General features: G+C 67.2%; 50 protein-coding genes and 2 pseudogenes. 23 read left to right on the top strand and 29 right to left on the bottom strand.

The genetic code is table 11. The features are described from left to right. The 6 genes and pseudogenes from ACXAID_RS08120 to ACXAID_RS08095 form a co-directional block, all read right to left on the bottom strand. A pseudogene (locus ACXAID_RS08120) lies at positions 1–456 on the bottom strand (hypothetical protein); the annotation flags it as partial. 64 nt (positions 457–520) lie between these two features. After that, positions 521–784 (bottom strand): hypothetical protein, encoded by a 264-nt coding sequence (locus ACXAID_RS08115; RefSeq protein WP_475021684.1) that lies wholly within the window; start codon positions 782–784, stop codon positions 521–523. Positions 785–789: 5 nt separating this feature from the next. Beyond that, positions 790–1,563 (bottom strand): hydrogenase maturation protease, encoded by a 774-nt coding sequence (locus tag ACXAID_RS08110; protein WP_475021687.1) that lies wholly within the window; start codon positions 1,561–1,563, stop codon positions 790–792. Between the two features lie 88 nt (positions 1,564–1,651). After that, a complete protein-coding gene (locus ACXAID_RS08105) occupies positions 1,652–3,262 on the bottom strand; it encodes a nickel-dependent hydrogenase large subunit (protein WP_475021683.1) in 1,611 nt (536 codons plus the stop codon). 36 nt (positions 3,263–3,298) lie between these two features. Then, a complete protein-coding gene (locus ACXAID_RS08100; protein ID WP_475021682.1) occupies positions 3,299–4,264 on the bottom strand; it encodes an NADH-quinone oxidoreductase subunit B family protein in 966 nt (321 codons plus the stop codon). Positions 4,265–4,356: 92 nt separating this feature from the next. Then, positions 4,357–4,917, bottom strand: a complete 561-nt coding sequence (locus ACXAID_RS08095) for a DUF1641 domain-containing protein (protein WP_475021681.1) — start codon at positions 4,915–4,917, stop codon at positions 4,357–4,359. Positions 4,918–5,153: 236 nt separating this feature from the next. On the opposite strand from ACXAID_RS08095, the gene ACXAID_RS08090 reads away from it, so the two are divergent. Next, positions 5,154–6,215: an AraC family transcriptional regulator gene (locus ACXAID_RS08090; RefSeq protein ID WP_475021680.1), complete on the top strand. Its 1,062-nt coding sequence runs from the start codon at positions 5,154–5,156 to the stop codon at positions 6,213–6,215. A 14-nt stretch (positions 6,216–6,229) separates the two neighbouring features. Here the strand turns inward: ACXAID_RS08090 and hypE are convergent, their stop codons facing one another. From hypE to hypF, 4 genes are read right to left on the bottom strand one after another with little or no spacing between them, the layout of a single operon-like run. Then, positions 6,230–7,312 carry a hydrogenase expression/formation protein HypE gene (gene hypE, locus ACXAID_RS08085; protein ID WP_475021679.1) on the bottom strand — a complete coding sequence of 361 codons (1,083 nt, stop codon included), beginning with the start codon at positions 7,310–7,312 and terminating at the stop codon, positions 6,230–6,232. Then, positions 7,305–8,408: a hydrogenase formation protein HypD gene (gene hypD / locus ACXAID_RS08080; protein ID WP_475021678.1), complete on the bottom strand. Its 1,104-nt coding sequence runs from the start codon at positions 8,406–8,408 to the stop codon at positions 7,305–7,307. The genes hypE and hypD overlap by 8 nt, the downstream gene beginning before the upstream one ends. Further along, complete coding sequence (locus ACXAID_RS08075; RefSeq protein WP_475021677.1) at positions 8,405–8,704, bottom strand: HypC/HybG/HupF family hydrogenase formation chaperone; 300 nt, start codon at positions 8,702–8,704, stop codon at positions 8,405–8,407. The genes hypD and ACXAID_RS08075 overlap by 4 nt, the downstream gene beginning before the upstream one ends. Next, positions 8,677–11,031 (bottom strand): carbamoyltransferase HypF, encoded by a 2,355-nt coding sequence (gene hypF / locus ACXAID_RS08070; protein ID WP_475021676.1) that lies wholly within the window; start codon positions 11,029–11,031, stop codon positions 8,677–8,679. Before hypF ends, ACXAID_RS08075 begins: the two co-directional genes overlap by 28 nt. Positions 11,032–11,213: 182 nt before the next feature. Here hypF and ACXAID_RS08065 point away from each other — a divergent pair, with 182 nt between their 5' ends. Then, on the top strand, positions 11,214–11,588 hold the full coding sequence (locus tag ACXAID_RS08065) for a hydrogenase maturation nickel metallochaperone HypA (RefSeq protein WP_475021675.1): 375 nt from the start codon (positions 11,214–11,216) through the stop codon (positions 11,586–11,588). Then, positions 11,581–12,345, top strand: a complete 765-nt coding sequence (gene hypB, locus ACXAID_RS08060) for a hydrogenase nickel incorporation protein HypB (RefSeq protein ID WP_475021674.1) — start codon at positions 11,581–11,583, stop codon at positions 12,343–12,345. The genes ACXAID_RS08065 and hypB overlap by 8 nt, the downstream gene beginning before the upstream one ends. A 4-nt stretch (positions 12,346–12,349) precedes the next feature. Here the strand turns inward: hypB and aldR are convergent, their stop codons facing one another. Next, complete coding sequence (gene aldR / locus ACXAID_RS08055; RefSeq protein ID WP_475021673.1) at positions 12,350–12,865, bottom strand: HTH-type transcriptional regulator AldR; 516 nt, start codon at positions 12,863–12,865, stop codon at positions 12,350–12,352. A 111-nt stretch (positions 12,866–12,976) separates the two neighbouring features. On the opposite strand from aldR, the gene ald reads away from it, so the two are divergent. Continuing rightward, positions 12,977–14,092, top strand: coding sequence for an alanine dehydrogenase (gene ald / locus ACXAID_RS08050; protein ID WP_475021672.1), 1,116 nt, complete (start codon positions 12,977–12,979; stop codon positions 14,090–14,092). A 17-nt stretch (positions 14,093–14,109) separates the two neighbouring features. On the opposite strand, the gene ACXAID_RS08045 is transcribed toward ald, so the two are convergent. Continuing rightward, complete coding sequence (locus ACXAID_RS08045) at positions 14,110–14,484, bottom strand: YchJ family protein (protein ID WP_475021671.1); 375 nt, start codon at positions 14,482–14,484, stop codon at positions 14,110–14,112. 46 nt (positions 14,485–14,530) lie between these two features. Here ACXAID_RS08045 and ACXAID_RS08040 point away from each other — a divergent pair, with 46 nt between their 5' ends. Then, positions 14,531–15,088 (top strand): DUF4334 domain-containing protein, encoded by a 558-nt coding sequence (locus ACXAID_RS08040; RefSeq protein WP_475021670.1) that lies wholly within the window; start codon positions 14,531–14,533, stop codon positions 15,086–15,088. A 13-nt stretch (positions 15,089–15,101) separates the two neighbouring features. On the opposite strand, the gene ACXAID_RS08035 is transcribed toward ACXAID_RS08040, so the two are convergent. The 5 genes from ACXAID_RS08035 to ACXAID_RS08015 form a co-directional block, all read right to left on the bottom strand. Then, the gene (locus ACXAID_RS08035) at positions 15,102–16,448 is read right to left on the bottom strand and encodes a M16 family metallopeptidase (protein ID WP_475021669.1); all 1,347 of its coding nucleotides are present in this window, start codon (positions 16,446–16,448) and stop codon (positions 15,102–15,104) included. Next, positions 16,426–18,690 (bottom strand): polyribonucleotide nucleotidyltransferase, encoded by a 2,265-nt coding sequence (locus ACXAID_RS08030; protein ID WP_475021668.1) that lies wholly within the window; start codon positions 18,688–18,690, stop codon positions 16,426–16,428. Before ACXAID_RS08030 ends, ACXAID_RS08035 begins: the two co-directional genes overlap by 23 nt. A 302-nt stretch (positions 18,691–18,992) precedes the next feature. Beyond that, positions 18,993–19,496: an LppU family putative lipoprotein gene (lppU, locus tag ACXAID_RS08025; protein ID WP_475021667.1), complete on the bottom strand. Its 504-nt coding sequence runs from the start codon at positions 19,494–19,496 to the stop codon at positions 18,993–18,995. Between the two features lie 31 nt (positions 19,497–19,527). Further along, on the bottom strand, positions 19,528–19,797 hold the full coding sequence (gene rpsO / locus ACXAID_RS08020; RefSeq protein WP_475021666.1) for a 30S ribosomal protein S15: 270 nt from the start codon (positions 19,795–19,797) through the stop codon (positions 19,528–19,530). Between the two features lie 147 nt (positions 19,798–19,944). Further along, positions 19,945–20,919 carry a bifunctional riboflavin kinase/FAD synthetase gene (locus ACXAID_RS08015; protein ID WP_475021665.1) on the bottom strand — a complete coding sequence of 325 codons (975 nt, stop codon included), beginning with the start codon at positions 20,917–20,919 and terminating at the stop codon, positions 19,945–19,947. An 81-nt stretch (positions 20,920–21,000) separates the two neighbouring features. Between ACXAID_RS08015 and mntR the strand changes: the two genes are divergently transcribed. Both mntR and ACXAID_RS08005 read left to right on the top strand, forming a co-directional pair. Continuing rightward, entirely contained in the window at positions 21,001–21,726 is a 726-nt protein-coding gene (gene mntR, locus ACXAID_RS08010) for a manganese-binding transcriptional regulator MntR (protein WP_475021664.1), read from the top strand. Between the two features lie 10 nt (positions 21,727–21,736). Beyond that, on the top strand, positions 21,737–22,168 hold the full coding sequence (locus ACXAID_RS08005; RefSeq protein WP_475021663.1) for a type II toxin-antitoxin system Rv0910 family toxin: 432 nt from the start codon (positions 21,737–21,739) through the stop codon (positions 22,166–22,168). A 93-nt stretch (positions 22,169–22,261) separates the two neighbouring features. On the opposite strand, the gene truB is transcribed toward ACXAID_RS08005, so the two are convergent. From truB to ACXAID_RS07990, 3 genes are read right to left on the bottom strand one after another with little or no spacing between them, the layout of a single operon-like run. After that, positions 22,262–23,152 carry a tRNA pseudouridine(55) synthase TruB gene (gene truB / locus ACXAID_RS08000; RefSeq protein ID WP_475021662.1) on the bottom strand — a complete coding sequence of 297 codons (891 nt, stop codon included), beginning with the start codon at positions 23,150–23,152 and terminating at the stop codon, positions 22,262–22,264. After that, positions 23,149–23,826: a 4'-phosphopantetheinyl transferase PptT gene (pptT, locus tag ACXAID_RS07995; protein ID WP_475021661.1), complete on the bottom strand. Its 678-nt coding sequence runs from the start codon at positions 23,824–23,826 to the stop codon at positions 23,149–23,151. The genes truB and pptT overlap by 4 nt, the downstream gene beginning before the upstream one ends. Beyond that, positions 23,823–24,773 (bottom strand): metallophosphoesterase family protein, encoded by a 951-nt coding sequence (locus ACXAID_RS07990; RefSeq protein ID WP_475021660.1) that lies wholly within the window; start codon positions 24,771–24,773, stop codon positions 23,823–23,825. Before ACXAID_RS07990 ends, pptT begins: the two co-directional genes overlap by 4 nt. Before the next feature lie 142 nt (positions 24,774–24,915). Between ACXAID_RS07990 and ACXAID_RS07985 the strand changes: the two genes are divergently transcribed. Beyond that, the gene (locus tag ACXAID_RS07985; protein ID WP_475021659.1) at positions 24,916–25,509 is read left to right on the top strand and encodes a DUF3558 domain-containing protein; all 594 of its coding nucleotides are present in this window, start codon (positions 24,916–24,918) and stop codon (positions 25,507–25,509) included. 1 nt (position 25,510) lies between these two features. On the opposite strand, the gene ACXAID_RS07980 is transcribed toward ACXAID_RS07985, so the two are convergent. After that, on the bottom strand, positions 25,511–26,575 hold the full coding sequence (locus ACXAID_RS07980) for a hypothetical protein (protein ID WP_475021658.1): 1,065 nt from the start codon (positions 26,573–26,575) through the stop codon (positions 25,511–25,513). After that, entirely contained in the window at positions 26,565–27,677 is a 1,113-nt protein-coding gene (locus ACXAID_RS07975) for a sulfotransferase family protein (RefSeq protein ID WP_475021686.1), read from the bottom strand. The genes ACXAID_RS07980 and ACXAID_RS07975 overlap by 11 nt, the downstream gene beginning before the upstream one ends. A gap of 73 nt (positions 27,678–27,750) precedes the next feature. Here ACXAID_RS07975 and ACXAID_RS07970 point away from each other — a divergent pair, with 73 nt between their 5' ends. Both ACXAID_RS07970 and ACXAID_RS07965 read left to right on the top strand, forming a co-directional pair. Next, positions 27,751–28,371: a TetR/AcrR family transcriptional regulator gene (locus tag ACXAID_RS07970; RefSeq protein ID WP_475021657.1), complete on the top strand. Its 621-nt coding sequence runs from the start codon at positions 27,751–27,753 to the stop codon at positions 28,369–28,371. A 14-nt stretch (positions 28,372–28,385) separates the two neighbouring features. Then, positions 28,386–30,053, top strand: a complete 1,668-nt coding sequence (locus ACXAID_RS07965) for a CocE/NonD family hydrolase (protein WP_475021656.1) — start codon at positions 28,386–28,388, stop codon at positions 30,051–30,053. Here ACXAID_RS07965 and ACXAID_RS07960 read toward each other — a convergent pair. Together ACXAID_RS07960 and ACXAID_RS07955 are read right to left on the bottom strand one after the other, a co-directional pair. Continuing rightward, complete coding sequence (locus ACXAID_RS07960; protein WP_475021655.1) at positions 30,042–30,602, bottom strand: DUF1802 family protein; 561 nt, start codon at positions 30,600–30,602, stop codon at positions 30,042–30,044. The two genes, ACXAID_RS07965 and ACXAID_RS07960, sit on opposite strands and share 12 nt — an antisense overlap. Before the next feature lies 1 nt (position 30,603). After that, on the bottom strand, positions 30,604–30,870 hold the full coding sequence (locus ACXAID_RS07955) for a DUF2277 domain-containing protein (protein WP_475021654.1): 267 nt from the start codon (positions 30,868–30,870) through the stop codon (positions 30,604–30,606). A gap of 44 nt (positions 30,871–30,914) precedes the next feature. Here ACXAID_RS07955 and ACXAID_RS07950 point away from each other — a divergent pair, with 44 nt between their 5' ends. After that, positions 30,915–31,682, top strand: coding sequence for an enoyl-CoA hydratase (locus ACXAID_RS07950; protein WP_475021653.1), 768 nt, complete (start codon positions 30,915–30,917; stop codon positions 31,680–31,682). An 865-nt stretch (positions 31,683–32,547) separates the two neighbouring features. Here ACXAID_RS07950 and ACXAID_RS07945 read toward each other — a convergent pair. Then, positions 32,548–32,826, bottom strand: a complete 279-nt coding sequence (locus tag ACXAID_RS07945) for a hypothetical protein (RefSeq protein WP_475021652.1) — start codon at positions 32,824–32,826, stop codon at positions 32,548–32,550. Between the two features lie 830 nt (positions 32,827–33,656). Here ACXAID_RS07945 and ACXAID_RS07940 point away from each other — a divergent pair. After that, positions 33,657–34,691, top strand: a complete 1,035-nt coding sequence (locus tag ACXAID_RS07940; protein WP_475021651.1) for an IS630 family transposase — start codon at positions 33,657–33,659, stop codon at positions 34,689–34,691. Positions 34,692–34,745: 54 nt separating this feature from the next. Here ACXAID_RS07940 and ACXAID_RS07935 read toward each other — a convergent pair whose 3' ends face one another. Next, positions 34,746–35,036 carry a putative quinol monooxygenase gene (locus tag ACXAID_RS07935; protein WP_475021650.1) on the bottom strand — a complete coding sequence of 97 codons (291 nt, stop codon included), beginning with the start codon at positions 35,034–35,036 and terminating at the stop codon, positions 34,746–34,748. Between the two features lie 43 nt (positions 35,037–35,079). Further along, positions 35,080–36,189 carry an NDMA-dependent alcohol dehydrogenase gene (locus ACXAID_RS07930; RefSeq protein WP_475021685.1) on the bottom strand — a complete coding sequence of 370 codons (1,110 nt, stop codon included), beginning with the start codon at positions 36,187–36,189 and terminating at the stop codon, positions 35,080–35,082. Positions 36,190–36,764: 575 nt separating this feature from the next. Here ACXAID_RS07930 and moaA point away from each other — a divergent pair. From moaA to ACXAID_RS07880, 10 genes are all read left to right on the top strand, one after another. Beyond that, positions 36,765–37,826, top strand: a complete 1,062-nt coding sequence (gene moaA / locus ACXAID_RS07925; protein WP_475021649.1) for a GTP 3',8-cyclase MoaA — start codon at positions 36,765–36,767, stop codon at positions 37,824–37,826. A 58-nt stretch (positions 37,827–37,884) separates the two neighbouring features. Next, entirely contained in the window at positions 37,885–38,256 is a 372-nt protein-coding gene (locus ACXAID_RS07920) for a 4a-hydroxytetrahydrobiopterin dehydratase (RefSeq protein WP_475021648.1), read from the top strand. Further along, a complete protein-coding gene (moaC, locus tag ACXAID_RS07915) occupies positions 38,256–38,747 on the top strand; it encodes a cyclic pyranopterin monophosphate synthase MoaC (protein WP_475021647.1) in 492 nt (163 codons plus the stop codon). The genes ACXAID_RS07920 and moaC overlap by 1 nt, the downstream gene beginning before the upstream one ends. A 26-nt stretch (positions 38,748–38,773) precedes the next feature. After that, positions 38,774–39,451 carry a molybdenum cofactor biosynthesis protein gene (locus ACXAID_RS07910; RefSeq protein WP_475021646.1) on the top strand — a complete coding sequence of 226 codons (678 nt, stop codon included), beginning with the start codon at positions 38,774–38,776 and terminating at the stop codon, positions 39,449–39,451. A gap of 71 nt (positions 39,452–39,522) precedes the next feature. Continuing rightward, on the top strand, positions 39,523–40,053 hold the full coding sequence (locus ACXAID_RS07905) for a methyltransferase domain-containing protein (protein WP_475021645.1): 531 nt from the start codon (positions 39,523–39,525) through the stop codon (positions 40,051–40,053). After that, positions 40,047–40,724: an HAD family hydrolase gene (locus ACXAID_RS07900; protein ID WP_475021644.1), complete on the top strand. Its 678-nt coding sequence runs from the start codon at positions 40,047–40,049 to the stop codon at positions 40,722–40,724. The genes ACXAID_RS07905 and ACXAID_RS07900 overlap by 7 nt, the downstream gene beginning before the upstream one ends. A 7-nt stretch (positions 40,725–40,731) precedes the next feature. After that, entirely contained in the window at positions 40,732–42,042 is a 1,311-nt protein-coding gene (locus tag ACXAID_RS07895; RefSeq protein WP_475021643.1) for a DUF1800 domain-containing protein, read from the top strand. A 12-nt stretch (positions 42,043–42,054) separates the two neighbouring features. After that, complete coding sequence (locus ACXAID_RS07890) at positions 42,055–43,281, top strand: DUF1501 domain-containing protein (RefSeq protein ID WP_475021642.1); 1,227 nt, start codon at positions 42,055–42,057, stop codon at positions 43,279–43,281. A 27-nt stretch (positions 43,282–43,308) separates the two neighbouring features. Then, positions 43,309–44,478, top strand: a complete 1,170-nt coding sequence (moeB, locus tag ACXAID_RS07885; protein ID WP_475021641.1) for a molybdopterin-synthase adenylyltransferase MoeB — start codon at positions 43,309–43,311, stop codon at positions 44,476–44,478. Positions 44,479–44,627: 149 nt separating this feature from the next. Continuing rightward, positions 44,628–45,836, top strand: coding sequence for an alpha-hydroxy acid oxidase (locus tag ACXAID_RS07880; RefSeq protein ID WP_475021640.1), 1,209 nt, complete (start codon positions 44,628–44,630; stop codon positions 45,834–45,836). 408 nt (positions 45,837–46,244) lie between these two features. On the opposite strand, the gene ACXAID_RS07875 is transcribed toward ACXAID_RS07880, so the two are convergent. Further along, a complete protein-coding gene (locus ACXAID_RS07875) occupies positions 46,245–46,547 on the bottom strand; it encodes a hypothetical protein (protein WP_475021688.1) in 303 nt (100 codons plus the stop codon). Between the two features lie 463 nt (positions 46,548–47,010). After that, a pseudogene (locus tag ACXAID_RS07870) lies at positions 47,011–47,376 on the bottom strand (PGRS repeat-containing protein); the annotation flags it as partial. Between the two features lie 1,209 nt (positions 47,377–48,585). On the opposite strand from ACXAID_RS07870, the gene ACXAID_RS07865 reads away from it, so the two are divergent. Further along, complete coding sequence (locus ACXAID_RS07865) at positions 48,586–49,005, top strand: hypothetical protein (RefSeq protein WP_475021639.1); 420 nt, start codon at positions 48,586–48,588, stop codon at positions 49,003–49,005. Positions 49,006–49,072: the final 67 nt, after the last annotated feature.

Here is a 49,072-nt window from a genome sequence, read left to right as displayed (position 1 = left end):
GGCCGGGTCGCCGTCGTCCAGCGCGGCCGACGCCTGCGCGGCGAGCACGACGGCGGCCAGTTCACCGTCCAGTCCGGCCGCATCGGGCACGGTGTCGGCCCGGCCGAGTGCGAAGGACACCACGTCGACGAGCACACCGAACCCGCCCAGCGCGGCGCGCACGGCGGCCGGGTCCTCGGAGTCCGGGTCCAGCACGTAGCGGTTGTAGCGGGTCACCGGATCGGTGCCGCGCAGCGCCTGCAGTGCCGCGTCCCGATCGCCGGCCGACGCATGCCTGTGCGCGGCCATCGGCTCGGGCCAGACGTCGGGCAGCCGGCCGGACACCAGGGCGGTGCGCGCGGCTTCGGTGTCCGGGCCGGCGGGAACCAGCAGATAGCCGAGCGGAAGGCCGAAGGCGCCCAGCGGTTGCGGACGCACGACACCGCCGGCTCCGGCGTCGGAGACATCTTCGGGCACAGCGTCGTTCACGGCGCGCTCAGACGCCTCGTGGACGGTTTCGGTCACGGCCCTCCCACCAGATTCACCCCAGTAACGGTCCCCTCAGATCGCGCTCGGCGGCGCGCTTGATCAAGTTGGCTGCCAGTTCGGCCCGCCCACGGGTGCGGTGGGTGTTGATGCGTTTGCGCACGACGCCGTCGTCGAACACGACGGCGATGTCGACGGCCCACTGACCACGCTCGTAGACCACCACGGTGTCCACCGCCCTGGCCTCGTCGGCGGAACTGTCGCTGCGGACCACCGTGGGCGGCCTGCCTTCCGGGAACGGGGCGTCGCATTCACACATCGCGATCACCGGCCTTTCCCCTCGTTGTCGCCGACAGGGATACGCAGTGCTGCCTGTTCATCGTCCCAGAATGCACGAAAAACGCCGCGAAGTAAGGTCTCCCTAAGTAGCTCTGCGACCAGCACAGACCGGTCGCCGGCCGGATTGCGCTGCTTGAGCAGCAGGCCTCCGCTGCGCGGCCCGCGCAGCGGGATCAGCCAGAATGCGCCGTCGCGCAGCACCGCGGCCACGGCATCCGACGGGAAACGCGCGGCGGCCAGCTCGGCGTCGAGGCGCAGATATCCGTCGGCGGTGAACTCGACGGTCGCCTCGGCGCGCGCGGCGGGCCGCAGCGGTGCCAGGAAGTCGCGCTCGACGATGCCGATGACCTGTTCCATCGCCGCGGCCACCGGCTCGGACAGCTCGGCACCCAGCTCCACCCCGGCGGCCTCCACCAGAAACACCGTGATGTCGGTCGGGCAGTCCTCGCCCAGCGCCCAGCGCGCGAAGGCGATCGCGTGGTCCCACCGGAAGGAGTGGGTGTGCAGCCCCTGCAGCGGCGGCAGTTCGGCGAACTCCTCGCCGGGAACCCGGAAGACCGTGCCCGGCGCCGTCCCCGTCGCGGCCGCGTCGATGATGACCACCCTTGCGGCCCCGCGCATCTGGAACGCCACATCCATGCCCGCGGTGCCGCCGTCGACCAGCTTTGCGCCCTCGGGAACCCCACGTTCCCAAAGATGGCGCACCAGGACCGGTCCCACGCCGTCGTCGCCGCGCAGCAGATTGCCGCAGCCGATCACCACGACGTCGCAACCCGGCGGCTCCAGCGCTGCCGCCGGGTTGCCGGGCGTGGTGCCGACCCCTGTCCCGGTGTCTGTCGAACGCAGGTCACACCATCCCGTTGATCACGAACTTGTTCAACTCGCGTCCGGTCTTGCCGTCATAGGCGTGCACGGTGCACACCAGGCACGAGTCGAAGCTGCGGGCCACGTGACCGAGCTCGACCGGGTCCTCGGCGTCGACGATGGGCGAGCCCACCAGCGCCCGTTCGATGGGGCCCAGCACCTCGGAGCCGTCGCGGGGCCCGATGTTCCACGCAGTGGGGGTCACCACCTGGTAGTTCTTGATCTTAGAGTCCTCGATGACGATCCAGTCGCTCAGTGCGCCGCGGGCCGCCTCGGTGGAACCGAACCCCTTGCCTTCGGCGTATTCGGTCGGCTTGGTGTAGAAGCTGTCCTTGAGCTCGAGTGCGTCGAGCCACTGCCGCGCCCACTTGTAGTACTTGGGGGCCTCGTGCATGCGGGCGAGCTGACGCACCATCACCGACGGGCCGATGGTGTTGTAGATGTCGCCGAACAACGGATCGTTGTCCTGGTGCGCGGCGGCGTTGGGACCCGCGGCGGCCATCCGGCGGGCCAGTGGACCGGCTTCGAGCGGGATGTTGCCCAGGTCGCCGACGGCGTACCGCGGGGACTTGGCCCAGCTGTACTTGCCCTCCTTGCGGCCCTGTTCGGGGTCGATCGGGATGGTCTCGCCGTCGAACGGATGCAGCGGGCGATCGCCCTGATAGAACGAATGGGTGACGTCTTCGCGGACGTTGGCCTGATCGAACTCGTAGTAGTTCCCGTCGGCGAACACCCCGGAACGACCGATCAGCGCTGCGTTGCGCCCGTCGATGGTCGGATTCTCGTAGAGCGCCGGATCGAAGTAGGTACCGGTGGCCAGGTAGTTGCCGACGCCCTGGCCGTACTTGTCCAGCCCGACGTCGAGGCAGTAGCGGATGAAGAATCCGCAGTCACTGTTGTACTGGGCCTCGTTCTCGTCCACCCAGGCCAGCACGTCGTTCCAGGTCTTGTTCTCCAGCCAGCGGTCCACCGAGCAGCCCAGCCACTGGCCCTCCAGCCAGGCATCGTTCCAGTGCTCGAGGACCGCGATCGCCCGGGTGACGTCCGACAGCGTCGGCGCGCACATCACCCCGCCGGGCACCATGAAGCTCGAGTGCGGCCACTGCCCGCCGAAGATCGCGTAGACCTCCACGGGTTTACCCGAAAGCACCACGCCGGGTTGGTAACTGGTGCCGACATAGGGCGCGAAGCGGCGCACCGCCTCGTCGTAGAGCGACGACTTCGCGTAGTTCTTGTTGGTCAGGTCGATGGCGAACAGCGCGTAGAAGTAGCGCGGGATCGACTGCAACGTCTCGCAGGCCTGGCAGATGTTGCGCACCAGGGTCGCGTTGGGCGGCATGTGGGTGCGCCACGCGGTGTCGAGCGCGTAGGCCGACTTGTACAGATGGCTACCCCCGCAGATGCCGCAGATCCGGGGGCAGACCACCAGACCCGACTGCGGGTCCTTGCCGCGCAGGATGATCTCGAAGCCGCGGAACATCGCCGCCTCGGTCCACGCGGAGGTCACGACACCGTCGTCGATGGTGACGCGGACGTCGAGGTCGCCTTCGACCCGGCCCAGCGGGCTGACGAAGAGATCGAGCTGATCGGTCATGCCAGGAGTCCCTTTCGTTTCTAGTTTCGTCGGGCCTCAGACCACGAACATGTCTTCTTTGGACCACTGCGGTGCGGCGATGCGCGCCGCCGCCGCCAGGCCCATGTAGGTGAGGTGATCGGTCCCCTCGGGCACTTCCTTGGGGATCATGCCGCTGACCTTCTGCGTCTTGAACAGCGTTCCGGGGGCCAGGTCGAAATGCGGGAACTCGGGCTCGGTGCAGCCCAGGCACGGCATGCCGGCCCGGGTCTTGCTGCTCTGGCGGTTCCACAGGATCCGGTTGCACGGTGAGTGGGTCATCGGGCCACGGCAGCCGAACTCGTAGAACAGGCAACCGGTTCGGGTGCCCTCGCCGAACGACATGGTGGACTGCTTGTACTCGAAGAACTGGACTCGGGTGCAGCCGGTCTGGGTGAAAGTCTTGAAGAACGTCTCGGGCCGGTGCAGGTCGTCGAGGGTGATGTCGCCGGCCCGGCCGGTGGCCAGTGCGACGAGGATCTGGGTGATCCAGTCCGGGTGCGCCGGGCATCCGGGCACGTTGATCACCGGCAGCCCCATCTTGGAGCGGAAGTCCGGGCCCAGGAAGCCGCCCTTCTCCCGCTTGTGGAACTGCAGGCCGGTCGAGCCCGACGGGTTGGGCTCCATCGCGGGAATGCCTCCCCAGCAGGCACAGTCGCCGATCGCCACGACGATCTGCGCGGCGGCGGCCAGGTCGGTGACCCAGTCCTTCATCGGCCGGTCGGCGAACATGTCGGCGCGGCCGCCGTAGGCCTCCATCACGGTGCCCTCGAAGACGAAGATGTCGAGCGGCCGCTCTCCGTTGGCGCAGTCCCAGAAGACCTTCTGGGCGTTCTTGCCCAGCTCCAGGCCCAGCGAGGGATGCCACACCAGATCGAGCCCGAAGTCGACGATCAGATCGACGACGTTGGGCTCGTCGGCGTTGAGAAACGACATCGTGTTGCCACTGCACGCTCCACCCTGGAACCAGAGCACCGATGCCATGGAGACTCCTCTCGACTCACCGGAACCATCAGCCCCGGTGCGATTGTGCTGTGAATTCTGTTGTCATCTGGTCACTTCCGTGACCAGATCGCTCAGACCTTGCGGCCGAACGCCCGCAAGACCTCGACGAGATAGGACACGCCGCGGGTCACGTCGGGGTCTTTGGCGGCACCGCGCAGCGTCTTCCACAGACCACGCAGGCCACGGGGGGCGGCGGGGGCGGTCTGCCGGGCCGAGACCAGCGCATCCCCCAGCGCGGCCACCACTTCGGCGCCCTGCGGGTCGGTCAGCGACGAGTTCATCAGGGTGTTGATGGCCGGGGTCGCCTTGACCAGACCACCGGAGAGCACCGCCAGGCTGGCCGACAGCTGCTGCAGGTCGACGTCGCGCAGGGCAGCCAGCGCGGGGATCTGCTCGGAGGACCCGCTGAGCTCACCCCAGGCCGAGGTCAGGTTTGCGGTGATGTCGTCGCCGCGGCGCACGAAACCGTCCAGACCACTGACCAGCACGGCCAGCAGGTCGGCGTGGTCGAGCAACGTGGTCAGCGCTTCGGCGACGCGCGGATCGTCGAGCCGGTCGCGCACCGCGTCGGCAGGTCCGGCGCCGTTCACCGAATCCAGGACCGAAGACGTTGCCTGACCGGTGGCGCCCATCCGAAACCTCCCGAGGCGGGACTCCCTGCAGCGCGGGGAATGTGGCTGATGAACCCAACGTACTGCGTGGCCGCCGCCCTGCCTATCGGTTTCGCGCAACAGCTATCAGGATTGCGCAGATCTGGTTACGCTGAAGCGAGCCCGTCAACCAGGAGCCTTGCCTTGCCGTCACGAATTCGGTTCTGCACCAGGAAAGTTAGGCTTTCCTATGCTCCGGCGCCGGCACGGACCTCCTGATGTCCCGGTTGACCCGGCTGGGCTACATCGACATCCGCCGCACCAGTGATCCGGTGCGGCGCAAGGTGCGTTCCCGGGGTGTGCCACCGGCGCTGGCGGCGCACGAGATCTTCTACACCGAGGACATCAGCAAAGCCACCCGCCTGCTCGGGAAGGCCCTGACACCGCTGACGCTGACCGTCGATGCGGCCGACACGGACGGTTTCGCTGCCACGATGCACGGGGTGCGGCTGCGCAACGTCAGCATGCTCTACCTCGACCTGCACGTTGCTGCGACGATCGACATCCCCGAATCCGGCCGCTACTACGCGGTACACATGCCCATGAACGGCGTTGCCACCGTGGCGCATCCGGCGGTGACCTTTCAGGCCAACACGATGCGCTCGCTGGTTTCCAGCCCGGGCGCGCCGCTGCGGATCGAGTTGGGTGTCGACACCCCGCAGCTGCTGATCAGAATCGAAGCGCAAGCCATGGCCGCTCACGTCACCCGGCTGATCGGGCGCAACCTGGTCAAGCCCCTGGTGTTCGATCCCGACTTCGACCTGGCGACCGAGGCCGCGATGCGCTGGCATGCCGCGGTGCAGCTGGTGCACACCGAGGTGTACCACGCGGGCTCACTGATCCAGAGCGGTCGCGGTATCAGTTCGGTCGAGGAACTCGTCATGAGCAGTCTGTTGTACCTGCAACCGTCGAACTACCACGCCGACATCACCCAGCCGGTGTCGGCGGATCCCCGCCGCACCGTGATCCAGCAGGCGATGGACTTCATCGACGATCACCTCGCCGAGCGGATCACGATGGAGGCGCTGGCCGGCGCGGTGCACATGAGCGTGCGATCCATCCAGCAGGGCTTCCGCTCCGAACTGGGGATGTCGCCGATGGCGTTCGTCCGGGAGCGCCGGCTGGAGCGGGTGCACGAGGAACTCACCGATGCCATCCCCGCCGACGGCGTCACCGTGACCGCGGTGGCCGAGCGGTGGGGCTTCCATCATCTCGGCAGCTTCGCCGTGGAGTACCGCAAGCGCTGGGGCGAGGCACCGTCGGAGACACTGCGGCGCTGACGAGCGTCGCCGACTCAGCAGATCCTGGGCAGCTGCTCCCCCAACTCGCGTTCCACCACCCGCGTGGTCCCGAAGGCGGTGCGCGCCACCGCCATGCCGGGGTGTTCGGCGACCACCCGCCCGATCACCGCCGCGCCGGCGCCGTCGGAACGGGCCCGCATCGCGTCGAGCACCGCGTCGGCGTGGTCGGGTTCGACGAAGGCGACGAGCTTTCCCTCGTTGGCGACCTGCAGCGGGTCGAGCCCGAGGAACGAGCAGGCCGAGGCCACCGTCTCGGGCACCGGCACCGCGGCCTCGTCGATCTCGACTCCCACCGAGGCCGCCCGGGCGATCTCGACCACCGACGCCACCAGGCCGCCACGGGTCGGGTCACGCAGCGCGTGCACCGCCCCGAGGTCGCCGGAGTCCGCGGCCGCCGCCAGCATGGCCGCGACCAGCGCGTGCAGCGGGGCGCTGTCGGTGGTCACCACGGTGCCGAAGTCGATTCCCTCCCGCACGCTCAGGATCGCGACCCCGTGCTCACCGATCGCCCCGGACACGATCATCACGTCGCCTGGACGGGCCCGCTGCGGTGCGATGTCGACGCCGTCGGGAACCACGCCGACCCCGGCGGTGTTGACGAAAAGCTGGTCGGCGCTGCCTTTCCCGACGACCTTGGTGTCGCCGGTCACGATGGACACGCCGGCCTCGGCGGCGGCCCGCCCCATCGTGGTGGCGACCGCACCGAGCACGTCGAGTTCGAGGCCCTCTTCGAGAATGAATCCGGCGGTCAGCCCCAGCGGCTGGGCACCGCTGCAGGCGAGGTCGTTGATCGTGCCGTGGACGGCCAGGTGACCGATGTTGCCGCCGGGGAAGAACAGCGGCTGCACGACATAGGAGTCGGTGGTCAGCGCGATACGGCCGGACCCGGCGTCGAGCAGCGCCGAATCCCGTCCGGGAGCGCCGGCCGACCCGAACGCCGGCAGGAACAGGTTCTCGATGAGCTCTTCGGACAGCACTCCCCCGCCGCCGTGCCCCATGACCACCCGGCGGGTTTCGCGCAGCGGCAGCGGGCACACCCAGTCGGCGGGGTCGACGGTGACCGGCACCTCAGGCATGCGCAGGCATTTCCAACCGCCGGAACTGGTAGTAGGCGGCACACGCGCCTTCGCTGGAGACCATCGTCGCGCCCAGCGGAGTCCGCGGCGTGCACGCCCGGCCGAATGCGGGGCATTCGTTGGGTTTGAGCAGCCCCTGCAGCACCTCGCCGCTGTGGCACTGCGAGGACTCGGCCACCTGCAGATCACCGACGCCGAACCGGCGCTCGGCGTCGAACTGGGCATACCGCGGCGACAGCGTCCAGCCCGACTTCGGGATCAGCCCGATCCCCCGCCACTGCCGGTCGGTCACCGCGAAGACGTCGGCCAGGGTCTGCTGCGCGACGACGTTGCCCTCGGCGCTCACCGCGCGGGGGTAGGCGTTGCGCAGCTGCGGTGTTCCGGCCTCCAGCAGGTCCACCACCTGACGGACGCCTTCGAGAAGGTCGAGCGGTTCGAAACCGGTGACCACGATGGGCACTCCGAATTCGTCGACCAGCGGACCGTATTCGCCGGTACCCATCACCGAGCAGACGTGTCCGGCCGCCAGGAAACCCTCGACGCGGTTGGTCGGCGCCGACAGGATCGCCGTCATCGCCGGCGGGACCAGCACATGGGACACCAGCATGGAGAAGTTGGTCAGGCCGAGTCGCTGCGCGTGCAACACCGCCATCGCGTTGGCCGGTGCGGTCGTCTCGAACCCCACCCCGAAGAAGACCACCTCCTTGTCGGGGTTCTCGGCCGCGATCCGGGTGGCGTCCAGCGGCGAGTACACGATGCGCACGTCGCCGCCGCGGGCCCGTACCCCGAACAGATCACGCCGGCTGCCGGGGACCCGCAGCATGTCACCGAACGAACAGAAGACGACGTCCTGGCGGGCGGCGATCTCCAGGGCGCGGTCGATCATCTCCAACGGGGTCACACACACCGGGCAGCCCGGGCCGTGGATGAACTCGACGGCCCCGTCGAGGAGCTGGTCGATGCCGTTGCGGATGATCGAATGGGTCTGTCCACCACAGACTTCCATGACCGTCCAGGGCCGGCTGGCGCGCCGGCGGATCGCCTCGACCAGGGATTTGGCCGCGGCAGGGTCACGGAACTCGTCGAGATACCTCATGCTGAGTCTCTTTTCACATCCGTCTGTGCGTCCCGCCGGTCCTGCGGCTGCTCTCCGGCCAGCTCCTCCTCGAGCACACCGAGATCGGCGAACATCTGCAGCGTCTCGTTCGCCGATGCCTCGTCCAACCGGGTGATCGCGAAACCCGCGTGCACGATCGTGTACTCACCCACCTCCATGTCCGGTAGGTAAGCCAGGCACACGGTCTTGGTCGTGCCGCCGAACTCGACGGTCGACATTCGCGTTCCCGCTTCGTCCCAGATCTCGATCACCTTGCCGGGAATCCCGAGGCACACCGGCCGCTCCTTTCCTGCGTGACGCACTCCGACAACACCGCCGCGGCGACCGCCGCCTGCCCGAGCGCGAGCCCTCCGTCATTGCACGGCACCACCCGGTGGGTCAGCACCTCCAAGCCCCGGCCGCGCAGTCCGGCCGCGACACCGGCCAGCAGCCGGCGGTTGGCGAACACTCCCCCGGACAGGCCCACCGTCGTGATTCCGGCGTTGCGGGCGGCAGCGACCGCCGCACACACCGTGGCGCGCACGACCGCGTCGTGGAAGGCCGCGGCCAGATCGGCGGGCTCGGCGCCACGGCGCAGCCCGCCGGTCAGCGCGACGATCACCGGCGCGGGGTCGAGCAGCCCGTCGCTGACGTCGAAATCGACTGCCGGCCAACCTCGCCCGGCGCGGGCCAGATGTTCCAGCTCGACGGCGGCCTGGCCTTCGTAGCTGACCTGCTGACACACTCCCAGCAGGCTGGACACCGCGTCGAAGAGCCGGCCCATGCTGGTGGTGGGCACACACCCGAGCTGGCGTTCCAACTGCTGGCTGACGATGTGCATGCCGGCGGCGCCCAGCGCCCGCACCGGTGGCAGGTCATCGGTGGCGGCCAGCCCGGCCCGGGCGATGAGGTCCAGCGCGATACGGGCCGGCTGACGGACCGCGCCGTCGCCGCCGGGCAGGGCGAACGGGGCGAGGTGACCGACCCGGGTGAACCGGCCCGGGTCGCCGACGGCCAGCAGCTCACCACCCCAGATGGTGCCGTCGGTGCCGTATCCGGTGCCGTCGTAGGTGACCGCGATCATGGGGTCGCCGAGCCGGCCGTGTTCGGCCAGCAGTGACACCGCGTGGGCGTGGTGGTGCTGCACCCCGAGCACTCGGCCGCCGCGGCGCTGCGCCCACCGGGTGGTCGCGTAGCCGGGGTGCAGATCGCAGGCGACGGCATCGGGGGCGGCGCCGGTCATGAACATCAGGTGCTCCACCGCGGCGGCGAAGCACTGCTGGGTTCTGGGGTCGGCCATGTCGCCCAGGTGAGAGGACAGGTGCGCCCAACCGTCCGGGCCGGCCAGCGCGAAGGTGGTCTTCAGATCTCCACCGGTGGCCAGCACCGAGGGCGAACCGTCGGCGAGGCTGCCGATCCGCACCGGCAGCGGTGCGTAACCACGGGACCGTCGCAACGGCAGCTCGTTTCCGTCGTCGTCGACGGCCACCACGGAGTCCTCACACGGCACGTGGATCGCCCGGTCGTGGGTCAGCACCGCGTCGGCCAGGCCGTCGATCCAGCCGAGGTCGTCGTCGCGGAACACGATCGGTGAACCGCCCTGGTTGGCCGAGGTCATCACCAGCGGGACGGCGCCCAGCTCGGCGAAGAGCAGGTGGTGCACCGGCGAGTACGCCACCATCACTCCGAGGTCGGCCAGGCCCGGCGCCACCAGCGCGCTCACCGCTGCCGGCCGGGCCGGCATCAGCACGATCGGCGCACTGGGCGCACTCAGCGAGCGGGCCGCGGCGGCGTCGACGTCGGCGATCCGTCCGGCCGCCTCCAGATCGGCGGTCATCACGGCGAAGGGTTTGGCGGGCCGGTTCTTGCGCTGACGCAGCCGGGCCAGCACCTGGTCGTCGTCGGCCCGGCAGGCCAGGTGGTAGCCGCCGACCCCCTTCACGGCGACGATGAGGCCGTCCCGCAGCGCAGCGGCGGCCGCGGCCAGCGGCGCACCCCCGCCGGGTCCGTGCCAGCTCAATGTCGGCCCGCAGTCCGGGCAGGCGATGGTCTGGGCGTGGTAGCGGCGGTCGGCGGGGTCGCGGTATTCCGCGGCGCAGGCGGCGCACATCGCGAAACCGGCCATCGTGGTGGCCGGCCGGTCGTAGGGCAGATCGGTGATGACGGTGTAGCGCGGTCCGCAGTTCGTGCACGTGATGAACGGGTGCAGGTAGCGGCGGTCACCGGGGTCGAAGAGTTCGGTCAGACAGTCGGGGCAGGTGGCCAGGTCGGGCGGTACCAGTGCGCGCCCGGCGGCCGGGTCGGCGTCGCTGGTGACGATCGCGAACGCGGTGTCGCCGAGCGCCGTGGTGGACCCGACGTCCATCGCGTCGATGCGCGCCAACGGCGGGGGCGCGGTGCGCAGCCGCGCCACCGCTGCCTCGACCCGGTCTCGGGGCCCCTCGAACTCACACCGCACCGCGCCGGTGTCGTTGAGCACGAAGCCGCCCAGGCCACAGTCGGCGGCGATGCGGGCCACGGCGGGACGGAATCCCACCCCCTGGACCACCCCGGTGATACGCAGCCGAACGCGAACGGTGTCAGCGTCTGGGGCCGCACCGCCGTCCTCGGCATATGCGCTCATCGGGCGCGGGTCTCCTCAGCTCTGCGTCAGTGGGCTGTCGACACAGATCGGTGCGACCCAGGCTAGCGCTCTTGCATCGGGCCAACAATCGCAATCTGGCACAGAGGTTTGCGCATTTGCGTTGACCCTCGATCGTCCGTTGACCCTGCGCGGCCGGATCGCGCGGGACTACGCTCTCGGGTGTGCACGAGTTGTCGCTGTGTCACGCGATCGCCGGGGTGGTGAGCTCGCATGCGGCCGGGCGTCCGGTCGACGTCGTGCGGGTTCGGGTCGGCGCGCTGCGCCAGGTGGTCACCGACTCGCTGGAGTTCTGCTGGACCATCGTGCGCGAACACGAGGGCCTCGGCGACGCCGAGCTGCAGATCGAGGCGGTGCCCGCCGTCGTCGAATGCAGCGCCTGTGCAGCGCAGTCCGAGATCACCTCCCGGTTCTCGGTCTGCTGCCCGGCGTGCAACAGCGGCGCGGTGACCGTACTGCGTGGTGAGGAGTTCCTGGTGACCTCGATCGACGTCCGAAACCACGACGAAGCCGTCGAACACGGGGCCGGCCGTGGGTAGGTTCCACCGCCACGACGACGGCACGGTCCACGAGCACGAGCACGAGCACGGCGATCATGACCATGGCGACCACAGCGGCTATCGCACCGCCACCGAACGGGTGGAGGTGCTCGAGGCCATCTTCTCCGAGAACGACGTGCGCGCCTCGGTGAATCGTGACGCTTTCGAGGCCAACGGAATTCGCGCACTGAACTTGATGAGTTCGCCGGGCTCGGGCAAGACCACGGTGCTGGCCGCCACCCTCGACGAACTGGCCGGCGACTTCGCCGTCGGGGTGGTCGAAGGCGACATCGCCACCGACCTGGACGCGGCGCGACTCACCGGCCGCGGCGCGCAGATCTCACTGCTGAACACCGACAACGGCTTCGGCGGTGAGTGTCACCTCGATGCCCCGATGGTCAACCGCGCCCTGGCCGCACTGGACCTGCCCGCACTGGACCTGGTGATCATCGAGAACGTCGGGAATCTGGTCTGCCCGGCCGAGTTCGACGTCGGCGAGCATGCCAAGGCGATGGTGTACTCAATCACCGAGGGCGAGGACAAACCACTGAAGTACCCGGTGATGTTCCGCGCGGTCGACGTGGTGCTGCTCAACAAGATCGACCTGGCCCCCTACCTGGACGCCGACCTGGCCACCTATACCGAGCGGATCCGGCAGGTCAACCCGACGGCGACGGTGCTGCCGGTCAGCGCGCGCACCGGCGAGGGGATGGCCGACTGGTTCGCCTGGCTACGCGGCTTCGCCACCGGCGCCTGACCGTTCACGACAGCGGGGAGGCGCCGCGCAGATGCTCGAAAATCAGCGAGGTCTGGGTCCCTGCCACGTCGGAGTCGGCATTGAGGTTCTCGACGACGAAGGCGCGAAGGTCGTCGGTGTCGCGAGCCGCGACGTGCAGGATGAAGTCGTCGGACCCGGCCAGGAAGTACACCTCCATCACCTGGGGTTTGCGCCGGATCTGGCCGATGAAGTTGCGGATCTTCCCGCGGGCGTTGAACTGCAGACTGACCGAGATCATCGCCTGCAGGTTCAGCCCGATCGCCGCCGGGTCGATGTCGGCGTAGAAACCGCGGATCACCCCGATCTCCTGCAGGCGGCGCACCCGGCCGTGGCAGGTCGACGCGGCGATGCCGACGAGCTCGGCCAGCGCGCTGTTGGGCATGCGCGCGTCGGAGTGCAGCGCGGTCAGGATGCGCCGGTCGACATCATCGATGGAGGCGGCCCGAACATCCTTCGGCGGGCCCGGCGACCTCCGGCCCGTTTCAGCGTTTTCTTCCATGGATTAGCCACTTTATCGAATGATCATCATTGATATTGCGCATATTCCGATGGTTATTCACAATTTAACCAACTTCCTTTCGCGACTTCCTACCGACCACCAGGAGCGATCATGCGCGTTGGCATTCCGACCGAGATCAAGAACAACGAGTTCCGTGTCGCCATCACCCCGTCCGGCGTGGCCGAGCTGACGCGCCGCGGGCACGAGGTCCTCATCGAGTCCGGTGCGGGCGAGGGATCCTCGATCTCCGACGCCGACTTCAAGCGGGCCGGCGCCCAGATGATCAACGGTGCCGATCAGGTCTGGGCTGACGCCGATCTGCTGCTCAAGGTCAAGGAACCGATCGAGCCCGAGTACGCCCGCATGCGCAAGGGTCAGACCCTGTTCACCTACCTGCACCTGGCCGCGTCGCGGCCCTGCACCGATGCGCTGATGGCCTCGGGCACCACGTCGATCGCCTACGAGACGGTACAGACCGCCGACGGGTCATTGCCGCTGCTGGCCCCGATGAGCGAGGTCGCCGGACGGCTGTCGGCGCAGGTCGGCAGCTACCACCTGATGCGCACCCAGGGCGGACGCGGCGTACTGATGGGCGGGGTGCCCGGCGTCGCGCCTGCCGAGGTCGTCGTCATCGGCGGCGGCGTGGCCGGCTACAACGCCGCCCGCATCGCCCGGGGCATGGGTGCCCATGTCACCGTGTTCGACGTCAACGTCAACACACTGCGCAAGATCGACAACGAGTTCAACGGCGCCATGGAGACCCGCTATTCGTCGGCGCTCGACCTCGAGGACGCGGTCAAGGAAGCCGACCTGGTCATCGGCGCCGTGCTGGTGCCGGGCGCCAAGGCGCCCAAGTTGGTCACGAATTCGACTGTTGCGCAGATGAAGTCGGGCGCCGTGCTGGTCGATATCGCGATCGACCAGGGCGGCTGCTTCGAGGACTCCCGGCCCACCACCCACGACGATCCGACCTTCGCGGTGCACGACACGGTGTTCTACTGCGTGGCCAACATGCCGGGATCGGTGCCGCGCACCTCGACCTACGCCCTGACCAACGCGACGATGCCGTATGTACTCAAACTGGCCGAGAAGGGCTGGCAGGACGCCTGCCGTGCGGATGGCGCGCTGGCCAAGGGGCTGTCCACCCACGAGGGCGCCCTGCTGTCCGAACAGGTCGCCGCCGATCTGGACCTGCCCTTCACCGATCCGGCGGGCGCGCTGGCCTGACCGCGGGGCGGGTGCCGCTAGTCGTAGATGTCACCGTCGAGGTAGAACCAGCGCCCGGCACGCCGGGCGAACCGGGAGCGCTCGTGCAGCACCCCGGCGCGGTGCCGGGCACGGAACTCCACTTCGCCGGTGTCGTCGTCGGGGCCTCCCCCTGCCTGGTCGAGGATCTCCAGCCGCTGCCAGGTCACCGCACCCGCGGAGACCTCGTCGGGTCGGGTGCGCGGATGCCAGGTGCGCCAGACGTAGTCGGTGTCACCGGCGACGTAGCCGCTGTAGCGCGAGCGCATCAGTTCCGCGGCGGTCTGCGCCTGTCGTTCGCCGAGATGCAGTGGTCGACAACAGTCGCCGAACACCGCGCCACTTCCGCAGGGGCAGGGGGCATCGGAGCGCATGGGAACAGTGTGCCCCACTTGACGCGTGTCAAGTATCCTCGGTGTCATGCTCGCGCTCACCGATGTCCTTCCCGACGCCCCGACCACCACCGATGCGGCTCTGGCACTGTTCGACTCGTTGCCCGCGGTCGAGCCCGACGACATGATCGGGACCTGGCACGGTGCGGAGCTGCCGACCGCACATCCGCTCGACGGCATGCTGGCCGCCAGTGGGTGGTGGGGCAAGCGGTTCGGCGACGCCGAGACCGTGGATCCCCTGCTGTTCCGCACCGCCGACGGCCACGCACTGTGGGCACTGAACCCCGCGCTGGCGTTCGGCGGGCTCGGTCTGGTGACCAGAGTCCCGGCTCTGAAGAGCAGGAACTTCGCCGGCGCCATCGCCACCCTGCGGCCCGTGCTGGCGGCGCGGGGCCCCAAGGCCCGACTGCGCACCACCCGCTACCGGGGCGTGGACACCGCGACGATGATCTACGACCAGCTGCCCGTCAACGACGTGTTCCGCCGCATCGACGACGACACACTGCTGGGCGCAATGGATCTGCGCGGCGTCACCGAGCCGTACTTCTTCGTCCTGCACCGCGACGAGTCACTACCGGTCGGGTAGCTCGCCGGCCACCCTAGCTCGGGATGGTCTGCAACGGCCGGGGCAGCGACCGCTTGGTCCGCACCGGGCCGAGCACCGCAGCTCCGAACGAGCGTGTGAGCAGTTGCCGTGCAACGGCGTTGACCTCCTCGAGGGTCACCGCCTCGATCTTGGAGAGGGTTTCGGCGATGCTGCGGTGGGTGCCGTAGTTGAGCTCGCTGCGCCCCATGCGGTGCATCCGCGAGCCGGAATCCTCCAGTCCGAGCACCAGCCCACCGCGCAGCGAGCCCTTGGCGATGCGGCACTCCTGCGCGGTGATGCCGTCGCGCGCGACGTCGGCCAGTACGTCGGTGGTCACCCGCACCACTTCGTCGAACCGCTCGGGCTGGCACCCGGCGTAGATGGACAGCGCACCGCTGTCGGCGAACGTGTCCACCGTCGAGTACACCGAGTAGGCCAGCCCACGGTTCTCGCGAACCTGCTGGAACAGCCGCGAACTCAGGCCGCCGCCGAGAGCGGTGTTGAGCACCGACAAGGCCCAGCGGTGGTCCCAGTGCCGTCCCGGGGTGCGCACACCCAACGACAGGTGGGTCTGTTCGGCGTCGCGGCGAACCAGCTGCAGCGACGGACGTCCGGGCACCCGCCCGGCACCCTTGCGGGGCGGCACCGGGTTCCGGCCACGGACCAGCCGCGGGCCGAAGTGCTCCCGGACCAGCGCCACGACCTCGTCGTGGTCGATGTTGCCCGCCACCGCGACGACCATTCGGTCGGGTGTGTAGCGGCGCAGGTGAAAGGAGTGCAGCTGGTCTCGGCTCATCGACGCGACGGATTCCACACTGCCGATCACCGGCCGGCCCACCGGGTGCTCGCCGAACATCGCGGTGAGGAACACGTCGCCGAGGGTGTCCTCCGGGTCGTCGTCGCGCATGGCGATCTCCTCGAGCACCACATCGCGCTCGACCTCGACATCGTGCGCCTCACACCGCCCCTTCAGCACCACGTCGGCGACCAGGTCGACGGCGAGCTCGAGATCGGAGTCGAGCACGTGCGCGTAGTAGCAGGTGTGCTCACGGGCGGTGAACGCGTTCAGTTCCCCGCCGACGGCGTCGACGGCCTGCGCGATCTGCACCGCGCTACGCGTCGGGGTCGCCTTGAACAGCAGGTGTTCCAGGAAGTGGGCCGCACCGGCGACGGTGCGGCCCTCGTCCCTGGATCCGACACCGACCCACACCCCGACCGAGGCCGAATGCACCGACGGAATGTGCTCGGTGACCACCCGAAGGCCACCGGGCAACTCCGTGCGGCGCACCGCGTGGGTGGTGTCCTGACTGCGCCGCCCGCGGCGCAGCGATCCCGACTCAGCTGCTGGCGGTCGCGGCATCAACGGGAACGTCAGCAGGGCTGTCCGTCTTGTCCGAATCCTCGTCGACGAGAACCAGCGAGATCTTGCCCCGGTTGTCGATGTCGGCGATCTCGACGCGCATCTTGTCGCCGACCTTGGCTACATCCTCCACCTTGGCGATCCGCTTGCCGCGGCCCAGCTTGGAGATGTGCACCAGCCCGTCGCGGCCCGGCAACAGGGAAACGAAGGCTCCGAAATCAGTGGTCTTCACCACCGTGCCGAGGAACCGCTCACCGACCTTGGGCAGCTGCGGGTTGGCGATGGCGTTGATCTTGTCGATCGCGGCCTGCGCGGAGAGCCCGTCGGCGGCGCCGACGAACACGGTGCCGTCGTCCTCGATCGAGATCTGGGCCCCGGTCTCCTCGGTGATCGAGTTGATCATCTTGCCCTTGGGCCCGATGACCTCGCCGATCTTGTCGACCGGCACCTTGATCGTGGTGATCCGCGGGGCGTAGGGGCTCATCTCGTCGGGCGCGTCAATGGCCTCGGCCATCACCTCGAGGATGGTGATCCGGGCGTCCTTGGCCTGCGCCAGCGCACTGGCCAGCACCTGCGACGGGATGCCGTCGAGCTTGGTGTCGAGCTGCAGTGCGGTGACGAAGTCCTTGGTGCCGGCGCACTTGAAGTCCATGTCGCCGAACGCATCCTCGGCGCCGAGGATGTCGGTCAGCGTGACGAAGCGGCGCTCGGTCTTGCCATCGATGTCGACGTCGTCGGACACCAGGCCCATCGCGATGCCCGCGACCGGCGCCTTCAGCGGCACACCGGCGTTGAGCAGCGACAGGGTCGACGCGCAGACAGAGCCCATCGAGGTCGAACCGTTGGAACCGAGCGCCTCGGAGACCTGCCGGATGGCGTAGGGGAACTCTTCGACGCTGGGCAGCACCGGCATCAGCGCACGCTCGGCCAGCGCGCCGTGGCCGATCTCGCGGCGCTTGGGCGAGCCGACCCGGCCGGTCTCACCGGTGGAGAACGGCGGGAAGTTGTAGTGGTGCATGTAACGCTTGCTGGTCTCGGGCCCCAGCGAGTCGATCTGCTGGGCCATCTTGATCATGTCCAGCGTGGTGACGCCCATGATCTGGGTCTCGCCGCGCTCGAACAGCGCGCTGCCGTGCGCCCGCGGGATCACAGCCACTTCTGCGCTCAACGCGCGGATGTCGGTGACACCGCGCCCGTCGATGCGGAAGTGGTCGGTCAGGATACGCTGCCGGACAAGCTTTTTGGTCAGTGACCGGAACGCTGCGCCGATCTCCTTCTCCCGGCCGGCGTACTGCTCGGCCAGCCGGTCGAGCACCTCGACCTTGATCTCGTCGGTGCGATCGTTGCGCTCGTTCTTGCCCGCGATCGTCAGCGCTTCGGACAGCACGTCGGTGGCCACCGAGGCGACGGAGTAGTAGACGTCCTCGCCGTACTCCGGGAACAGCGGATACTCGGCGGTCTCCTTGCCGGCCGCGCCGGCCAGTTCGGCCTGCGCATCGCAGAGCACCGAGATGAACGGCTTGGCCGCTTCCAGGCCCTCGGCCACCACGGCCTCGGTCGGCGCGCCCGCGCCGCCTGAGACCAGGTCGATCACGTTCTCGGTGGCCTCGGCCTCGACCATCATGATCGCGACATCGTCTTGTCCGGCGTCGCCTACTTTACGTCCGGCGACGACCATGTCGAACACCGCCCGCTCGAGCTGCTCGACGGTCGGGAACGCCACCCACTGGCCGTCGATCAGGGCCACCCGCACCCCACCGACCGGTCCGGAGAACGGCAGGCCGGAGATCTGGGTGGACGCCGACGCGGCGTTGATCGCCAGCACGTCGTAGAGATCCTTGGGATCCAGGCTCAGCACGGTCACCACGACCTGGATCTCGTTGCGCAGGCCGGACACGAACGACGGCCGCAGCGGCCGGTCGATCAGGCGGCAGGTCAGGATGGCGTCGGTGGACGGCCGGCCCTCGCGCCGGAAGAAGGAGCCGGGGATCCGGCCCGCTGCGTACATCCGCTCCTCGACGTCGATGGTGAGCGGGAAGAAGTCGAAATGGTCCTTGGGGTTCTTGCTGGCGGTGGTGGCGCTCAGCAGCATCGTTTCGTCGTCGAGGTAGGCGACGACAGCGCCGGCGGCCTGCTGGGCAAGCCGTCCGGTCTCGAAGCGGATGGTGCGGGAACCGTAGCTCCCGTTGTCGATCACGGCGGTTGATTCGAACACGCCTTCATCAATTTCTACGACAGACATAGACGTCCGTACGGCCTCTCTGGGGTCGATCATTCAACTGTTTCGCGTGAGCACGCGTGAGTTCCCGTCTCCGGTCAGCCCGGAAACAGCCCAAGCCCCGATGCGTCGACGGCCGTCGATCGAAGCGGCCGGAAGGTTCCCTCCGGCAGCCACTACCGAAGACCGCGCGATCGGCGGTTCTGTCGTGTCACGCGGGAACGATCCTGCGGATCTGCGGGGACCGCACCCGGTTGTTCGCGCCTACGGCAGCCGAACGCACCCATGGTACATCGCGGTACACCGCAAACCCCTAATCCCCGGTGTCAGCGCACATCCTCCACACACACCGTGAAGTTGCGTTCCTCGTACGGGTAGCCCACGCCGCTGCCGCACTGGTCGGCGTTGGCCACATCAGCCAGAATCTGGGTCGCGCGCTGGCGCCCGGGGGACCCGGCATCACCGCAATCCACCCGCACCGGTGCACGGTCGCTGTCCGGGTCGATGCTCATGCACTGACCGACCACCCAGTCGATGTCGAGGCACACCGTGGTGCGCGAATCGGAGAACGACCCGCGCATCGAGTAGTACGAATCCACGTCCGACGGGCACTCGTCCGGGCTGTCGACCGAACCGGAGTGCACCGCCACGACTTTGAAGTTCGACTCCGGGGATCCGCAGTCGACTTCGGTCGCTTCGGGGCGGTCCGGCGGCCCGCCGATCTTCAGGCAGTCCCCCACCACCAGGTCGGAGGTCGGGGTCGTCGAGGACGCGCAGCCGGTCACCACGGTCATCGTCGCGACGGACGCCACCACGACCAGGGTTCGCATGACTGGTGCCCGGCGCCGGTGCTGGCTGGAATCAGCGGCGCAGACCGAGGCGGTCGATCAGCGAGCGGTACCGCTCGACGTCGACCTGGGCGACGTACTTCAGCAGCCGACGGCGGCGGCCGACCAGCAGCAGCAGCCCGCGGCGCGAGTGGTGGTCGTGCTTGTGCACCTTGAGGTGTTCGGTCAGGTCGATGATCCGCTTGGTCAGCAGGGCGACCTGCGCCTCCGGCGAGCCGGTGTCGGTGTCATGCAGGCCGTACGAGCCCAGGATGTCTTTTTTCTGTTCGGCAGTGAGCGCCACGAAACAACTCCATCAATTCGGTCCGCGAGCGTGAGAATCCGGATCTGCTCCGGATGGCGCGGCCACCGCGAACTGCAGCGCGCGCCGGGTCGGCAGGCAGTCTAGCAGCGCCGACGGCAACCACCGAATCACGCACCACCCGGCTGCTCAGTGGGCGGACAGGATGGTGCGGGCCCGCTCGGTGTCGGCGCCCATCGCGGCCACCAGATCGTTCACCGAATCGAACTTCTCCTGGCCGCGCAGCCGGGCGACGAAGTCCACGGCGACGTGCTGGCCGTAGAGGTCGGCGGTGGTGTCCAGGACGAACGCCTCGACGGTGCGGGTGCGGCCGGAGAACGTCGGATTGGTGCCCACCGACACCGCGGCCTGATAGCGCTCCCCGGGAATGACGCTGCCGACCACCGGACCGTGCCCGAGCAGGGTGAACCATGCGGCGTACACCCCGTCGGCCGGGATCGCCGAGTACATCGGCGGCGCCACGTTGGCCGTCGGATACCCGAGCACCTTGCCACGGCCGTCACCGCGGACCACCACGCCCTCGACCCGGTGCGGACGGCCCAGCGCCTCGGCCGCGGCCACCATGTCGCCGGCGTCGACGCAGGACCGGATGTAGGTCGAGGAGAACGTCACCGTCTCGTCGCGGTGGTGCTCGGCGACCAGGTTCAGTGAGTCGACGGCGAACCCGAAGCGCTCACCGGCTCTGCGCAGCAACTCGACGTTGCCCGCGGCTTTCTTGCCGAAGGTGAAGTTCTCGCCGACCACCACCTCCACCACGTGCAGCCGCTCGACGAGCAACTCGTGCACGTAGCGCTCCGGGGTCAGCTTCATGAAATCCGTGGTGAACGGCATGACCAGGAAGACGTCGATGCCCATCTCCTCGACCAGCTCGGCGCGCCGCGTCAGCGTGGTCAGCTGCGCCGGGTGGCTGCCGGGGAAGACCACCTCCATCGGGTGCGGGTCGAAGGTCATCAGCACCGACGGCACCCCGCGCGACCGGGCGGCCTTCACCGCGCGACTGATCAGCTCCTGATGCCCGCGGTGGACGCCGTCGAACACGCCGATGGTGACGACACATCGGCCCCAGTCCGTCGGGATCTCCCCCTGGCCTCGCCAGCGCTGCACAGCCGTAGCCTACGACCCGACGTCAACGCCAGCCCAGCAGCACCACCCGGATCAGGTGATGATTGCCTAAACTTTGCAGTTGTGAGTCCTGAGGACAGCCCCGCAGCAGCCGCCGATCTGTCGACGGTCGCGCAGGACTATCTGAAGGTCATCTGGACCGCTCAGGAGTGGTCACACGACAAGGTGAGCACGAAGCTGCTGGCCGAGCGCATCGGCGTGTCGGCCAGCACCGCCTCCGAATCGATCCGCAAGCTCGCCGACCAGGGCCTGGTCGATCACGAGAAGTACGGTGCCGTCACGCTCACCGACACCGGTCGGCGCGCCGCGCTGGCGATGGTGCGCCGGCACCGGCTGATGGAGACGTTCCTGGTGCGGGAGTTGGGCTACAGCTGGGACGAGGTACACGACGAGGCCGAGGTGCTCGAGCACGCGGTCTCCGACCGGATGCTGATGCGAATCGACGCCAAGCTGGGCTACCCGACCCGCGATCCGCACGGCGATCCCATCCCGGCCGCCGACGGTCAGGTGCCCACCCCGCCGGCCCGCCAGCTGTCGGTCTGCCAGAACGGCGACGCCGGCACCGTCGCCCGCATCTCCGACGCCGACCCGGAGATGCTGCGCTACTTCGACACCGTCGGAATCGCCCTGGACGCGCGGCTGCGGGTGGTCGCCCGCCGGGACTTCGCGGGCATGATCTCGGTGGCGGTGCGCCAGCCGGCCCACCCGGGGTCCGGATCAGCCGAACCCGCCGAGACGACGGTGGATCTGGGAAGCCCGGCCGCCGAGGCGATCTGGGTGGTCGCCTAGCATCCGCAACATGGCCAAGCTGGAGTTGTCCCGATCACTGTCACTGCCGGCCGAGCAGGCCTGGGCACACGCGTCGGACCTGTCCACCCTCGGCGATTGGATGACCATGCACCAGGGGTGGCGCTCGGAGCTGCCCGAACAGCTCGAGGTGGGAGCGACCGTGGTAGGTGTCGCCGGGGCCAAGGGCATGCGCAACCGGGTCACCTGGACGGTACGCGAATACGACCCTCCCGCAACGCTGGTGATCAGCGGTGAGGGTGTCGGAGGCACCCGCTACAAGCTGTCGATGAAGGTCGCCTCCAGCGCTGCGGGCTGCACGTTCACGGTGCGGATGGACCTGGGCGGGGCGCCGTTGTTCGGTCCCATCGGTTCGGCGGCGGTGCGCGCGGTCAAGGGTGATATCGACAAGTCCATCAGGGAATTCGAGCGGCTCTACGCCTAGCGTCACACCGCACCCCGCGTTGCGCCGAATGTCCGCTTTCTGACGAGAATCTCGCGAAATCCATCAGAACCCGGACGCTCGGCGACGCGCACGCTAGAGCGTGGCGGGACGGATCACCACGACCGACTTCGTCCGCGATCCCGCGTCTTCCAGCAGCGCCATGACGCGGCCGTCCGGGGCGGTCGCCGCGTAGACGCCGTCGGCACCGAGCGGGCTCAACGGCCTGCCGTGGCTTGCGTCGACAGCCTCGGCTTCGGTCAGCTCCCGCCGCGGAAAGGCCCGCAGGCACGCCTCGTCGAGGGTGTAGGACAGGTCGGCGGAATCGGCCAACTGTTCGAGGGTGCGGGCCTGGTCCAGGCCGAACCCACCGACCCGGGTGCGCCGCAGCGCGGTCAGGTGGCCACCGACGCCGAGCGCGGCACCGACGTCGCGCGCCAGCGCCCGGATGTAGGTGCCGCTGGAACAGTCGACCTCGACGGCGACATCGACCACCTCGCCGGCGTGACGCACCGCGAGCACATCGAACCGGTCGATGCGCACCCGGCGCGCCGCCAGTTCGGGGGCCTGGCCGTCACGGACCAGCTGGTAGGCCCGCTTGCCGTCGACCTTGATCGCGCTGACGGCCGAGGGCACCTGGTCGATGTCGCCGCGCAGCGGGGCGATGGCCGCCTCGATCTGCTCCGCGGTCACCGCCGCAGCCGAAACGCTGTGCACCACTTCACCTTCGGCGTCCTCGGTGGTCGTGGTCCGACCGAGCCGGATCGTCGCCGCATACGCCTTGTCGGTGGCGGTGAGCAGGCCGAGGATCTTTGTGGCACGTTCGATTCCGACGACGAGCACCCCGGTGGCCATCGGGTCGAGCGTTCCCGCGTGCCCCACCTTGCGGGTGCCGAACAGCCGCCGACACCGGCCGACCACGTCGTGGCTGGTCATCCCGACCGGCTTGTCGACGATCACCAGGCCCGGGTCCGGCGCACCGCTCACAGCACGATCGCCGTCAGCGCGATGCCGTCGCGCACCGACCAGCGCCCCGACAGCGCCGCCAGCGGCGGACCCGACAGCGCGGCCGGGTCGATCAGGATCTCCGAGGTGAACGTCCCGGCCTGGCCCGAGCCGTCGACGCCGAACCGGATGTGCGCGTCCTCGAATCCCAGCCAGCGCCGGGTGAGCGGATACCACGCCTTGTAGGTGGCCTCCTTGGCGCAGAACAGCACCCGGTCCCAGTGCACGGCCGCGGGCAGGCGACCGAGTTCGTGCCGCTCGACCGGCAGGCTGATGGCCTCCAGCACACCGTCGGGCAGCACATCGTGGGGTTCGGCGTCGATGCCGACCGACCGGACATGCGCGCTGCGGCCCACCGCGGCCCCCCGGAAGCCGCTGCAGTGGGTCAGGCTGCCGACGACGCCGTCGGGCCAGCACGGCTCGCCCTTCTCGCCCTTGAGGATCGGCACCGGCGCGACACCGAGGTCGGCCAGCGCCAACCGCGCGCAGTGGCGCACCGTGACGAACTCGTTGCGCCGCTTGGCCACCGACTTCGCGATCAACGGCTCTTCTTCGGGCAGCGGCGCCAGGTCGGCGGGGTCGGCGTAGAGCTCGGCGGCGGCCAGCGCGCCGGTCGAGCCTTGCAGCACCCCGGCAAGCAGGGCCGCTGCGGTCATGCCCGCCTGCTCGTGATCCGCTGCTGCACCTTGGCGGCGTGCTCGCGCATCTCCTGGGTGATCTCGAAATGGCCGCCGAACTCGTTGAGATAGCCGGGCGCGTACTTCGGGTCCGGCAGGATCTGCCGCAGCCAGCGGTAGGGACGGCGGCGGCGCCACTCCCGGGGATAGCCGACCGACACCTCTTCGAAGCGCACACCGTCATACCAGGTGGTGCGCGGAATGTGCAGGTGCCCGTACACCGAGCACACGGCGTTGTACCGGGTGTGCCAGTCCGCGGTCGCGGTGGTGCCGCACCACAGCGCGAACTCCGGGTAGAACATCGCGTCGCAGGGTTCGCGCACCATCGGGAAATGGTTGATCTGCACCGTCGGCATCATCCAGTCCAGATCCTCGAGCCGCTTGCGGGTGTAGGCCAGCCGCTCCCGGCACCACGCGTCGCGGGTCGAGTAGGGCTCGGCCGAGAGCAGATACTCGTCGGTGCCGACGATGTTGCGCTCCTTGGCGATCGCCAGCCCCTCGGCCTTCGTTCCGGCGCCGTGGGGCAGGAACGAGTAGTCGTAGAGCAGGAACATCGGCACGATGGTCGCGGGCCCACCCTCCTCGGTCCACACCGGATAGGGGTGTTCGGGGGTCAGCACACCCATCTCGTCGCACATGTTGACGAGGTAGTCGTAGCGCGACTTGCCGAAGATCTGCATCGGGTCGCGGTTGGTCGTCCACAGCTCGTGGTTGCCGGGCACCCAGATCACCTTGGCGAACCGCTTGCGCAGCAGGTCCAGTGCCCAGCGGATCTCGTCGGTGCGTTCGGCGACGTCGCCGGCCACGATCAGCCAGTCGTCGGGTGAGGCTGGGTGCAGCGACTCGGCCACGGGCTTGTTGCCGGTGTGTCCGGTGTGGAGGTCGCTGACCGCCCACAGCGTCGGACGTCGGTCGTCACTGGTCACAACAGACCAGCCTACTGGTGCGCTGAACCGTCGCTCACCCGGCAACTAGAACGTGTTCTAGGTATCGCGTCCGGCGGCCCGCCCCGGCCGCTACACTCCCCGCAGGGCCGGACGATCCGAGCAACAACCTCGAGGGGGTGCGATGGTCGCCAAGCTGCGACTGTTCTCGGCGCTGTGCGCGCTGGTCGCGGCGGTGGTGGTGGTGTGGCAGACGACGCCGCCCGGCCCGGTGGGCGCCGATCGGGTCGACCTGCGCTCGACCGGGGCCCCGCTGCCGAACGTGCCCAACGTGTCCACGACGATCAAGTATCCGGTGGTCGACGTCGTCGACCCCGACCCGTTCGATCCGTGCCGCGACATCCCGCTCGACGTCGTGCAGGGCATCGGCCTGGCGCACACCCCGCCCACCCCTGAGAACAGCCTGCGCTGCAAATACGACGCCGGGAACTACCAGATGGCCGTCCAGCCGTTCGTGTGGCGCAGCTACGAGGAGACGCTGCCGGCCGACGCCGTCGAACTCGACATCAACGGCCACCGCGCGGCGCAGTACTGGGTGATGAAACCCACCGACTGGAACAACCGGTGGTGGATCACCTGCATGGTGGCGTTCAAGACCAGCTACGGGGTCATCCAGCAGTCGCTGTTCTACTCGCCGATCTACTCCGAACCGGACCCGGACTGCATGCAGACCAATCTGCAGCGCGCCCACGAACTGAGCCCGCACTACATCTACTGATTCAGTCCCGGGTGATCCGGTCCATCGGGCTGGACCGCTCCAGCATGCCGATCGCCTCCTCGCCGTCCCAGCGGTAGCGCACCCCGGCCTGCTGCAACGCCGGGAAGGACCAGTTGGCCATCTTGGCCAGCACGTCGGCGGGCACCTCGCTGGGGTCGGTGATGTCGTGGGTCGACACCACGGTCTCCCCCGCGATGTTCACCGTCCCGCGGCCGGTCTCCAGGACCAGGGAGACGTCCTCGCCCACCGGCCGCAACCTGGTCAGCCACGGGGCGCTGACAACCCGGGCCGGGATCAGCTCGCCGGCGCCGTCGTAGAGGTAGCCCTCGTTGAACGCCGGCTCACCGTTGGGGCGCGGCGGGTAGGCGATGTAGCCGAACGCCCGGCCGCTGGCGAACAGCGCCGACTGCCAGCAATGCCCCCAGAAACCCTCCAGCTTGCGCACTCCCTGGCGCCGGATCCGCAAACCGCTCCCGGTGAAGTCGTGACGGTGCCCGTCCACCTCCACCGATCCGGCCGCCCGGAACAGTTGCTCGTAGCGGGGACCGCCCATCAGGTCACCCACCAACGAGGTGCGCAACTGGGTGTCGGCGTCGGCCTGCAACGCCCCCTGTACCCAGGGCGGCACCGCCATCGTGGCCTCCACCTCGAAACGCAGATCCACCGTCGGGCCGTCCTTGCGGCCGGCGATCAGATCGGTCGACGACGTCTGGGTCGCCCGCCCGTCGAAGGCGACGCGCCACATCTCGAACGGCTCGACGCAGGTGAACGCCAGCGGACCCGCGCCCAGCACCCGGGGGCGGCCATCGGCGTCGAACGGCGAGCGGGCGGCGGCGTCCTCGCGCAGGCGGAAGACCCGGCCGTCGCCGAACGCGACGTTGATCTGCATCTGGTGGGCGTCCCAGTTCGCGGCCAGCGCTTCGATCCCGATGCGCGGCAGACCGAGCGTTCCGTCGTCGTCGAACACCCAGAAGCTCACCGAGTCGCGCATCTCCGGGTCGTCGGGGCGCTCGGCGAAGACGTCTTCGCGGGTCAGGTCGATTCCGCCGGTCAGGTCAGTGCGCATCCGGGCTCCTCAGATAGGTGGTCACATAGCGGGCGAACCTGGGCCTGACCGCGTCGAGATCCAGGCCGAACGCCTGCGGTTCGGCCTTGGGGCGCGGTTCGCGGTTGTCGGCGTTGGCCCTCCACCAGGCCCGCATCCGGCACTCGAACTCCTCGGTCACGGGTTCGCCGAGCCACCCGTACAGCCGCCGCACCTGCCCGACCGGGTCCTGCTGCATGGCCCGGAAGTCGATGTCGTGGAAGCGCCGGTCGCCGTCGCGGGCGCGGAAGGCCAGCGTGCGCTGGACCCCGGCCGACCACTGGGTCACGTTGAGTTCGCCGAGGTAGTGCAGGTCGACGTCATCGCTGAACCCTCCGACGATGTCGGCGTAGACGTCGCACACCGAGAGCATCACGTCGGTCGGGTCGCGGTGGGTCATCACGAAGCGCGCATCCGGGAAGACCCGGTCGAGGTGCTCCAGCGAGAGCATGTGGGCGGGCGATTTGAGCCGCCACGGCTTGGTGGGCGCACCCCACTGCAACAACTTGAGCACCCGGCGCTGGTAGCGGTAGGTGGGCTCGAAGTCGGCACGTTCGAGCAGCCATTGCGAGTAGGACGGCACCTGGGCGAAGGCCTGGAAGATCTGCGAGGTGAAGTCCAGCGCCATCAGGTCCAGGCACTCCATCGGCCCCTGCACGTCGTTGGGGACGTGGTGTCTGCTGCCGACGATGACCGGCCGCTGATCGGGAGGAATCCGGGGGTCCACCCCGGGCACCGTCGACGGCGGCGGGCAGGGTTGCCCGGACTCCCAGCTACGCAGGTACCGGATGCCGGGGTCCTGGGCCAGCAGGAACGACAGCGCCGTGGATCCGGTGCGGGGCAGCCCGAGCCCGAACAGCGGCGCGGTGATCTGCTCGTCCTCGATCTCGGGATGGCGAGCGAACCAGTCCTCGACCTGCAACCGCTGGCACAGGTGGCCGGTGATGCGCTCGTAGATGTAGGCCTCACCGCGGGCGTTGAGCCGGGCCTCGTCCCCGAGCGCGCGTACCAGGATGTCCAGGCCCTCCCGGAACGAGTCGGGGCCGAAGTCGTCGAGCCCCGTCTGCGCGACCGCGGCCGCCATCAACTCGCCCGCGCGGCCCGACCCAACCACGGTGCACCTCCCGCCACTTTCGTGACAGTAAACTGTCACGATTATGGCCGAGACGTCAATCCCCGCCAAGCGCAGCTACGACAACCGCGCCCGCCGCGAGAAGGCCGCCCGGACCCGCGAGCGCATCGTCGACGCCGCCAGCGAGCTGGTCCATGAATTCGACAACTGGGACTGGCGGGAACTGACCTTCCGGGCGGTCGCCGTCCGGGCCGGGGTCGGCGAGCGGACCGTCTACCGCCACTTCCCCTCCGAGCGGGTGCTGCACGACGCGGTGATGCAGCGCCTCGAACACGACGCCGGCATCACCTACGAGGACGTCGACCTGGGCAACCTCGACCAGGTGACCGGCCGCGTGTTCGAGGCCCTGCAACGCTTTTCGGTGCGGCAATCCGTCGAACACACCCACGACCCCACCTTCGCCTCCGTCGAGGCGCGCCGGCGGGCGGCGCTGCGCCGGTCGGTTCGCAGCGCGGCGCCGCACTGGCCCGAGACCGAACAGCGGATGGCCGCGGGCCTGCTCGACGTGTTGTGGCACGTGCCCGCCTATGAGCGGTTGGCCGGGGCGTGGGGCCTCGACGGACCCGACGCCACCCGCGCGATCAGCTGGCTGATGGGAAAAGTGGTGCAGGCGCTCGACGACGACGAGCCGCCGTTCGCCCGATGAGTAGCCTGGCGACAATGAGCGCTGTTCGGAACGCCGTGACCCCCGCATCGCCGTCCCGGCCGGGTGTCGCCGGACGGATACTCAGTGGCCTGCTGGGGGTGCCGCCGCCGACGACCGGGGTAACGGTGCACCGAGGGCTACGGGTGCCGATGCGCGACGGGGTCGACCTCGTCGCCGACCACTACCAGCCCCGCTCCGGCCCGGCCGCCGGCACCCTGCTGGTTCGCGGACCCTATGGGCGCGGTTTCCCGTTCGCCGCCGCGTTCGGTTCGGTGTATGCCGCCCGCGGATACCACGTGCTGGTCCAGAGTGTGCGGGGCACGTTCGGCTCCGGCGGCGAGTTCTCCCCGATGATCTACGAGATCGAGGACGGCGCCGACACGGTCGCCTGGCTGCGTGAGCAACCGTGGTTCACCGGGACCTTCGGCACGGTCGGGCTGTCCTATCTGGGCTTCACCCAGTGGGCGTTGCTGACCGAACCGCCACCGGAGATGAAGGCAGCGGTGATCACCGTCGGGCCCCATGATGTCAGCGGGCCGCGCTGGGGCACCGGGTCGTTCGGGCTCAACGACTTCCTCGGTTGGAGCGACCTGGTCGCCCACCAGGAGGATCCCAACCGGCTGCTGACGCTGCTCAAGCAGGCGCGCGCGCAGCGTCGGGTCACCCGGGCGTCCTACGGGCTGCCGCTGGCCGAGGCGAGCCGCGAGATGCTCGGCGACGGCGCGCTGTGGTTCGAGTCCTGGCTGGACCATCCGCACCCGGAGGACCCGTTCTGGAACCGCCTGCACCTTCGGGATGCGTTGGAGGACCACGATGTTCCGGTGCTTCTGCTGTCCGGCTGGCAGGACCTGTTCCTCGAGCAGACCCTGGCCCAGTTCGCCCGGCTGCGCAGCAGAGGCGTCCCGGTGGGCCTCACCGTCGGCCCGTGGACGCACGGCCAGATGATGACCAAGGGGGCGTCCACGGTGATCGGGGAATCCCTGGACTGGCTCGGCACCCACCTGGGCGGCGAGCCCCCGCAGCGACGGACGCCGGTGCGGGTGCACCTGAGCGGGCGGGGCTGGCTCGATCTGGACGACTGGCCGCCGCCGATGCCCGAGCAGGTGCGCTACCTGCACCCGGGCGCCGAGCTGACCGACGCGCCGCCGCAGCCCGCCGGCGAGAAGGTGTTCGTCTACAACCCCGCCGACCCGACCCCGACCCTCGGCGGACGGCTGCTCTCGCCGGTCGGCGGCTACCGCGACGACACCGCGCTGGCCCGCCGGGCCGATGTCGCGACCTTCACCGGCGATCCGTTGCCGGCCGACCTGTATGTCGTCGGTACGCCGGTGCTCGAGTTGTCGCACTCGTGCGCCAACCCGCACAACGACCTGTTCGTCCGGGTCAGCCAGGTCGACGCCGACGGCCGCTCACGCAACATCAGCGACGGCTACCAGGCCTGCGCGCCCGATTCGGGTGTGGTGCGCATCGATCTCGACGCGATCGCGCACACGTTCCCGGCCGGCAGCCGGCTGCGGGTGCTGGTGGCCGGCGGGTCACACCCGCGATTCGTCCGCAACCTGGGCACCGGCGAACCGACCGGCACCGGCACCTCGCTGGCGACCGCACGCCACACCGTGCACCTCGACGGCGACTCGAGGCTGATCCTGCCTGCCGACGACCAGCCCCCGTCAGGACACTGAGCGGCGGACCTGTTCGGCGATGCGCTCCAGGGCGGCGTCGTCGTGCACCGGATCGGCCCACTGTGGATGCACCGGGAGCTGCACCCAGCTCGAGCAGCCCCGGTAGTCCGGAGTACGTCGCAGCCGCACCGGCTCGCTCAGCGCCGCCGCGGAGACCACCAACACCGTCAGCAGGTGCCGCGGGCGAAAGTCCAGCCGGTCGGCGCGCACCGACTCATCGGTCCAGATATGCAGCGGCGCAAGCTTTTCCAGATTCTGCGGCCGGGCCACCTCGATGGCGTCGACCACCCGCGCCCCGGCCCGCAGCACCACCTCGGTCTCGGTGCTGTCGGCGGCGGCATCGGCGAGGAGGTCACGGTGCTCGGGCCGGACCCGCTCGGCGTGGCTGTGCGCCACCGTCGGGAACAGCAGGAACCGCGAAGACGCGACCTCGAACCGTTTCTCGTGGATACCGCCCTTGCGCAGCAACACCGTCTGCCTGCCGTCGAGCAGCGCGTGGATCGCCGCGCTCCACTCCTTGAGCGCCGGCTGGGTCAGGGTGTGCGTCAACTCAGCTCAGCCCCAGCCGGGCCCGCACCTCGGGCCGGCGCAGCGGCGGCACCGTCCTAGGTGGTTGCCGGCGCGGCGCCAGCCCGGACAGCAGCCGCTCGGTGGATGCGGTGATCTCGGCGACCGCGATCTCGAACGCATCGACGTTGCCCCCGGATGGCCGTGTCAGCCCGCTGACCTTGCGAACGTACTGGCGCGCGGCGGCCGCGATCTCCTCGGCGGTGGCCTCCGGTTCCAGGCCGCGCAGTTCGGTGATGTTTCGGCACATGACCTCCACGATAGGCGCTTGACGGGTGTCGATACGGTGAGCAGATGAGCGATGCCGCCACCCCTGACGTTCTGCTGGTCGACACCGCGGACCGGATCCGCACCCTGACCCTGAACCGGCCCGGCTCGCGCAACGCGTTGTCGGTGGCGTTGCGGACCCGGTTGTTCGCCGCGCTGCGCGAGGCGCAGGCCGACGACGACGTCGACGTCGTCATCCTCACCGGCGCCGACCCGGTGTTCTGCGCCGGACTGGACCTCAAGGAGCTCGGAGACACCACCGAACTGCCCGACATCTCGCCGAAGTGGCCGCCGATGACCAAGCCGGTGATCGGCGCCATCAACGGCGCCGCGGTCACCGGCGGTCTGGAGATCGCGTTGTACTGCGACATCCTGATCGCCTCCGAGCAGGCCCGCTTCGCCGACACCCACGCCCGGGTCGGGCTGCTGCCGACCTGGGGACTCTCGGTGCGCCTGCCGCAGAAGGTCGGGGTCGGGATGGCGCGGCGGATGAGCATGACCGGCGACTACCTGTCCGCCGAGGAAGCCCTGCGCTGCGGGCTGGTCACCCAGGTGGTCCCGCACGCCGAACTGCTGACCGCCGCGCGCGGCATCGCGACCTCGATCGTCGGCAACAACCAGAAGGCGGTCCGGGCGTTGCTGGGGTCCTACCACCAGATCGACGAGGCGCAGCACGCTGCCGCGTTATGGCAGGAGGCGGCAGCCGCGCGCGAGTGGATGAAGAGCACCAGCGGCGACGACATCGCCGCCAGCCGCAGCGGAGTCATGGAGCGGGGCCGCGGCCAGGTCCGCTGAGCCGCCAATCCCCCACTGCGTCCCACCACGACTGCCTGAAGGGCCGGCTGGCCCACTCGATTGGACTGCTCGTTGAGTTGACTCCGAGAATACGACAGCCTCGTGCCAGTGCGCTGGTACCGAATACCGCTCGGTGGCCCTGTTGGACTGTTCCGACCGCTTCCAGCCGTGGTTATTCGTGCTGAGGGATCGAATTGGCCGATCCCAGAGCGTTCGTCGAACGCTACGGCGCTGAGATGACCGAGACAGCTATGGTGACGCCCGGCGTTGTAGAAGTGTCGATGCAATCGACCCATGGTGGTGGCGGGCTCAAGGATGGTTGTCCAATACAAGTATGTTGAGCAGCTCGAACTACAATCACGACCAGGATGACTCCGTGGTGACGTTGTCTACGAAGTTGGCCACGGTGCGATTCGAGCCCAGAAGTCACCACCGCCACATTTCCCGAGGCCACGGAACGTGAACCGCGTACCAAGACCTTCACGCAGAAGCGTTGAGCCGCTGCATTTTCAGCTGTCGACGACCATGTTGGCCCGGTTGCAGACAAGGGCTGCATCAGCGCGGTGGTCGAAAAGGTGTGGGCCGCAACCATCCGGAAAACCTGTCGAGGATCACGCAGCAGTGCAAGGTGCCACCTCGGCGCGTTCGGTAGTATCGGTACACCATAGTTGGTCGGGCTCGGTGACGGTGAACCGACGATTGACCAGACTGCCACGCGATCGCTGGTGAATCTGCGTGATTGTCTCAGCGGCGATCAACCGCCCCACGTCACGGTCTGCAATCGGACGCCACCGGTGGTATCGCAGCAGCCATCGCGCTAGTCCGGCCATCCGACGGATGGGTCGAGCTGATTGGCCTCAGGCCATCAGACCTCAGCGATCGCGCATCGACGTTCTGAGCGCACCACCGGCCCTTTGTCGAACAATTCGCAAGCGTCGCGGACCAACAGCGGCTCGACCTCGAGTTGGGCGATGCACCTGCGAGTGACCGTCAGCTCGCCGGCCTCCACGCCCGGACCAACCGCGATGGCACCGCTGTCGATCAGGTCCTGATGCTTTGAGCGGAAGCAGGGTCGCCTGGCAGACTCCAGTCCCGGCAGCAGCCTCGGGCACCGGTTCGCCTGATCGCAGTCGAGCGACGGCATGCCGACGCACCGGCGGCGAGCACTGACTGGGCACGAGACCCCGATGATCACTCGGTCCTCGGCTCGCACAACCGTGAACAAACGACACGGGTACAGATTGTCGGCATGGACGACTGCGAGGGCCTCACCTCACATCGTTCACCGACTTTGTGGTCAGACTGTGCAGCACAACCGAAGCCCTGTCCTACTCCTCTTGTAGTACCTGACACTTGCCACGATGGGACGACGACACGGACACGTCAGCACGGCAAGCTGACGAGCATGAAAAACTCAGCGATCTCCACAGTGAGCCGAGTTACCAAAGCCCACAGTCCTCCCAAATTCAACGTGCCCCCGAAACCGCGCAGAGCTGTATGCACGTTGCTCCACACTGCAGCGCAGGCTACTTCGGCTCGATGCGGAGAGCCCAGAGACGGCGAATGCCGCCTCACGGCCGGCACCAAGCCGATAGACCGAGTGCAGCTCGGCCACCTTCCCGCACGCCGCGACTTCGGATGCAGCGGCCCAAGGCATTGCTGGGCTTAGACTTTCGACTCGCACCAGCCCATGCTCACGCCGACGATGGTCGATCCTGCGCACCGACGTACGTAGCGCCCGCGGCCAGTCGGCCGAAGTGCGGGTTACGGAGGCGTTGCCAAGTGTTTTCTGTGTCAAAAGAACTAGACCAACCGAGATTGACATCGTCAACGCGCGGCGCCAAAGAAACGCATGCTGGTAATTCGCTTCCGTTTCCACTTCGGTACAGCATCTTCTATCAAGATACTTTTGAATCACCCTGACGCACAGGAGAAGTAGTAGTGAACGACACACATCTATCGTACTCTGTCGGAATGCCTGGGCCAGATGACGCCAAGATCCTTTTGGCTGACGGTGAGCGCGCCGTACTCGAAGAGTGGTCTTGGCAGAATTCGAGCTCGACCAAGCTGGGTCTGCGTGCGCGGATCATCCTCGGCGCCGCCGCGGGAGTGTCGAACGCCGAGTTGGCCCGGCAATTCGGAACGACGCGGTCGACGGTGCGCCGCTGGCGGAAGCGCTTTGTCGAGGACCGCTGCGAAGGTTTGCTAGATCATCCGCGGTCTGGGCGGCCCCGAGAGCTCGACGACGCCAAGATCGAGGCGCTGATTGTTGCAACGCTGCAGGCAAGCCCACCCAATGGCGCGCGCTGGTCGACCCGCTCGATGGCTTCACATCTAGGACTGTCGCAGTCAACGGTGATGCGCGTTTGGCACGCATTCGGTCTAGCCCCGCACAAACAGGAGTCGTCGGCGGCGGCTGCGCCCGGTCAAGGATTCGTCGACAAGGTCAGCGACGTGGTCGGCCTGTTCCTCAGCCCACCCGAGCGCGCCCTGGCCGTATCCGCTGACAAACTCACGCGAATCGACGCAGCCGATCTCACCCAGGCCGCGTTCTCGACGGCCGCGCCCGAGCTACGAACACAAGCCACATTGGGCCATCCAGCGAATACGGCAATGCACGTGTACACGACGCTGGATTGGATGACCAAAGCCACGATCTCCCCTCCGCTAGAGGCGCCGGACCGGGCCCGCGAATTCCTTACGTTCCTATCCAGAGTCGATTCCGCGGTTCCCGAAGAATTCGACATCTATCTGATCCTCCACCGCATGTCCACCCACAGACTGCCCTCGGTGAGGCGCTGGCTATCGGCTCATTCGAGAATCAACACGCATACGATGCGGACCAGCTCGGCGTGGCTCAACGTGGTCGGACTCTGCTTCGCCGAGTTGAACCGCAGAGGACGGCAACTCGGCCCGAACAGCGCTGACCATCCGCTGCGGGCCGATATCCACGGCTGGGTAAGACACGGTGCTCGGGGATCCTACCTATGGACCCGCCCGCCGGAATAGCTCAGTGACACAGTCGAAACCGTCGGCCTAGAGTACAAACTGCGTCCAAGCGGCCTAGGTGACCGTGACGAACTCGGTTATCGAAAACTCCGAGACCGCCCCACTCGTTGCCTCGATGTAGGCCCTCATGTGCGGGGCCGACCTATGTGCCTGCCACAGCTCGCGCGATTCCCAGTTCTCGAACGAAACAAAGTGACTGGCATCCTCGGCATCCTGATACAACTCGCATCGAACACAGCCCTGATCGCCCCGCGTCGCCGTCGTCACCCTTTCAAGCTCGGATCTGACCAACTCGATCTGGCCCCCTTCGGCATGGATGTTCACAATGACGGTCAGCGACGACATCGCCACCTCTCTTTCGATCCGGCACTTCGTGGCGACACGGCCCTCAGTATGTGATCAGCCCACGCATGATTCGTCCGCTTAGTAGATCCTCATAGCCTTCATTGACCTCATCAAGCCGATACGTCTTCGTCACCAGTTCCTTGAGTTTCAACTCACCCGACCTGAACAGGGAAAGCAGACGAGGCAGGTCGGCATGTGGATTGCACCCACCGAATACGTTCCCCACGATCTCCTTCTGACTCATGATCAGGTCGATCAACTGAAGATCCACCTTCGAAGTCGTCGGACTGGCCACCGACGTCAAGCACGCACGGCCACCCTTGCGGGTGAGCTCCATCAGCGGTCGCAACATCTCACCGCTGAGCAGATTCACGGTCATGATCGTCTTGTCGGCCATCACACCCCGCGTCAGTTCAGTGACCAGGGGAAGCGCATCCGACATCGACTCCGCTGCGTGGGTTGCCCCCAGCAGCTGAGCCTGCTCGCGGCGGAAAGCCACTGGGTCGACCGCAACGATGTTCTGCGCGCCTGCAATTCGCGCACCCTGCACAGCGCTGGAACCCACTCCCCCACAACCCACAACGACAACGGTATCGCCCGGCCGCACCTGAGCACGGTTGACGGCCGCGCCAAAGCCAGTCGGAACACCACATCCCACCAGTGCGGCAAGCTCGAGCGGAATGTCGTCGTCGATCTTCACACAGGAATCTTGATGCACCACGGTATAGGGGCTGAAGGTACCGAGCAGCGCCATTCGCCGAAGGCCCTGTCCGCGTGCAAAACTCCGCGGCCTGCCATCACTGACGGGCAGGCCCGTCATCAGCACGGCGCCGTGGTCACAAAGCTGGGAGTAGCCGGTCGCACACCAGCGGCAGTGGCCACATGCCGGCATGAAGGCCAATACGACCCTGTCCCCGGGTTTCAACCGGTCGACACCGGAACTGACCTCCTCGACCACCCCCGCGCCTTCATGGCCGCCCAGCAGAGGCAGATCCGTCGGGATGTTGCCGTTGCGGGGATGGTGATCTGAGTGGCAGAGCCCACTTGCCGCGAGCCTGACCACCACCTCGCCGGGCCGGGGTGCATGGTGATCGACCTCCTCGACACTCCAATCAGCGCCGACCTCCCAGAGAATTGCGCCTTGAGTTTTCATCATCTCCTCCTCGACGGACCGCACGCTGAAGAGCCAATCCCGACGAATCTTGCTGTTGAGAACTCCTCACGATGTGCCCACTTCATCTGTCGGACAGACTGATTAATGGTAGTCAGTCGCTCTTGGACGGCATTGCGACATCATGCGAACATCGGCGCCGGCGTCAGACGACGACCTGTCGCCGACCCCGGCCGCCCAGCCAAACAGTCGGCCCGAAGAGCCGCGCCCAGCGACTCACATCAATTCCTAGCAGGAGTCGGCCATCAATGCCAGACGTACTTCAAGATTCAAGTGTCGGTAACTGAATCGCCACATGCCCGAAGCTGAACCACAAGTTTGAACGTCCTCCTCGACAATTGGCGACGCCATGTTCGCCTGAAGGACACACAGTATTCGCAACAACGGTTCAGGACTATTGCATCGCCGGATGACTACTTGAGCTTCAGTAAATTCTGTTTCCTACCGACGGCCCGACCGACAATCCAGTGCTACGTTCAACTTGCTCGCAGCGAGCCATGAAAGCTCAATCGCATTAGTAGGCCGTGTTATTCAGATTCGACGCGAGAGGTCCAGCTATGTCCACAGAGGCAACAGAAGCACCAGCCGGCGTTGCCGACATATTTGCCAGGCCGCTCAGCGACCTTCGGCTGTCGGTAATCGACCAATGCAACCTGCGATGCCAGTACTGCATGCCCGAGGAAGAGTACGCGTGGTTGCCGAAGTCAGATCTCCTCAGCATCGATGAAATAGGCCGCATTGTCGATGTATTTGCTAGAGCAGGCGTCAAGAAGGTTCGACTCACCGGGGGAGAACCTCTCATCCGGCCCGACATCAACCAGATCATCCGCCTGCTCGCCGACAAGATCACCGAGTCCGCAACCCTCGACGACCTCGCGATCACGACGAACGGCGTACTCCTCGCCGACCGCGCCCAAGGGCTTCGCGAGGCTGGCCTTCGTAGAGTCACAGTCAGCCTTGATACGTTGCGACCCAAACGATTCGAACTGTTGAGCCGGCGAACAACGCATGCCAGGGTGATCAACGGAATCAAGGCAGTCGCCGCGGCGGGATTCACCAGCACCAAGATCGATACCGTGGTCATGCGAGATGTCAACGATGACGAGCTTGCCGATCTTATCGAGTTCGGTCGCTCGGTCGATGCAGAGGTCCGTTTCATCGAGTACATGGATGTCGGCGGAGCCACCCACTGGTCGCATGGCAAAGTCGTCTCCAAGGCCGAGATAATCGCGACACTCCAGCACCAGTACGGCCCCATCGTCGCTCTCCCCAAGACGGATTCCGCGCCTGCGAACCGCTACCGCCTGCCCGACGGCACCACGTTCGGCGTGATCGCCTCCACAACCGAGCCGTTCTGCTCAACTTGCGACCGATCACGGCTCACCGCAGACGGAATCTGGCTGCACTGCCTCTACGCCCTGTCCGGCACCAATCTGCGCGATCCGCTCCGTCAAGGCGCCACCGACGACGAACTACTCGACATCGTCACCAACGGCTGGAGCAGCCGCGCCAGCCGCGGCGCGGAACTCCGTCATTCGCAACGCAAACGGGGAGTGTTCCTTCCTGTAAGCGCTCTCAAGACCGACCCGCACCTGGAAATGCACACCCGGGGCGGCTGAACTGACCACCCGCACAACCACAACCGCCCAACCTCTACCACAACCAGAAGGGAACAGCATGGTCACCATCGATTCCGCCGGCCACACCTGCGCCGTGTCCCACGAAGTATGCGACGGCCAGACCAAGGAACTCATGGGCGAAGACATCACCGCGCGTATGCCCTCGATCCCGGGCTGGGAGCTCGCCGACGGATGCCTGCAACGCACATTCCGGTTCGCGAGCTTCTCGCAGAGTCTCGGGTTCGTCACACAGATGGCGATGATCGCCGAGAAGATCAACCACCATCCAGACTTCTGCGTCAACAGCAAGAGAGCGGTAACGGTGACGCTCTGGACCCACCAGATGAACTGCCTGACCGGACTCGACTTCGACCTGGCCGAGGCGATCAGCGCTGTGGCCCCCACATTGCCCGGATCGGAGGCCAGCTGATGGGCGAGGTCCTCACTCACCTCGACGAGAACGGCGCTGCCCGGATGGTCGATGTCTCCGGGAAGTCGGTGACTCACCGCCACGCACGTGCTTCGGGAACCGTGATCATGGCCGCATCGACCTTGGACATGATCATCAACGGCGCGGCCGCGAAGGGTGACGTGCTCGCCGCGGCGCGTCTTGCCGGGATCATGGCCGCCAAGCGAGCTGGTGACCTGATCCCACTGTGCCATCCGCTCGGCATGGAGGCGGTCACTGTCGAACTGGCCCCCCACTTTCCCGGCCAGTTGTCTATCAGCGCCAGCACGACCACCATCGGCCGCACAGGCGTTGAGATGGAGGCGTTGACTGCTGTCGCGGTCGCAGCGCTGACCGTCTACGACATGTGCAAGGCCGTGGACCGCAGCATGACCATCTCCGACATCGTTCTCGAGGAGAAAAGTGGTGGCCGGTCGGGCCACTACCTCCGCAACGCCGACTCGACTCCCTGAACCTCCGCCGCAGAAAGTAGACCAGCATGGATTCTGTCATCACAGTCAACGTCCTGTATTTCGGAATAATTCGCGAGGCCTGCAGCGGCGCGCGGGAGGAGAAGGTCACCCTGCAGCACGACGCAACCGTTGCCGATCTCGTCGCGGCGGTCACGGACCGACATCCCGCTATCGCTACCCATCGCCGAGGGGTGAAGATGGCCGTGAACGAAGCAATCGCGCCCCCCTCGACGACACTCGACGAAGGCGACACCGTCGCCTTCATCCCGCAGGTGGCCGGTGGCTCCGATCGCTACACGCGCCTGACCGACCAGCCGCTGAGCATCGACGAGGTGTTCAACGCAGTCAATGTCCCTAGCCAAGGGGGCACGGTCATCTTTGTCGGTATCGTGCGCGACCACAACCAGGGACACGAGGTCACCAAGCTACTCTACGAGGCCTACCCTGAGATGGTCTATCGCACACTTGATTCCATCGTCGAACGGTGCGAGGACACCGGTGACGGCGTGCGGGTCGCCGTCGCGCACCGCACGGGCGAGCTGCACATCGGCGACTTCGCGGTCGTCATCGCTGCATCTGCACCGCATCGCGCCGAGGCATTCGAGGCAGCCCGGATGTGTATTGAGCTACTCAAGGAGGAGACGCCGATCTGGAAGAAGGAGTTCTCCTCCGACGGTGCGGAATGGATCGGCACTCGTCCGTGAGCGGTGGTATACCGCCGACTCTGGCCGGCAATCCGGACCGGCTCCGTTGGAATCAGAAGTACGAACAATCGGTGCTCAACGGCGTCTTCAACTTCGCCCCGGGATCGTGGCTTCCCGACCTGCTCGAAGCGGATCCCCCGGAAGGGCCGGTTCTCGAGCTGGCGGGGGGACGTTCCGGAACGGCTCTGGCACTGGCGGAATCTGATCGACACGTCACCGTAGTCGATGTCTCCGACGTCGCACTCCGGGAAGTCGCCGATGAAGGTGCGCGGCGTGGCCTGACCGGCCGACTGACCCTGACACACGCCGACTTGCTTACGTGGGTTCCCGAGCGGCGTCACTACGCGCTTGTGATGTGCAGATACTTCTGGGATCCCGGCGTCTTCCACAAGGCGTGCGGGGCCGTCGCCGACGGCGGCGTGCTGGCCTGGGAGGCGCCAGTGGCCAATGACCGACACAGCTCGCATGTTCGCGAACAGTGGCGTCCCAAGCCGGGTGAGCCGGCCAGCCTGTTGTCCCCGGAATTCGCGCTGCTACGCCAGGACGACATCGCGGCCGACTCGAAAGTATCCCGCTTGATGATCGCTCGAAAGTCATGCTGAGCACCGACACCCGGCCCACCAGCGCCCCGTGCATCGTCTGGGACTGGAACGGAACGCTGTACGACGACCGGAAGCTGTTGCTCACCAGCGTTGAGGCTACGTTGCACACGCTCGGCCTGTCGGCGCTGTCGCAAGACGAGATCATCGCCAGCTTCCGCCGGCCTATGCGCGCATTCGTCGACGCGATCCTGGACCGAACGCTCACCGACATGGAGTGGAACCTCTTCGACGAGACCTTCGAGAACACCTACCTGGACAACCTCGGCAGTGCAGCACTGGTTCCCGGTGCCATGCAAGCCCTGTGTGCCGCCCGCCGCCGCACTGCCGAACAGCACCTTGTTTCGCTGTGGCCGCACGATCACCTTGTCGAGGTCCTCTGTCGGTACGGTCTGACGTCGCTATTCGAAGTCGTGAGGGGCCGACGCGATCCGCGCCAGACCAAGTCCGCGATGATCGCCGAACTACTGGCCGAGCGTCGTGTGCATCCCGGCGAGGTGTACCTCATCGGTGACACTCGCGACGACGCCGCCGCTGCCAAAGCAGCCGGCGCCAAGGCGGTCCTGGTAACGGGCGCATCGTTGGAGGAACTTGACGAGCGCGACGCGCACGCCGCCGGAGCCGAATTGACCCGTTCGATCGAAGAGGCAGTTGAACATGTGTGCCGCATCTAACCACTCCGTGCCGACACAAACACGGGAGTGGATCGCAGCCGCGCGAGTACTGCGCCGATCCGGATTCGGGACCACGGGGCAAAGGGTCGACGAGCTGGCGGGAAGCGACCTCGGCAACGCCGTGCGCACCCTACTCGACACCGACCCCGCGCAGGACCCCGGCGCTATCGCGACACCGATGCCAAGCTATTCAGATCCGGCGACCGACGACGAGTTCGCAACACATGCCGACGGCGCTCGACACACCCACCGGGAAGCTCAGCTGGTGGACTTGACGCGATGGTGGATACGTCGCATGTCGACCGTCGAAGAACCCCTACACGAAAAGCTCACGCTGTTGTGGCACAACCACTTCGCCACCTCAGCGAGGGTAGTCGACCGTGCGTCCTACATGGCCGACCAGCACCGGAAACTGCGCGCCCACCAGCTCGGCGACTTCCATGATCTAGCCTTCGCGATGCTCACCGACGCTGCCATGCTCGTATGGCTAAATGGGGACGACAACAGCGCCGCCGGACACCCCAATGAGAACCTTGCCCGCGAGTTCCTCGAACTGTTCGCGCTGGGCCATGGAAACGGGTACACCGAGAATGACATTCGGGACGCGGCCAGATCTCTTACCGGGTGGCGGGTGGATGCGCGCGGGAACAGCTTCGTGGAGCAGTCCGACCACGATGCCACGGTCAAGACCGTGCTGGGGGTCACCGGAGCACTCGACGCAACAGCGCTCTGCGACATCGTCCTGAACCACCCGAACTCCGCGCCGTACGTCGCCGGCGGGCTGTGGCAGCAGCTGGCCTGCGACTCCGCACCGTCGAAGCCCGCGTTACGTCGGCTCGTCGCCGCCTACGGATCGCGCCGGGACCTGAAAGCACTCACCGCCGCGGTGCTGACCGACGAGGAATTCGCCCGTGGGACCTCGATCACCACCCCGATCGAATGGCTGATCGGTATCGTCCGCACGCTCCAGGTCCCTGTGAGCACGGACCAGACGGCGGGCTGGATCGACGGGATCCTGACCCAACTGGGTCACCGGCCGTTCTATCCGATCGGTGTCAACGGTTGGCCACAGGGCAGAGTGTGGGTGTCGACGGCGAGCACAGCCATCCGGCTGTCGGCCGCCGCAGAGCTGGCGACAATGGGCGACCTGTCGACCCTCGACGAAGCGGCACCAGCCGACCGCGTCGACGCGGTGGGCTACCTGCTGGGAATCGGAGCATGGTCTGACTCCACGGCCAAGGCACTCCAGCAACTGTCCGCAAACACCGTCCGCCTGTTCACCGCGGCGGTGAACACACCCGAGTACCTCGTCAGCTGAGAGGACACCGAAATGACCGCATCGGCACCTCGCACGTCGCGGAGCTCCGAGGGTGGCGAAGCCCCCGCCATGGCGGGGGCACCTGCCGAGAACAACCCATCGGATTCCCCACCGATCCTGGTGATCGTGTCGCTGTACGGCGGCAACGATGGCCTGAACACGGTCATTCCGTATACCGACGGCGCCTACTACGACGCGCGGCCAGGCTTCGCCTATGACGTCGCCGACACCATCGGGCTAGACGGGCATCTGGGCCTCAACCCAGCCTTGACCGGCCTGGGCGCACTTTGGGCCGACGAGAAGCTTGCGATCGTGCACGGAGTGTCCTACCCCAACCCCGACCATAGTCATTTCAGGTCGATGGACATCTGGCAGAGCGCATCACCGGCCCAGCCCGTCGGCACGGGCTGGATCGGACGATGGCTCGACACCACCGGTGGCGACCCCCTGCGAGCCATCAGTATCGGTTCGGTGCTCCCCTTGGTCGCCCTGGGCGAGAAGTACACCGCACTTGCACTCACGGAAGCCGCGTGGCCACCCCCCACACCCGCCGATACGGCCTTGGCTGCGCTGGGGACCGCTGACCCCCAGGACGACTCAGCGAGGTCGGCTGTGCGGCTGCAGTGCCGCGCCGCCGACACACTCCGTGGGTCAGGAATCCCGTTACCCGCCATCACCGCCACGGCCACGAACGACCAACCCGTCGTCGCACGCGCCTGTCGTTACGACCCGTCCAACAGACTGGCCGCCCAGCTCCAGATCGTCGCCCGGTGCATCAAGGCCGACATGCCCACCCGCGTGTACATCGTCGAACTGGGCGGCTTCGACACCCACGCCGATCAGCTTGGCACCCAGCAATCGCTGCTCGGGCTGCTCGACGAGGGTATGTGCACCTTCCTGCGCGATATGGACGCCAGCGGGAACGGCAAGAACGTCGTGGTGTTGGCCTACTCGGAGTTCGGCCGCCGAGTGGCCGCCAACACATCGCAAGGAACCGACCATGGCACGGCTGGCCCCCTCTTCGTCGCCGGCAACCCGGTCAAAGGTGGGTTCTACGGCGAACACCCGAGTCTGACGGATCTCGACGACGGCGACCTCAAGGGCACCGTCGACTTCCGCGACGTCTATCACGAACTACTTGTCAATACGCTCGGCGCCGACCCGGTCCCCGTCATCGGTGGCGGCCGAGCCGAGTTGGGCTTTCTGCACCAGCCCCAAATCAGCCCTCGCACTCAGTAAGCAACGACTCGATCAAGGAGACGACCTGTGACAACCCCACCACTGGTCTCCGAGCACCCGGAGCTCACCGCCGAGGAGGTCCGACGTTACAGTCGGCACCTGACCATCCCCGAGATCGGCCTGCCTGGCCAGAAGCGACTCAAGGGCTCCCGGGTATTATGCGTTGGGGCAGGCGGATTGGGCTCCCCCGCACTGATCTACCTTGCGGCCGCCGGTGTTGGGACACTCGGTGTGATCGACTTCGACGTCGTCGACGAGTCGAATCTGCAGCGCCAGATCATCCACCAGACGTCCGATGTCAATCGGCTGAAGGTCGACTCAGCCGCTGAGACGATCCACGGAATCAATCCCCGGGTCGACGTCATCACCCACAACGACACGCTGGAGTCCGGCAATGCGCTCGACCTGTTCAAGGGCTACGACCTGATCGTCGACGGCACCGACAACTTCGCCACCCGCTACCTCGTCAACGATGCCGCCGTGCTCACTGGACGACCCTACGTCTGGGGGTCGATCTACCGCTTCGACGGCCAGGCCAGCGTTTTCGGCGCACAGGACGGGCCGTGCTATCGGTGCCTCCACCCTGAGCCGCCACCCCCCGGATCAGTACCCAACTGCGCCGAAGGCGGAGTTCTGGGGGTCCTGTGCGCCACGATCGCCTCCATCCAGGTGACCGAGGCGGTCAAGCTCTTGACCGGCATCGGCGAACCACTCATCGGTCGTCTGATGACCTATGACGCACTGGATATGTCATTTCGGACGGTGGGATTCAGTAGGGACCCGAACTGCGCACTCTGCGGAAAGGAGCCGACCGTCACCGCGCTCGTCGACTACGACACCTTCTGTGGCGCCACCGCGAGTCAACCAAACCTGGATGCCAGCGTCACCAGCCACGAATTACACGCGAAACAGGTGTCTGGAAACGAGTTCCTGCTCATCGACGTCAGAGAACAAACCGAGTTCGACATCGTGCGCATACCGGCTAGTACTCTCATCCCCAAATCCGAGTTCGTCTCCGGCGCCGCACTGTCACGACTTCCCCGTGACGCAGAGATCATCCTGTACTGCAAATCCGGAGTCAGGTCGGCCGAAGTGCTGTCCATGCTCGACGCGGCCGGCTTCACCAACGCCAAACACCTTCAGGGCGGCGTCCTGTCGTGGATCAAGACCATCGACCCGTCGCTGCCGACCTACTGATCGGATCACGACATGCGAGCCGACGTCTTCCTACGCCGCAACTCTGAGCTCCGTTGCCTCAGCGCCAGGTCCGCTACCGAGTCTTCGCTGACCTGGAACAGGACCAACGATGCGATTCGTCCGCACCCCGACCTGCCGAAGAGGGCGGCGTGGTGAGACCGTCCTTTCGGTACCGGCTGCGTGCACGCCAGAGTCTGGCTTCCATCGAGGACTATCAGCAGGCGGCGATGGACGCACTGCCGAACGTGGCCAGGGCATTCGTCGAGGGCGGCGCCGGAGATGAACGGACCCTGCGGGCGAACCGCCGGGCCTTCGCACAATGGACTCTGCGGCAACGCGTTCTTGCCGGTCACGTGGACATCGACCTCAGTACGATCATTGATGGCCAACAGTTCGATCTACCAGTTGTGCTGTCGCCGGCCGGCATGGCCGGACTCGTGCACTGGTCGGGAGAACGTGCAGCTGCCCAGGCCGCCGAACGTGCCGGGACGCGGCTGACACTCAGCACCGCCGCCACCTACTCACTCGAAGAGGTCGCCGAGGCCACCGAGAATGACCACTGGTTTCAGCTCTACCCGTGGGGCGGGCCTCCGACCTCCGACAGCTTGACAGCTCAGCTTCTCCGGCGAGCGCGCGATGCCGGGTATCGATCCCTCGTCGTCACCGTCGATGTGCCCGTGGCCGGCAACAGACTCCGCGAGCAACGTGCAGGTGTCAGCAACCCGCCAACTCTGACGCCAGGGGCGATGGCCGATGCCGCGATCCACCCTCGCTGGTGGTATGGCCTGCTCCGCCACCGCCGCATGACCATGCGCAACATGGCCTACAACGACGGCGCAACCGGCCCCGCTCCACCGGCAGCACCGTTGCCGCACCACATCCGGCCCGAGGTGACGTGGGATGAGTTGTCTGCCATACGCGACCTCTGGGACGGGCCGTTCATCGTCAAGGGAGTCCTCGAGCCGACCGACGCACTCAAGGCCGTCGACGAAATCGGGGCCACCGGTGTCGTGGTATCGAACCATGGCGGACGCCAACTCAATCGCGCCACGGCCTCACTGGACGCGCTGCCAGCCATCGCGGCAGCACTAGCTGGCCGGGCATCGGTACTTGTGGACGGTGGCATACGCTGCGGTGAAGATGCCGTCATCGCGCTGGCGCTCGGTGCCGATGCAGTGATGATAGGGCGCCCCTATCTCTACGGTCTCGCCGTCGACGGCGCCGAAGGTGTCGAGGCGGTCCTGGAGCTGTTGGCAGCAGAGATTCAGCGGACCCTGTCGTGTATGGGCGTCGCGACAACCAACGAGCTAGGGCCCGATCACGTGGAGCACTGCGGTCGCGGGGAACCCAGCGCGTAAACCACGGCGGCCTCGGCGATAGCAGAACAGCTGCGGCATCGCTGCTGACATCACCTTCAGTGCACTACCATCCCCACGGGCACAGCGCCGGAGACCGTCAGTCCTCGGATCCGCCGCTGCTACCGTCGGCCCCGTCGCCGCCGCCGTTGCCGTCTGGGCCGGCATCGCCCGGACTTCCGCTAGCCCCGCTGCTGCTGCCGCTGCCAGGCGTACCTGGCGCTCCCCCGGCGCCGCCTGCGCCGCCTGCACCACCGGTACCGCCTCGACCGGAACCTCCGTCGGTACCCGCACCCCTTGCAGCGCCACCATTTCCACCGTTTCCGCCACTTCCCCCATCGCCACCGGCTGCGCCGTCGCCACCGCTTCCAGCCGCCCCGCCGGCCCCAGTCGTGGCCGTTCCGTCGCCGATCACGACCGCAGCGCCGGCGTCACCGCCGTCACCGCCTGGACCGCCTGGGGCGCCCATCCCGCCAGTCCCGCCCGTGCCGCCGTGGCCACCATCGCCACCGTCGCCGACCAGCGCGCCTCCGCGTCCACCATCGCCGCCGCGGCCTCCGCTACCTCCGTCGCCACCAGCGGCACTGGCGTCCCCGCCACCACCACCGTCGCCACCAGTCCCGGAATTAGCGCTACTCGATGGGCCTCCGGAAGCCGTCGCATCTCCTCCGGCGCCGCCGTTGCCACCGGCAGCACCTTCACCGCCCGGTCCACCGTTCCCACCTACTCCGCCAACCGCCGTCGCAGTACCATCTTCAGCCACGACAGACGCACTCGTGCTCACGCCGGGACCCCCATTGCCCCCCGGAGCTCCAGAGCCGCCCGCACCGCCGTCACCGCCGTGACCGCCGTCTCCTGGGTTCTGCGGGTTGGCGAAGCCGAGATAGATCGTGGCGAAGTCTTTCGCTGTCGCATTCGAATCGCCGACGTAGCCACCGATACCACCAGCCACTCCAGGGTTTCCGTCGCCAGCGTCACCACCAGGAAGAACCAGTTGAACATTCACGCTGTGCGCCTCGGGGTAATTGAGGTTCGCACCTGGCAGGACTTCACCGTCCACCGCAGGGGTGCCGTTGGGGTCTAGACCGGGATTGCGGCCATCCAACCCGGCAACCCCGCGCCCGCCAGCTCCACCCTGGCCGCCGTTACCGATCAAGCCGGCGTCCCCGCCGTTCCCTCCGTTCCCGCCCAGGCCGCCGAACCCACCATCGCCGCCGTTGCCGATCCACCCGGCGTTTCCGCCGTCGCCCCCTGCCTGACCCGGGTCGAGCCCGTTGCCGCCGTCGCCACCGCTGCCCCACACCAGCCCGCCATCGCCGCCATCTTGGCCCGGATCGCCGTCGGCACCGTTGCCGATCAACAACCCGCCGTTTTGACCTGGTTCCACTGCGTTGCCGATCAGCCACCCGCCGGGCCCGACGGCGGGCCGGAACACCTGCCGCTCGGGCGCGGTGACCTCGGCCGCAGCAACCGTATTCGAGCCCGGGGCACTTCCGCCGACCGCCACGACCTGTCCACCACGGACAGCGCAGGCGCCGAACATCTCACACAAGTCCTCCGCCGGAGACAGCGGCGGACTGGTCAACGATGATTCCACTGAGACCAGTTCAGATTTCGCTCCCGGCCGTGGCTCACCGGAGCCTAGTGCCGGGACAAGGCTCGCTCCCGAAATCGCCAGACAAACCCCAACCCAGGGAACAGTCATCCGAATCGGAACTGCAGCTGCTGCCATGAGCTTCCCCTCGCCACAACACCAAAGACCATGAGACTGTCTGCAGACCTTACCATCTTTGGACACTCCGTGGCTAACAAACTCCACACCCACTTGCGAATCAGAAGAAGTGCCACGCCCAGTACATTGCCAACCCCGGACAAGACCCATGTTCGCCTGTTGTTCACGATCCGCCCGCCAACCGGCCACCATGGACGTGATCGTTTTCTTCTCAGCCAATACTGCTGCCCCACAGCGCTATAGCAACTGACCGTGCCGATGGCCGAGGCCATTCCCTCCAACAGGGGACGTTGTCGGCAAGATGGAACGGAGCCGCTGGTTCATTCGCAATGTGGATCCCGAGCACATCGATCTGCGGATCCACTGAGCAGACCGTTGGCAAACTAGTGGGGTACGCAAACGGCAGCCGCCAAGTCATGGCATCGTACGGATTCCCACTTCCGTGCCGATCCTGCAGAGCAGCGGACACCGCCACGATGAAAGACGCGACACAGTACGTTCATGTGCGCAGGCCGGCAGGGCCGAACGCCACGGCGATCCACTCCTTCCCTCCTACGTAGTGAAATTCGCCCGCGAGCTGCTCCAGTGCCGTCGTGGTGCTATGTTTGGCGCGCCAACAGCAGCGCGGCGACGATTGAGACTCGCTATAACAAAAGTGAACTTGGTCGACCAGGGGAGATTCTGGCGATGCCGAATTGCGGCCGGGCAAAGAGTTTTGGTCATCGATGTCGGATTGCTGCACTACCCAACGGCGCCGCGTTGGCGTGGCTCTGCGGTGTTGCGGTTCAGGTGCCATATCTCCGCGCTGCGGCTGTCGTCGGCGGCAACCCGTCATGCGACCCGCGATCATCGACCTCTTTTTGCCAGCACGCCTGCGAGATCACCGCTTTCAGCCTGGAGTCCAGGTCCCTCAGTCGCAAACGACTGCAAACACAGCGTTCCGATCAATTCACGAGACCGATCTGCAGCGGCCGATCAACGACCCGACCACCCGCCCAGCCGTGACCAGAAAGAGAGCCCATGGCCACCCACGACCTCACCGATCATCAGCCAGAGTGTCAGCAGCACGATGCCATGTCGACCGAGCCCGCTCCACAGGCGGCGGGGATCGCCTGCAATCACGTCGATTCCGCTTCAGTACCGTTCCCGTTTCCACGCGACCTGGCAGTCGAACCGTCAGCCGAACTGACACGCATTCGCCAGACCACGGGAGTATCGCTAGTGGAACTGCCGTCAGGCCATCACGCGTGGTTGGTTGCTGGCTATGACGACGTACGCAGCGCGCTGTCCGATCCACGCCTGAGTTGCGCGGCCGCCAGCCAGCCCGGGGCTCCCGAGTTCGTGCCCTTCGTCAAGCTGTGCAAGAGCCTGTTCAGTCTTGATCCCCCAGTGCACACCAGGGTCCGCAGTCTGTTGACTAGTGGTCCGTCTGCGAATTAGTGCGGTAGTTTGTAGTATGCCTGTTATGACAGCTGCCGCGTTGCCGGTCAGCGATGCCCAGCGTGCG

The sequence above is a fragment of the Mycobacterium sp. ABE4_509 genome (genome assembly GCF_056160785.1).
The sequence above is the reverse complement of the archived record's forward strand: the minus strand, read 5'-3'. Positions and strand labels throughout refer to the sequence as shown.

Excerpts from the sequence above, each read along its gene's own strand:
- ACXAID_RS08040 (WP_475021670.1), top strand. The coding sequence starts at position 14,531 with ATGCTCGCGCTCACCGATGTCCTTCCCGACGCCCCGACCACCACCGAT.
- lppU (WP_475021667.1), bottom strand. The coding sequence starts at position 19,496 with ATGCGAACCCTGGTCGTGGTGGCGTCCGTCGCGACGATGACCGTGGTG.
- hypF (WP_475021676.1), bottom strand. The coding sequence starts at position 11,031 with ATGAGCGCATATGCCGAGGACGGCGGTGCGGCCCCAGACGCTGACACC.
- pptT (WP_475021661.1), bottom strand. The coding sequence starts at position 23,826 with ATGACCGCAGCGGCCCTGCTTGCCGGGGTGCTGCAAGGCTCGACCGGC.
- ACXAID_RS08090 (WP_475021680.1), top strand. The coding sequence starts at position 5,154 with ATGTCCCGGTTGACCCGGCTGGGCTACATCGACATCCGCCGCACCAGT.
- ACXAID_RS07890 (WP_475021642.1), top strand. The coding sequence starts at position 42,055 with ATGACCGCATCGGCACCTCGCACGTCGCGGAGCTCCGAGGGTGGCGAA.
- ACXAID_RS08115 (WP_475021684.1), bottom strand. The coding sequence starts at position 784 with ATGTGTGAATGCGACGCCCCGTTCCCGGAAGGCAGGCCGCCCACGGTG.
- ACXAID_RS07865 (WP_475021639.1), top strand. The coding sequence starts at position 48,586 with ATGGCCACCCACGACCTCACCGATCATCAGCCAGAGTGTCAGCAGCAC.
- ACXAID_RS07940 (WP_475021651.1), top strand. The coding sequence starts at position 33,657 with ATGCCTGGGCCAGATGACGCCAAGATCCTTTTGGCTGACGGTGAGCGC.
- ACXAID_RS08105 (WP_475021683.1), bottom strand. The coding sequence starts at position 3,262 with ATGACCGATCAGCTCGATCTCTTCGTCAGCCCGCTGGGCCGGGTCGAA.
- aldR (WP_475021673.1), bottom strand. The coding sequence starts at position 12,865 with ATGGAAGAAAACGCTGAAACGGGCCGGAGGTCGCCGGGCCCGCCGAAG.
- hypD (WP_475021678.1), bottom strand. The coding sequence starts at position 8,408 with ATGAGGTATCTCGACGAGTTCCGTGACCCTGCCGCGGCCAAATCCCTG.
- ACXAID_RS07970 (WP_475021657.1), top strand. The coding sequence starts at position 27,751 with ATGGCCGAGACGTCAATCCCCGCCAAGCGCAGCTACGACAACCGCGCC.
- moaA (WP_475021649.1), top strand. The coding sequence starts at position 36,765 with ATGTCCACAGAGGCAACAGAAGCACCAGCCGGCGTTGCCGACATATTT.
- ACXAID_RS07965 (WP_475021656.1), top strand. The coding sequence starts at position 28,386 with ATGAGCGCTGTTCGGAACGCCGTGACCCCCGCATCGCCGTCCCGGCCG.
- ACXAID_RS08095 (WP_475021681.1), bottom strand. The coding sequence starts at position 4,917 with ATGGGCGCCACCGGTCAGGCAACGTCTTCGGTCCTGGATTCGGTGAAC.
- ACXAID_RS07935 (WP_475021650.1), bottom strand. The coding sequence starts at position 35,036 with ATGTCGTCGCTGACCGTCATTGTGAACATCCATGCCGAAGGGGGCCAG.
- ACXAID_RS07985 (WP_475021659.1), top strand. The coding sequence starts at position 24,916 with ATGGTCGCCAAGCTGCGACTGTTCTCGGCGCTGTGCGCGCTGGTCGCG.
- ACXAID_RS08100 (WP_475021682.1), bottom strand. The coding sequence starts at position 4,264 with ATGGCATCGGTGCTCTGGTTCCAGGGTGGAGCGTGCAGTGGCAACACG.
- ACXAID_RS07945 (WP_475021652.1), bottom strand. The coding sequence starts at position 32,826 with ATGCCGTCGCTCGACTGCGATCAGGCGAACCGGTGCCCGAGGCTGCTG.
- ACXAID_RS07930 (WP_475021685.1), bottom strand. The coding sequence starts at position 36,189 with ATGAAAACTCAAGGCGCAATTCTCTGGGAGGTCGGCGCTGATTGGAGT.
- ACXAID_RS08030 (WP_475021668.1), bottom strand. The coding sequence starts at position 18,690 with ATGTCTGTCGTAGAAATTGATGAAGGCGTGTTCGAATCAACCGCCGTG.
- ACXAID_RS08035 (WP_475021669.1), bottom strand. The coding sequence starts at position 16,448 with ATGCCGCGACCGCCAGCAGCTGAGTCGGGATCGCTGCGCCGCGGGCGG.
- ACXAID_RS07950 (WP_475021653.1), top strand. The coding sequence starts at position 30,915 with ATGAGCGATGCCGCCACCCCTGACGTTCTGCTGGTCGACACCGCGGAC.
- ACXAID_RS07920 (WP_475021648.1), top strand. The coding sequence starts at position 37,885 with ATGGTCACCATCGATTCCGCCGGCCACACCTGCGCCGTGTCCCACGAA.
- ACXAID_RS07910 (WP_475021646.1), top strand. The coding sequence starts at position 38,774 with ATGGATTCTGTCATCACAGTCAACGTCCTGTATTTCGGAATAATTCGC.
- moaC (WP_475021647.1), top strand. The coding sequence starts at position 38,256 with ATGGGCGAGGTCCTCACTCACCTCGACGAGAACGGCGCTGCCCGGATG.
- ACXAID_RS07955 (WP_475021654.1), bottom strand. The coding sequence starts at position 30,870 with ATGTGCCGAAACATCACCGAACTGCGCGGCCTGGAACCGGAGGCCACC.
- ald (WP_475021672.1), top strand. The coding sequence starts at position 12,977 with ATGCGCGTTGGCATTCCGACCGAGATCAAGAACAACGAGTTCCGTGTC.
- ACXAID_RS07980 (WP_475021658.1), bottom strand. The coding sequence starts at position 26,575 with ATGCGCACTGACCTGACCGGCGGAATCGACCTGACCCGCGAAGACGTC.
- ACXAID_RS07975 (WP_475021686.1), bottom strand. The coding sequence starts at position 27,677 with ATGGCGGCCGCGGTCGCGCAGACGGGGCTCGACGACTTCGGCCCCGAC.
- ACXAID_RS08045 (WP_475021671.1), bottom strand. The coding sequence starts at position 14,484 with ATGCGCTCCGATGCCCCCTGCCCCTGCGGAAGTGGCGCGGTGTTCGGC.
- ACXAID_RS08005 (WP_475021663.1), top strand. The coding sequence starts at position 21,737 with ATGGCCAAGCTGGAGTTGTCCCGATCACTGTCACTGCCGGCCGAGCAG.
- ACXAID_RS07900 (WP_475021644.1), top strand. The coding sequence starts at position 40,047 with ATGCTGAGCACCGACACCCGGCCCACCAGCGCCCCGTGCATCGTCTGG.
- hypE (WP_475021679.1), bottom strand. The coding sequence starts at position 7,312 with ATGCCTGAGGTGCCGGTCACCGTCGACCCCGCCGACTGGGTGTGCCCG.